The 56,262-nt window shown below is 59.1% G+C and carries 45 protein-coding genes and 1 tRNA gene; 29 read left to right on the forward strand and 17 right to left on the reverse strand.

Going from position 1 to position 56,262, the window contains the following annotated elements:
* Positions 1–181: 181 nt before the first annotated feature.
* Positions 182–607, reverse strand: a complete 426-nt coding sequence (locus AGR7B_RS07645) for a hypothetical protein (RefSeq protein WP_223215599.1) — start codon at positions 605–607, stop codon at positions 182–184.
* Positions 608–746: 139 nt separating this feature from the next.
* Between AGR7B_RS07645 and AGR7B_RS07650 the strand changes: the two genes are divergently transcribed.
* The 6 genes from AGR7B_RS07650 to AGR7B_RS07675 all read left to right on the forward strand — a co-directional run bounded on the left by AGR7B_RS07650 (position 747) and on the right by AGR7B_RS07675 (position 7,378).
* Positions 747–2,606 carry a PHA/PHB synthase family protein gene (locus AGR7B_RS07650; RefSeq protein ID WP_080856389.1) on the forward strand — a complete coding sequence of 620 codons (1,860 nt, stop codon included), beginning with the start codon at positions 747–749 and terminating at the stop codon, positions 2,604–2,606.
* Between the two features lie 32 nt (positions 2,607–2,638).
* Positions 2,639–3,358: a DNA/RNA nuclease SfsA gene (sfsA, locus tag AGR7B_RS07655; RefSeq protein WP_080856390.1), complete on the forward strand. Its 720-nt coding sequence runs from the start codon at positions 2,639–2,641 to the stop codon at positions 3,356–3,358.
* Positions 3,359–3,389: 31 nt separating this feature from the next.
* A complete protein-coding gene (map, locus tag AGR7B_RS07660) occupies positions 3,390–4,229 on the forward strand; it encodes a type I methionyl aminopeptidase (protein ID WP_078053031.1) in 840 nt (279 codons plus the stop codon).
* A 14-nt stretch (positions 4,230–4,243) separates the two neighbouring features.
* A complete protein-coding gene (gene radC / locus AGR7B_RS07665) occupies positions 4,244–5,077 on the forward strand; it encodes a RadC family protein (RefSeq protein WP_065654999.1) in 834 nt (277 codons plus the stop codon).
* 137 nt (positions 5,078–5,214) lie between these two features.
* A complete protein-coding gene (locus AGR7B_RS07670) occupies positions 5,215–5,637 on the forward strand; it encodes a TadE/TadG family type IV pilus assembly protein (protein ID WP_078053032.1) in 423 nt (140 codons plus the stop codon).
* A 1-nt stretch (position 5,638) separates the two neighbouring features.
* Positions 5,639–7,378, forward strand: coding sequence for a TadG family pilus assembly protein (locus AGR7B_RS07675; RefSeq protein ID WP_078053033.1), 1,740 nt, complete (start codon positions 5,639–5,641; stop codon positions 7,376–7,378).
* A 169-nt stretch (positions 7,379–7,547) separates the two neighbouring features.
* On the opposite strand, the gene AGR7B_RS07680 is transcribed toward AGR7B_RS07675, so the two are convergent.
* The 4 genes from AGR7B_RS07680 to rpiA form a co-directional block, all read right to left on the reverse strand.
* Positions 7,548–8,924, reverse strand: a complete 1,377-nt coding sequence (locus AGR7B_RS07680) for a class II 3-deoxy-7-phosphoheptulonate synthase (protein WP_065654997.1) — start codon at positions 8,922–8,924, stop codon at positions 7,548–7,550.
* Between the two features lie 248 nt (positions 8,925–9,172).
* Positions 9,173–10,561, reverse strand: a complete 1,389-nt coding sequence (gene gor, locus AGR7B_RS07685) for a glutathione-disulfide reductase (protein ID WP_080856391.1) — start codon at positions 10,559–10,561, stop codon at positions 9,173–9,175.
* Positions 10,562–10,708: 147 nt separating this feature from the next.
* Positions 10,709–11,278 carry a DUF2059 domain-containing protein gene (locus tag AGR7B_RS07690; protein WP_003524811.1) on the reverse strand — a complete coding sequence of 190 codons (570 nt, stop codon included), beginning with the start codon at positions 11,276–11,278 and terminating at the stop codon, positions 10,709–10,711.
* Positions 11,279–11,294: 16 nt separating this feature from the next.
* Positions 11,295–11,990 carry a ribose-5-phosphate isomerase RpiA gene (rpiA, locus tag AGR7B_RS07695; RefSeq protein ID WP_080856392.1) on the reverse strand — a complete coding sequence of 232 codons (696 nt, stop codon included), beginning with the start codon at positions 11,988–11,990 and terminating at the stop codon, positions 11,295–11,297.
* A 190-nt stretch (positions 11,991–12,180) separates the two neighbouring features.
* Here rpiA and gph point away from each other — a divergent pair, with 190 nt between their 5' ends.
* The gene (gph, locus tag AGR7B_RS07700; protein WP_080856393.1) at positions 12,181–12,882 is read left to right on the forward strand and encodes a phosphoglycolate phosphatase; all 702 of its coding nucleotides are present in this window, start codon (positions 12,181–12,183) and stop codon (positions 12,880–12,882) included.
* A gap of 310 nt (positions 12,883–13,192) precedes the next feature.
* Here the strand turns inward: gph and AGR7B_RS07705 are convergent, their stop codons facing one another.
* Positions 13,193–15,088 carry a L,D-transpeptidase family protein gene (locus AGR7B_RS07705; RefSeq protein ID WP_483416164.1) on the reverse strand — a complete coding sequence of 632 codons (1,896 nt, stop codon included), beginning with the start codon at positions 15,086–15,088 and terminating at the stop codon, positions 13,193–13,195.
* A 464-nt stretch (positions 15,089–15,552) separates the two neighbouring features.
* Between AGR7B_RS07705 and fumC the strand changes: the two genes are divergently transcribed.
* On the forward strand, positions 15,553–16,944 hold the full coding sequence (fumC, locus tag AGR7B_RS07710) for a class II fumarate hydratase (protein WP_080857020.1): 1,392 nt from the start codon (positions 15,553–15,555) through the stop codon (positions 16,942–16,944).
* A 314-nt stretch (positions 16,945–17,258) separates the two neighbouring features.
* Here fumC and AGR7B_RS07715 read toward each other — a convergent pair whose 3' ends face one another.
* From AGR7B_RS07715 to AGR7B_RS07730, 4 genes are all read right to left on the reverse strand, one after another.
* Positions 17,259–18,887, reverse strand: coding sequence for a CTP synthase (locus AGR7B_RS07715; RefSeq protein WP_059760448.1), 1,629 nt, complete (start codon positions 18,885–18,887; stop codon positions 17,259–17,261).
* A 161-nt stretch (positions 18,888–19,048) separates the two neighbouring features.
* Complete coding sequence (gene secG / locus AGR7B_RS07720; RefSeq protein WP_003524802.1) at positions 19,049–19,504, reverse strand: preprotein translocase subunit SecG; 456 nt, start codon at positions 19,502–19,504, stop codon at positions 19,049–19,051.
* A 116-nt stretch (positions 19,505–19,620) separates the two neighbouring features.
* Positions 19,621–20,391 (reverse strand): triose-phosphate isomerase, encoded by a 771-nt coding sequence (tpiA, locus tag AGR7B_RS07725; RefSeq protein WP_080856395.1) that lies wholly within the window; start codon positions 20,389–20,391, stop codon positions 19,621–19,623.
* Between the two features lie 212 nt (positions 20,392–20,603).
* Positions 20,604–21,485: an alpha/beta fold hydrolase gene (locus AGR7B_RS07730; protein ID WP_080856396.1), complete on the reverse strand. Its 882-nt coding sequence runs from the start codon at positions 21,483–21,485 to the stop codon at positions 20,604–20,606.
* Between the two features lie 226 nt (positions 21,486–21,711).
* Here AGR7B_RS07730 and parE point away from each other — a divergent pair, with 226 nt between their 5' ends.
* From parE to AGR7B_RS07800, 14 genes are all read left to right on the forward strand, one after another.
* Positions 21,712–23,814 (forward strand): DNA topoisomerase IV subunit B, encoded by a 2,103-nt coding sequence (parE, locus tag AGR7B_RS07735; RefSeq protein WP_080856397.1) that lies wholly within the window; start codon positions 21,712–21,714, stop codon positions 23,812–23,814.
* Between the two features lie 958 nt (positions 23,815–24,772).
* Positions 24,773–26,764 carry a ShlB/FhaC/HecB family hemolysin secretion/activation protein gene (locus AGR7B_RS07745; protein ID WP_245317693.1) on the forward strand — a complete coding sequence of 664 codons (1,992 nt, stop codon included), beginning with the start codon at positions 24,773–24,775 and terminating at the stop codon, positions 26,762–26,764.
* A gap of 102 nt (positions 26,765–26,866) precedes the next feature.
* On the forward strand, positions 26,867–27,430 hold the full coding sequence (locus AGR7B_RS07750; RefSeq protein WP_237680960.1) for an invasion associated locus B family protein: 564 nt from the start codon (positions 26,867–26,869) through the stop codon (positions 27,428–27,430).
* Between the two features lie 38 nt (positions 27,431–27,468).
* Entirely contained in the window at positions 27,469–28,383 is a 915-nt protein-coding gene (locus tag AGR7B_RS07755) for a ChaN family lipoprotein (protein WP_237680961.1), read from the forward strand.
* Positions 28,384–28,388: 5 nt separating this feature from the next.
* The gene (locus AGR7B_RS07760; RefSeq protein WP_245317694.1) at positions 28,389–30,380 is read left to right on the forward strand and encodes a filamentous hemagglutinin N-terminal domain-containing protein; all 1,992 of its coding nucleotides are present in this window, start codon (positions 28,389–28,391) and stop codon (positions 30,378–30,380) included.
* A gap of 125 nt (positions 30,381–30,505) precedes the next feature.
* Positions 30,506–31,345, forward strand: coding sequence for a tetratricopeptide repeat protein (locus tag AGR7B_RS07765; RefSeq protein ID WP_245317695.1), 840 nt, complete (start codon positions 30,506–30,508; stop codon positions 31,343–31,345).
* 28 nt (positions 31,346–31,373) lie between these two features.
* Positions 31,374–31,916: a hypothetical protein gene (locus AGR7B_RS07770; protein ID WP_080856399.1), complete on the forward strand. Its 543-nt coding sequence runs from the start codon at positions 31,374–31,376 to the stop codon at positions 31,914–31,916.
* Between the two features lie 3 nt (positions 31,917–31,919).
* A complete protein-coding gene (locus AGR7B_RS07775) occupies positions 31,920–32,420 on the forward strand; it encodes a hypothetical protein (protein WP_080856400.1) in 501 nt (166 codons plus the stop codon).
* 14 nt (positions 32,421–32,434) lie between these two features.
* Positions 32,435–32,716, forward strand: a complete 282-nt coding sequence (locus tag AGR7B_RS26145; protein ID WP_233283531.1) for a hypothetical protein — start codon at positions 32,435–32,437, stop codon at positions 32,714–32,716.
* Between the two features lie 61 nt (positions 32,717–32,777).
* Positions 32,778–41,543, forward strand: coding sequence for a two-partner secretion domain-containing protein (locus AGR7B_RS07785; RefSeq protein ID WP_080856401.1), 8,766 nt, complete (start codon positions 32,778–32,780; stop codon positions 41,541–41,543).
* Positions 41,544–41,554: 11 nt separating this feature from the next.
* Positions 41,555–42,001, forward strand: coding sequence for an SMI1/KNR4 family protein (locus AGR7B_RS07790; RefSeq protein ID WP_080856402.1), 447 nt, complete (start codon positions 41,555–41,557; stop codon positions 41,999–42,001).
* A 126-nt stretch (positions 42,002–42,127) separates the two neighbouring features.
* On the forward strand, positions 42,128–42,493 hold the full coding sequence (locus AGR7B_RS07795) for an immunity 8 family protein (RefSeq protein ID WP_080856403.1): 366 nt from the start codon (positions 42,128–42,130) through the stop codon (positions 42,491–42,493).
* A gap of 611 nt (positions 42,494–43,104) precedes the next feature.
* Entirely contained in the window at positions 43,105–43,359 is a 255-nt protein-coding gene (locus AGR7B_RS25835) for a hypothetical protein (RefSeq protein ID WP_162934078.1), read from the forward strand.
* Between the two features lie 97 nt (positions 43,360–43,456).
* Positions 43,457–43,804 (forward strand): NAD-dependent epimerase/dehydratase family protein, encoded by a 348-nt coding sequence (locus AGR7B_RS07800; RefSeq protein ID WP_245317696.1) that lies wholly within the window; start codon positions 43,457–43,459, stop codon positions 43,802–43,804.
* 9 nt (positions 43,805–43,813) lie between these two features.
* On the opposite strand, the gene AGR7B_RS07805 is transcribed toward AGR7B_RS07800, so the two are convergent.
* From AGR7B_RS07805 to AGR7B_RS07815, 3 genes are read right to left on the reverse strand one after another with little or no spacing between them, the layout of a single operon-like run.
* Positions 43,814–44,422: an ATP-dependent Clp protease proteolytic subunit gene (locus AGR7B_RS07805; protein ID WP_080856405.1), complete on the reverse strand. Its 609-nt coding sequence runs from the start codon at positions 44,420–44,422 to the stop codon at positions 43,814–43,816.
* Between the two features lie 41 nt (positions 44,423–44,463).
* The gene (locus AGR7B_RS07810) at positions 44,464–44,820 is read right to left on the reverse strand and encodes an SRPBCC family protein (protein ID WP_080856406.1); all 357 of its coding nucleotides are present in this window, start codon (positions 44,818–44,820) and stop codon (positions 44,464–44,466) included.
* Positions 44,817–45,131, reverse strand: a complete 315-nt coding sequence (locus AGR7B_RS07815; RefSeq protein WP_003524773.1) for an ArsR/SmtB family transcription factor — start codon at positions 45,129–45,131, stop codon at positions 44,817–44,819. The genes AGR7B_RS07810 and AGR7B_RS07815 overlap by 4 nt, the downstream gene beginning before the upstream one ends.
* Before the next feature lie 159 nt (positions 45,132–45,290).
* On the opposite strand from AGR7B_RS07815, the gene AGR7B_RS07820 reads away from it, so the two are divergent.
* A complete protein-coding gene (locus AGR7B_RS07820) occupies positions 45,291–46,847 on the forward strand; it encodes a phospholipase D family protein (protein WP_080856407.1) in 1,557 nt (518 codons plus the stop codon).
* 16 nt (positions 46,848–46,863) lie between these two features.
* On the opposite strand, the gene AGR7B_RS07825 is transcribed toward AGR7B_RS07820, so the two are convergent.
* The 3 genes from AGR7B_RS07825 to AGR7B_RS07835 all read right to left on the reverse strand — a co-directional run bounded on the left by AGR7B_RS07825 (position 46,864) and on the right by AGR7B_RS07835 (position 53,307).
* Positions 46,864–47,697 (reverse strand): response regulator, encoded by an 834-nt coding sequence (locus tag AGR7B_RS07825; protein ID WP_065655037.1) that lies wholly within the window; start codon positions 47,695–47,697, stop codon positions 46,864–46,866.
* A gap of 160 nt (positions 47,698–47,857) precedes the next feature.
* A complete protein-coding gene (locus AGR7B_RS07830; protein WP_080856408.1) occupies positions 47,858–50,371 on the reverse strand; it encodes a GcvT family protein in 2,514 nt (837 codons plus the stop codon).
* Between the two features lie 299 nt (positions 50,372–50,670).
* Entirely contained in the window at positions 50,671–53,307 is a 2,637-nt protein-coding gene (locus AGR7B_RS07835) for a mechanosensitive ion channel family protein (protein ID WP_121490408.1), read from the reverse strand.
* A gap of 122 nt (positions 53,308–53,429) precedes the next feature.
* Between AGR7B_RS07835 and AGR7B_RS07840 the strand changes: the two genes are divergently transcribed.
* From AGR7B_RS07840 to AGR7B_RS07860, 6 genes are all read left to right on the forward strand, one after another.
* Positions 53,430–53,684, forward strand: coding sequence for a GlsB/YeaQ/YmgE family stress response membrane protein (locus AGR7B_RS07840; RefSeq protein ID WP_065655036.1), 255 nt, complete (start codon positions 53,430–53,432; stop codon positions 53,682–53,684).
* Between the two features lie 155 nt (positions 53,685–53,839).
* Positions 53,840–53,915: transfer RNA gene (locus AGR7B_RS07845), tRNA-Lys, on the forward strand.
* Positions 53,916–54,094: 179 nt separating this feature from the next.
* Positions 54,095–54,346 (forward strand): hypothetical protein, encoded by a 252-nt coding sequence (locus tag AGR7B_RS07850; RefSeq protein ID WP_020810465.1) that lies wholly within the window; start codon positions 54,095–54,097, stop codon positions 54,344–54,346.
* Positions 54,347–54,546: 200 nt separating this feature from the next.
* A complete protein-coding gene (locus AGR7B_RS07855) occupies positions 54,547–54,777 on the forward strand; it encodes a hypothetical protein (RefSeq protein ID WP_003524760.1) in 231 nt (76 codons plus the stop codon).
* A gap of 76 nt (positions 54,778–54,853) precedes the next feature.
* Positions 54,854–55,000 (forward strand): hypothetical protein, encoded by a 147-nt coding sequence (locus AGR7B_RS25840; protein WP_158080269.1) that lies wholly within the window; start codon positions 54,854–54,856, stop codon positions 54,998–55,000.
* A 56-nt stretch (positions 55,001–55,056) separates the two neighbouring features.
* Positions 55,057–55,245: a hypothetical protein gene (locus AGR7B_RS07860; RefSeq protein ID WP_003524758.1), complete on the forward strand. Its 189-nt coding sequence runs from the start codon at positions 55,057–55,059 to the stop codon at positions 55,243–55,245.
* Between the two features lie 235 nt (positions 55,246–55,480).
* On the opposite strand, the gene AGR7B_RS07865 is transcribed toward AGR7B_RS07860, so the two are convergent.
* Positions 55,481–55,729: a hypothetical protein gene (locus AGR7B_RS07865; RefSeq protein WP_078053044.1), complete on the reverse strand. Its 249-nt coding sequence runs from the start codon at positions 55,727–55,729 to the stop codon at positions 55,481–55,483.
* Between the last annotated feature and the right edge of the window lie 533 nt (positions 55,730–56,262).

The following is a 56,262-nucleotide window of genomic DNA, read 5'->3' on the forward strand; positions in this document are numbered from 1 at the left end:
CAAGCGCGGAGATATGTGGAGAGCTAGCCCCCTCATCCCGCTGCCGCGGACTTCTCCCGGCGGGGAGAAGAAACAGGGCGCACCCACTCGCTCCATGGGGAATTCCCCGTTTGGGGTATGTTTCGTCAATCAAAGATAATCTGGTCCGTCGCTGAGACCGCGCAAACTGCGCGGCGTGATCTCACTGCGAGGCGGCTGGCGTCGCAACCGGCTTCTGGTTTTCGGCAAGCGCCCGCAGCTCCGCCACGCGGCGCTTGTATTCGGCTTCCGAAATCTGGCCGTTGCGCCGTGCCGCACCGAGGCGCGAGAGGCTCGATTCCATGGTGGAGGCTTCATCCTCGCCCATCTGGGTGCCAGCGGCCGTCAGCGGCTGCGAGAAGGTCGGATAGGTGCCGGTGTCGCGCTTCTGGCTCACCGCAGTGTCGCTGACCGGGCGCGGGCCGACGATTTCGGCCGTCGGGCGGCGCATATGGGCGGGCGCGACGATCGGCTCCGGAGCCTTGCAGGCGGCAAGTGTGGCGGCGAGCATTGCGCCGGAGAGCGAAAGCACAGCGATTCTTGCCGCATTTTCCGCATATGTTCCCCATGTGCCCATGTGCTTGCCCATCGTCATGTTCCGCCTGTAAGGATATCTGCAGATATCGAATTCGACCACGGTTCGGCCCTTTGCGGCCTCCCCTTGCTGGTGGAACTTGTATTCGTTTTCATGCAGAATGTGCAAACATAAATTTGGCGGAGGATGGTGCATGGCAGGTGTTGACGGCGGGGACACGAAAAAGGGTGGCAAAACGCCCGGCTTCGACGCCAGCTCCGCCGAGGCCTATCTGATCCGCGACCCGGAAACCTTCGCGATCAATATCGCCCGTGCGCTCGAAAATCTCGGCAAGGCCGCATCCGAATGGCTCGCCCCGCGCGAACGCGGTGAGGTTCCCCACACCAGCGCCGATCCGGTAACCGATCTCGTCAAGACGCTCTCCGATGTCGCCGAATACTGGATGGCCGAACCGAAGCGCTCTCTGGAAGCACAAACCCATCTGCTTTCCAGCTATTACGATCTCTGGGCGAAATCGGTGGCGCAGTTTTCCGGCGATGCCGATTCGGCCCCGCAAAAACCCGCCGAAAGCGGCCCTGCGGAACGCAGGAGCAGGCGTTTTGCCGATGCCGACTGGCAGGCTAATCCGTTCTTCGATTTTCTCCTGAAAGCCTACCAGACCACCGTCGGTTTCGCCGACCGGATGGTGACGGAGGCAGACGGGCTGGACGAACATACCCGCACCAAGGCGCTGTTTTATATGCGCCAGGTGACGGAGGCCCTTTCGCCGGCCAATTTCGTCTTCACCAATCCGCAGGTTTTTCGCGAAACGGTCGCCTCCAGCGGCGCCAATCTCGTCAAGGGCATGGCGCAACTGGCGGAAGATGTCGCGGCCGGCAATGGCCATCTGAAACTGCGCCAGACGGATTACAGCAAATTCGTCATCGGCCAGAATATCGCCGTCACGCCGGGCAAGGTGGTGGCGAAAAGCCTACTCTGCGAAATCATCCATTATGCGCCGACGACGCAGAACGCCTTCAAACGGCCTTTGCTGATCGTGCCGCCATGGATCAACAAATTCTACATCCTCGATCTCAACCCGCAGAAATCCTTCGTCGGCTGGTGCCTCGAGCAGGGTCACAGCGTCTTCATCGTCTCCTGGATCAACCCGGATGCCCGCCTCGCCGACAAGGGCTGGGATGATTACGTTCGCGAAGGCATCGATTTTGCGCTCGATACCATCGAGGAGCGGACCGGCGAAAAGGAGATCAACGCCATCGGTTATTGCGTCGGCGGCACGCTTTTATCTTCCGCGCTGGCGCTGCATGCGCAGCAAGGGGATGAGCGCATCCGCAGCGCCACGCTGCTGGCCGCCCAGACCGATTTCATCCATGCCGGCGATCTCAAGGTCTTTATCGACGAAGGCCAGCTGGCCGCGCTGGACAAGCACATGCAGGCGGTCGGTTATCTCGACGGCTCGATCATGGCAACCGTCTTCAACATGCTGCGCGCCTCCGATCTCATTTGGCCCTATGTGGTCGATAATTATCTGCGCGGCGCCGAGCCCCTGCCCTTCGACCTCCTCTACTGGAACTCCGATTCGACCCGGGTGACGGCCGCCAGCCACTCTTTTTATCTGCGCAATTGTTACCTCGAGAACAATCTCGCCCGCGGGCTGATGCGGGTCGCCGGCAAGCGGATCAATCTCGGCGACATCAAAATCCCGGTCTATGACCTCGCCACCCGAGACGACCATATCGCCCCGGCGAAATCGGTCTTCACGGGTGCCGCCCTGTTCGGCGGGCCGGTGGAATTCGTGCTTGGCGCTTCCGGCCACATAGCCGGCGTCATCAATCCGCCGCAGCTTGAAAAATACCAATATTGGACAGGCCCATCACCGGCCGGAGACTTTGACGGCTGGCAGGCCGCCGCCACCCCGCATAAGGGCTCCTGGTGGGTGCACTGGCAGAACTGGATCGAAAGCCAGAGCGCTGAAAAGGTGACGGCGCGAAAACCGGAAGACGGCAAGCGCCCCGTGCTCGGCGATGCGCCGGGAACCTATGTCCTTTCCTGACTGCGCCCGTCATTTCTCATCTTTCAAGCATCATGTTCTTCACACCCCCGCTTACTCCCGCCACGCTGATTTCCCGCTACAAGCGCTTCCTGTTCGACGCCATTCTGGAAGACGGCACCGCGATCACCGGCTCCTGCCCCAATACCGGCTCCATGCGCGGGCTCACGGCTCCGGGCTCCCGCATATGGCTGTCGGAACATGACAGCCCGACCCGCAAGTACCGGCACATGCTGGAAATGGTCGAGGCCGATGGCACCACGGTCGGCATTAATACCGGCATGCCGAACCGGTTGGCGGAAGAAGCGATCCTCACCGGCCGCATCCCTGAACTTGGCGGCTATTCGACGATCCGGCGCGAACAGAAATACGGCCGCAATTCCCGCATCGATTTCCTGTTGTCCGAGCCCGGCCGGCCGGACGCCTATGTGGAAGTCAAGAACGTGCATTTCATGCGCGAGCAAGGCCTCGCCGAATTTCCCGATACCGCCACCAAACGCGGCGCGAAACATCTGGAGGAACTGGGTGACGCGGCGGAAGCCGGTTACCGTTCGGTGATGCTCTATCTCATCCAGCGCGACGATTGCGACCGGATGCGCATCTGCGACGATCTCGATCCAGTCTATGCGCTGGCGTTTCAGCGGGCGATGGCGCGCGGCGTAGAGGCCTATGCGGTGAAATGCACGGTCTCCCCGGCACAAATTTCGGTCAGCGGAACGGTTAAGATGGACGAATGGCGTCCGGCTGTTTTATGAACAGGGACGTAAAGAGACAGAAAGCACCAAGATGGTCACCTATATCGACGCAGCCTCCGCCCCCCTCAAGAATACCGGCGTCATCCGCCTCTATACCGCTGAGGACTTCGACGGGATGCGCAAGGCGTGCCAGCTGACGGCGCGTTGCCTCGATGAACTTGCCGCAATCGTCAAGCCGGGCGTGACGACCGACGCCATTGATCGTTTCGTCTTCGAATTCGGCGCCGACCACGGCGCGCTGCCGGCAACGCTGAATTATCGCGGCTATACCAAATCCGTCTGCACCTCGATCAACCACGTCGTCTGCCACGGCATTCCGGATGAAAAGCCGCTGCGCGAAGGCGATATCGTCAATATCGACGTGACCTATGTGCTTGACGGATGGCATGGCGATTCGAGCCGCATGTATCCGGTCGGCCAGATCAAGCGCGCCGCCGAGCGGCTGATGGAAGTGACCTATGAATGCCTGCTGCGCGGCATCGCGGCGGTGAAGCCCGGCGTGCGCACCGGCGCAATCGGCGCGGCAATCCAGGCCTATGCGGAAGCCGAGCGCTGCTCCGTCGTGCGCGATTTCTGCGGCCATGGCGTCGGACGCCTGTTCCACGACACGCCGAACATCCTGCATTACGGCCGCCCGGACGAAGGCCCGGAAATCCGCGAAGGCATGATCTTCACCATCGAGCCGATGATCAATCTCGGCAAACCGCATGTGAAGGTGCTTTCCGACGGCTGGACGGCGGTAACGCGCGACCGGTCGCTCTCCGCCCAATATGAACATGCCGTCGGCGTCACGGCCACGGGCTGCGAAATCTTCACACTGTCGCCCGGCGGCTTCGACCGTCCGGGCCTGCCGCCGCTTCCCCCCGCATAAGGCCAGACCCGCCTATGGCAAAACGCCCCGCCCCGCCTTCCGCCGATCTTTCCAAAACTCCCGGCTTTCAGGCGGGCGAAGGCGATCTGTTCAACGGAGCGGATGAGCGCGGCTTTTTCGCCGAATCGCGAAGCGGCGCGAAAAGGCCGGCAGCCATGGTCGAACAGGAAACGGATGCCGCCCATTATCACGGACATCGCGACCGGCTGCGGGCGCGTTATCGCGATGGCGGCGACGCGGCGCTCGCCGATTACGAATTGTTGGAGCTTCTTCTCTTCCGGCTGATCCCGAGGCGCGATACCAAACCTATCGCCAAGGCCCTGATCGCCCGTTTCGGGACGCTTGGCGGCGTGCTCGGCGCGCCCTTGCCGTTGTTGCAGGAGGTGAAGGGCGTGGGCGAAACCGTGGCGCTCGATCTGAAGCTCGTCGCCTCCGTTTCCCAGCGCATGCTGAAAAGCGAAATCCGCAACAAGCAGGTGCTCGGCTCCTGGTCCTCAGTCATCGATTATTGCCACGCCGCCATGGCCCATGAAACGCGCGAACAGTTCCGCGTCCTGTTCCTCGACAAGCGCAACGTCCTGATCGCCGATGAGGTGCAGGGTCAGGGAACAGTGGATCATACGCCGGTCTACCCGCGCGAAGTGGTGCGCCGCGCCCTTGAACTTTCATCTACCGCCTTGATTTTAATACATAATCATCCAAGTGGAGACCCCACCCCTTCGCGCGCGGATATCGAGATGACCAAGACCATCATCGATACGGCAAAGCCGCTCGGCATCACCGTCCACGACCACATCATCATCGGCAAGGACGGCCACGCCAGTTTCAAAGGCCTTCGGTTGATTTGAAGTAGACGCGAAAGTTTAAGAAGAGCTGCAACCCATAGGAGCGGCATCAACACAAAATTAACACCTATAAATTAGCATTTCCGAAAATAATAAATCAAGGCATCGAACCTTGATGCCTGAAGGAACGGGGGTGCTTTATGTTTAATGGAGTGCGTTTCTTTCGCGATAGATCTGGCTCGTCTGCTGTCGAGTTCGCCATCGTCGCACCGATATTCTTTCTCGTCCTGCTCACCATGATCGCCTATGGCATTTATCTGATGGCGGCCTATTCGGTGCAGCAGATCGCCGCCGACGCGGCGCGCACAGCGGTTGCCGGCCTCAATACGACCGAGCGCCAGCAGCTTGCCCGGGATTTCGTCACCAAAAGCGACCTCAGCTACGCCTTCATGGACAAGAGCCGCTTCACCGTCAATGTCGCGACGGATCCCGCCAATGCCAACCAGTTCACGGTGAAGGTCGAATATGACGCCCGCGATCTGCCGATCTGGAGCCTCTACAGCTACACCCTGCCCGAGCCGGTCATCCGGCGTTTTTCCACCATCCGGATCGGAGGAGCATGACATGCGAGATTTTCATTCCCTGCTTCCCCGCTTCCTCAAGGACAAAACGGGCAACATCGCCATTTCGGCGGGGCTCACCGCACCGCTCTTCATCGGCATATTGGCGCTCGGCGTCGACTACGGTTATCTGACATTGCAAAAACGGCAATTGCAGCAGACCGCCGATCTCGCAGCCATATCGGCAGCAGCCAACGCCACGGACGCCGAAAAGGCGGTTCAGCAATATTTCGCCCTCAATGGCATGGATCTCGGTGTCAGGACGGCGCAGGGACTTTTGACCGAAAAGGGCCTGCAACCCTTCGACCCGCTGAATGAATTCGCCAACAGCAAGGGTTATGCCGAGGTCATCAAAGGTCATTACGAGCCGGATGCGACTGTCCCGGTCGGCCAGCGTTTCGTCGATAACGCCCTGCCCACCAATGCGATAAAGGTGAACATCGTCGAACAGGGCCAGATATTCTTCGCTTCCGCCTTCACCAAGCCGCCAAAGGTCTCGGCGGTCGGAACGGCCTCGTCCCAAAGGATCGCCGCATTTTCGGTGGGATCGCGCCTCGCCAGCCTCGATGAGGGAATTCTCAACAGCCTGCTCGGCGGTCTGCTCGGCACCACGGTTTCATTGAAACTCATGGATTATCAGGCGCTTCTCGCCGCCGATGTCAATGCGCTCAAGATCGTCGAGGCGCTGGCCATCGATCTCAACCTCACCGCCGGCACCTATAAGGATGTTCTGAAGACGGAAATCAGCTACGGCAAATTCCTCGACGTACTGACGAAAACCGCAGGCTTGCAGCCGGCGGTCGTCAACATTTTGAATACGCTGCAAAAAACCGTCAACAAGAGCAACGTGAAGATCAAGCTCGAGGAGATACTCAATCTCGGCCCGTTCTCGGACAAGCTGATCGGTACGGGCGAAAACCTCAAGGTCACCGCCGGCGTCTTCGATCTCATCAATGCCGCCGCCGTGGCGGGCAATGGCGGTAACCAGCTGGGGCTTAACATCAACGCCAATCTTCTCGGCCTCGCCTCGGTCAAGGCAACGCTCGCCATCGGTGAACCGCCGGTCGAAACGCCGTCGCTCGCCGTTGGCGGTCAGGGCACCATCGTGCGTACTGCACAGACCCGGCTGGCGGTCAACGTCGTGGTGGACGGGCTTCAGGCCATTGCCGGCCTCAAGGTCAATCTCCCGCTTTATGTGGAAGTCGCCCATGCCGAAGCGCGGCTTGCCGATATTCGCTGCACGGGTGGCGGACAGGGCACCGTCGATGTCGAGGTCGTTCCCGGCATTGCCGAAATCGCCCTTGGCAATGTCGATACCACTGCCTTTGCCAATTTCGGCAGGGACCCGCGCGTCACCAAGGCCGCAATCGTGGATTCAGCACTGCTCGCCATCAATGGCAGCGCCCTCATCAACGCCACCAATATGACCAAGAGCAAGCTGACCTTCACGCAGTCCGATATTACCCAGGCCAAGATCAAGAGCGTCTCCACCAAGGACACAGTCACCACTCTTGTCAGTTCACTGCTGAAAAACCTCAACCTGGATATAAGGCTTCTCTTCCTCAACCTGGATTTGGGAGGTCTGGCGGGCATTCAGTCGGCGCTTGCCAACACGCTCGCGGCAGTCACCGCTCCGGTCGATCAGCTGCTCTACAACGTGCTTCTGGTTCTCGGCGTTAAGATCGGCGAAGCCGATGTGCGGGTCACGGATGTCCGCTGCCAGCAGCCGGCGCTGGTGCAATAGAGCATGTCTCCCAAAAGTGTGCAGCGGTTTCGGGACAAAGACATGCGTAAAAACAAAAATATGAAGCGCGTCGCATGAATCAGATTAAACGCGAGGCGCTTAGGTCAGCGCCGCGCACGAAAAAGCCGCCGGAGGGTCTCCCGGCGGCTTTTTTGTTTATGGTGTCAGATCAGGCGTTGGCGATTGCCAGACGCTTCTCATCGCGGCCGCTCTTCATGCGCTCGGACAGCAGGAAGGCCAGTTCCAGCGCCTGATCGGCATTGAGGCGCGGATCGCAATGGGTGTGGTAACGGTCGGACAGCGAATCCGCCGTCACGGCGCGCGCACCGCCCGTGCATTCCGTCACGTCCTTGCCGGTCATCTCGATATGGATGCCGCCCGGATGCGTGCCTTCGGCGCGGTGGATCTGGAAGAAGCTTTCCACTTCCGACAGGATGCGCTCGAACGGACGCGTCTTGTAGTGGTTGAGCGTGATCGTGTTGCCATGCATCGGATCGCAGGACCAGACGACCTTGCGGCCTTCCTTCTCGACGGCGCGAATGAGCTTCGGCAGGCTGTCCGCCACCTTGTCATGGCCGAAACGGCAAATCAGCGTCAGGCGTCCGGCCTCGTTCGCCGGGTTCAGCGCATCGATCAGCTCGATCAGATTGTCGGGCGTCAGCGACGGACCGCATTTCAGGCCGATCGGGTTCTTGATGCCACGGAAATATTCCACATGCGCATGGTCGAGCTGGCGCGTGCGGTCGCCGATCCACAGCATGTGGCCGGATGTGGCATACCAGTCACCGGAGGTGGAATCGACGCGGGTAAGCGCCTCTTCGTAACCGAGCAGCAGGGCTTCATGGCTGGTGAAGAAGTCGGTCTCACGCAGGCTCGGATTATTGTCCGCGCTGATGCCGATCGCCTTCATGAAGTCCATGGTTTCGGAAATCCGGTCGGCCAGCTTGCGGTAACGGTCCGCCTGCGGGCTGTCCTTGATGAAGCCGAGCATCCACTGGTGAACGTTTTCGAGGTTGGCGTAACCGCCCATCGCGAAAGCGCGCAGCAGGTTCAGCGTTGCCGCCGACTGGCGGTAGGCGTCGAGCTGGCGCTCCGGGTTCGGAATGCGCGAAGCCTCGTTGAATTCGATGCCGTTGATGATGTCGCCGCGGTAAGACGGCAGCGTCACGCCATCCTGCGCTTCCACGTTGGAAGAGCGCGGCTTGGCGAACTGACCGGCAATGCGGCCGACCTTCACGACGGGCAGCTGCGCGCCATAGGTCAGCACGACGGCCATCTGCAGGAAGGCACGGAAGAAGTCGCGGATGTTGTCCGCGCCATGCTCGAGGAAGCTTTCGGCGCAATCCCCGCCCTGCAGCAGGAAGGCGTTGCCTTCAGCCACATTGGCGAGCTGCTTCTTCAGGCGGCGGGCTTCGCCGGCAAAGACCAGGGGCGGATAGGTCGCAAGCGTGGCTTCCGTTGCCGCAAGTGCTGCCGCATCCGGATATTCGGGAACCTGCTGGATCGGTTTCTGCCGCCAGCTGCCGGGGGTCCAATTCTGTGCCATGTTCTCACCCTTTTCTCGCCCACGCGACGTCGCGCGGCCGCCTCGAAAAATTGAGCGGCTTATAGCTCCAAGCATCGGCTTTGCATAGCCGATCCCCGAGCCATCCGGCTCATTCTGCCCGTTTTGAGCGCTCCAGACGCACAAAAGTCAATTCAAACGATTTAACAACCCCACCGCCATTCGAAAACTTCGCTTTCAAAGGGCGGCAGGCTGATGTGGGCGACGATTATACGACGCCCGTACCGGCGTTACACACGCTCGCCATTCACGACGCGATAGCTCGGCGAATACATCGTCACCAGCTCTTCGGCGGCTGTGGGATGAACCGCCATGGTGCGGTCGAAATCATCCTTGGTGCAGCCGGCTTTCAGCGTGATGCCGAGAAGCTGCGCCATCTCGCCCGCCTCATGGCCGAGAATATGGACGCCAACAACCTTGCGGTCGGCGGCATTGACGATCAGCTTCATGATCGTCTTTTCCTGACGGCCGGAAAGCGTCGCCTTCATCGGCCGGAACTGGGCGCGATAGACTTCCAGTTCCGGATATTTCTTGCCGGCTTCCTCTTCCGAAAGGCCGACGGTGCCAATTTCCGGCTGCGAGAACACCGCCGTCGCGATCAGCTCGTGATCCGGCTTGGTCGGGTTGTTCTTGTATTCGGTTTCGATGAAGCACATTGCCTCATGGATTGCCACCGGCGTCAGCTGTACCCGGTCGGTGACGTCACCCAGCGCGAAGATATTCGGCACATTCGTGCGCGAATAATCGTCAACGATGATCGCGCCGCGCGCATCCACCTTCACACCGGCGTTTTCGAGACCGAGGCCCTTGGTATTCGGATCGCGACCAAGCGCCAGCATGACAAGACCTACATGCAGAGAGCTACCCTGCTTGGTGCGTGCCACGAAACCGTCGGCGCCATCCTTGCTGACTTCCTCGATGATATCTTCCAGAAGGATGCGGATGCCCTTGGCCTCCATCGCTTCATGCAGGCCCTTGCGCATGTCCTGATCGAAGCGCGACAGGATTTCCTTGCCGCGATAGATCAGGGTCGTTTCGACGCCGAGCCCATGGAAGATATTGGCGAATTCGACAGCGATATAACCGCCGCCGGCGATCAGGATCGATTTCGGCAGCTCTTCCAGGTCGAAAGCCTCGTTGGACGAGATCGTCAGCTCATGGCCGGGCAGCGCCTTGTGCTCGTTCGGCGTGCCGCCGACGGCAATCACGATGCGCTCGGCGGTGAAGGTCTCGCCGGTTTTCGTCAGCTTCACGGTATGGGCGTCGACCAGTTCCGCCCGGCTGTCGAAAATATCGGCCTTGGCGTTTTCCAGACCCTTGCGGTAGAGCCCTTCGAGACGGGTGATTTCCTTGTCCTTGGCCGCGATGAGCTTCTTCCAGTCGAAGCTGCGCTCGCCGACGCTCCAGCCGAATCCTTCCGAATCCTCGAAATGCTCAGGGAATTGCGAGGCGTAGACGAACAGCTTCTTCGGCACGCAGCCGCGGATGACGCAGGTTCCGCCATAGCGGTATTCCTCGGCGATTGCGACGCGCTTGCCGAGCGAGGCCGCCACGCGGCCGCTGCGCACGCCGCCGGAACCGCCACCGATGACGAAAAGATCGTAGTCATAAGCTGTCATAGTCAAAACCCCTGATCAAAACCGCCGTCCTCAGCCTCGAGACGGGCGGCGGCGCATTCACGGCACATATAGGTGCTGCGACGCACAAATGAAAAGCCCGGTCTTGCGGCCGGGCTTTGAATATTTCTGAATTGTCCGTTCACCCAATCAGGGCTTGGGAGCAGCCGGAGCGCCACCGGTGGCGTTCTGATCGGCCGGAAGCGGCTTCAGATCGGCGCCGGCAACCTTCTGCAGTTCCGACATGCTGGAAGCGTTTAGGTCGCGGTTGATGCCGGCGGCCCAGATATCGGCGGCCTTCATCAGTTCGCGCGTGGCGATCGGGCCGTCCTTCAGAAGCTTCTTACCGGCTTCGCTGCTGTAGAAGGTGGAAATGGCGTTCAGCTCTTCAACGGTGAAGGCGCGCGCATAGGTGAGCGCTGCTTCGCGCTCCAGATCGGCGCGGCGCGGCGCAAGCTCGAGAGCCTTCGCATCGACAGTCTCGGTGATCGCGTCCTGAACGTTCGGCGAAGCCTGAATGAGTTCGGCCTTCAGACGCTCCGCCAGACCCGGCAGAATGTCGTCGAAACGGTCGGTAACGCCAAGGGAGGTGATCGCCTGCCGTGCGGCAGCGATATGCGCTTCCGAAATTTCCTGAGCGCGTGCGGCAGTACCGAACACGATGCCGGAAATGAGGATCGAAGCAGCGGCAGCTTTGCCCAGTCCCGCTAGTTTGACCATGAAAATCTCGCTCCTGTTATACTGCCTGCATCACGCGGGCGCCTTCAGGACCCGCGATAATGGCAAGCGATGCCAAATTTATGAAAAGTCCGTGCTCGACGACACCGGGAATCGTGTTCAGCTCGCGTGCTAGCCCTTCTGCATCAGGAATACGGCCAAAAGATGCGTCGAGGATAAGGTGTCCGCCATCCGTCATGAAGGCGCCGTCGCCCGACGAACGCATCGCCAGCGTGCCGGAAAGCCCGGAACGCGACGCCAGTTTTTCGATGGCGATACGCGTCGCCACCTGGCCGAACGGGTTGATTTCGATGGGCAGCGGAAAGGCGCCCAGCGTCTCCACCACCTTGCTCTGGTCGGCGATCACGATCATGCGGGCGGATGCCGCCGCAACGATCTTTTCGCGCAGCAGCGCGCCGCCGCCGCCCTTGACGAGACGCAGCGCATGATCGACCTCATCCGCACCGTCGATGGTAAGATCCAGTTCCGGCAATTCATCCAGCGATTTCAGCGGCACGCCAAGCTCGACGCACAGGCGCGCGGTGCGCTCGGATGTCGGCACCCCCTCGACCTTCAGACCGGCGGCAACCTTTTCGGCCAGAAGCCTGACGAATTCCTCGGCCGTCGAACCCGTGCCGATACCGAGCCTCATCCCATCCTGTACGTGGGACAATGCGGCCTCGGCGGCCTTGATCTTCATCTGGCGGGCATCCATGTGCCTGAAACTCCGGTAACTTTGTCGTCGCCGTGCTGTTTACACGGGTCGAAAGCCAAACGAAAGCCTTTTTCAAGCTAACGAACAGAACGTTGTGACGCGGTTGCAAAGACAGGCCCGTTTGCCTAGGCTTGGCGGGAATGAAAGCACCGATACATCAGTTACACGCATTCCCGAGAGGCCAGTTCCCGTGACATCCCGCCCGCTCTCCCCGCTCGCCATTTTCGATCTCGACGGTACGCTGGTCGATACCGCCGCCGATCTGGTCTCGAGCCTCAACCACACCATTGCCGCAGCCGGGCTTGCTCCCGTCACATATGACGACCTGACCCACCTCGTCGGCCAGGGCGCGCGGGTGATGATCAAGCGCGCCTTCGCGCTTCGCGAGAGGGAACTGCCGGAAGCCGAAATTGAGCCGCTCTATGAGCGCTTCATCACCCATTACCGCGCCGAAATGCCGGGTGAAAGCCGCCCCTATCCCGGCATCGTCAACACGCTGGATGCGCTCTCGGAAGCCGGCATCACACTCGCCGTCTGCACCAACAAGACCGAAATCCTCGCTGTGCCGCTGCTCGAAAAACTGGGGCTGACGCGATATTTCGCCGCCATCACCTGCGGCGACACCTTCTCCTTCCGCAAGCCGGATGCCCGCCATATTCTCGGCACCATCGAAAAGGCTGGCGGCGATGTCCAGCGCTCCATCATGGTCGGCGACAGCATCAACGACATTCTCGCCGCAAAGAACGCCGCCGTCCCGTCGATCGGCGTGACCTTCGGTTATTCGGATGTGCCGATGGTTGAATTGGAGCCGGATGTGGTGATCGACGATTTCACTGAATTGACGCCGGCGCTGTTCGAAGAACTGGTTGCGAAGGGTGCAGCGGCGGCCTGAGAGGCTGGACCAGACAAGTAAAGCGCCAGGGAACGGCGATTCCGACGTCAATGAGAGCTGAATAACCTCTCTTCCGTCATGCCGGACTAGATCCGGCATCCAGCCACGGCGCGTCTGCGCCGTGAAGAGAGTCTCCTACGATCAAGGACTTGATCGCGCTGGACCCCGGATCAAGTCCGGGGTGACGGAGTACGGTGTTGCCGTTGACGCCAAATGTAGCAGGCGGACTCCAGCACCAAACAAATTGGGCAGGCCTTCCTTCAAACAAAAAAGCGCCGTCTCCGGCGCTTCTTTCTTGATGCTATTCTGATCAGATCGACGCGGCCCGCGCCTTCGTCGTCACGGCAAACGCCTTCTGCACATAGCTGTCGCGGTCATAGACGTCGTCGAAGAACTGCACCTTGCCGTCCTTGTCCGGCCAGGCGGTGAAGTAGGCCACATAGACCGGAACCTTCTCCGGCACCTGCACGGCGCGGTTCTTGCCGGACGCGATCTGCTCGCCGACCTTTTCGACGCTGGTGCCGAGAACGGCGGCGGCCATGCGGCGCGGATCGACCAGACGGATACAGCCGTGGCTCAGCGCCCGCATGTCGCGGTTGAAGAAGCTCTTGGCAGGCGTGTCATGCATGTAAATGGCATGCGCATTGGGGAACAGGATTTTCAGGTCGCCCAGCGCATTGTCGCTGCTCGGCGGCTGGCGCACGGAAACCGCATTGGTGGAGCCGTACCAGTTGACGCTGGTGGAAGAGACGGCACGACCGCCCACCTGCACTTCGTAGCCCAGCCGGTCGAGATAGGACGGATCGCGGCGCAGCTTCGGCAGCATCTCGTTGACGATGATCGACTGCGGCACGCCCCAATAGGGGTTGAACTCCACGGTCTGAATTTCGTCCTGGAAGAAATAGGTCTGGTTGGCCTTGGAGCCAACGACCACTTTCATGCCGAACTGTTCCACGCCATCATTGTGGTAATAGGCCATGAAAGCGGGCTGGTTGATGAAGACATAGCGCTGGCCAAGATCGGCCGGCAGCCAGCGGACCTGCTCCATCGCCACCTGCACCTTGGCGATCTTCGCGTCATTGCTTTCGCCGACCATGGCGCGCACGGTGGCGCGGCCGATGACGCCATCGGGCTTCAGACCGTTCTCGCTCTGGAACGCCTTCACCAGATCGACGAGATCGGGCGTATAATCCGGCGTCTGCTGATAACCGGAAATGATCGCCGCATGTTCGGCCTTGAAGGCGGGCGAAGCGCGATGTTCGATGGCCTTGACGACATTGGCCATATCCGCGCTGCTGTTGCCGGGCTTCAGCACCAGATCGGCGGGAACGCGGACGACATGCGCCGCATCGCCTTCGCCGCGCAGACGGGCAAGCTCCGCCTTCAGCGCCAGATATTCGGCGCTCGACGGTTCACGGCTGCGCAGATAGGCAGCGACATCGGGGCTCAGGCCCGCAAGCTTCAGCACCGGTGCGAGGTTCACCGTCTTGCGCTTGAAATCGTGATAGCCGGAGAGCCGGTTCGGATCGACACGACCACGGGCCGTATCCTGCACATAGGCGAGAACCTTGGCGGAAAGCGCCAGCTCGAACTGCATCTGCGCCCGCTGATAGGCGTCGGACACGGGCGCCGAGGCCGTCTCCACCGGCGTACCGGTCGCAGCCGAACCGGAAGCGTTGCCGATGCTGGCCGTCACATCCTTTGCCGGTGGCGAAATGCTGTAATCGGCCGGATCGAGGCCGCTTTCACCGACCGTCTCGAGAAAGGCGATGACAGCATTGGCGCGCGCGGTCAGCTCGCCTTCCGAAACCCAGAGCGTCTTGCCGCCGGCGCCGTAATAGGCTTCCAGCGCCTTGGCGATCTCGGGGGTGGCGCTGAACTTCAGATTGGCAAGGCCCTCACCGAAATTCGCCGTGTTCACCGCACGGACCGTATCCGCCTTGTAGTCGTAATAACGCGGGCCGGAAACACGCGGCAGCGGCTCGGGATCGGAAGCATCGGCACTTTGGCCAGCGCTCGATCCGGAGGGCGAGGTGACGATGCCGGCCGGCGGCAATTCACCGCGATCGCGCGCGATCTTGCCAGGGCCGCCGCGCAGGAGGTCCATCAGCGTTACCGCACCGGCGCTGCCGGGAAGAGCGGTGGAAACGGAAAGACCGAGAGCCAGCACCAGTGCTGCCGATGTTTTTCCAGATGTGACTTGCAATTTGATCCTCGTAGCACCCAGCACCGCCAGCGAAAGCGGGCATCAGTTTCATGCCTGTCTAGCCGATCGACGGCCCGTTGAAAAGAAAACGTGAAAAGGCCCACAACCGTGCCGAAATGAACCTTATGATACAGCCAAAGCCGTAAAAACGTAATTTCCAGAATTGGCGAGAATGGTTAAATTTCCATTTATTTCATTCACTTTGCCCTGCCCCGCCACACCTTCCGGGCGCCCCGGAAAGCCCGGTTTTCCGGCCATTTCGCGTCGTAGTAAAAATGACACGCTGGCGCCTTTTTCACCCTGCACCGCGCCTTAAGGCGAAATCGCTTTTGCGCGGCGGGAAATATCTGCCTCCGCTGCATTGCAGCGCTTTCATTGCCGGCGCGATGATTCTATATATCGGCCGCGCAAGGCGGGCGAAGGCGCCGTTTTGGCGGAGGAAAACGAGTAAAAAGGCAAGATTGATGACAGCCACACGGACGGAAACCGATACATTTGGACCCATTGAAGTTCAGGCCGATCGCTATTGGGGCGCGCAGGCGCAGCGCTCGCTCGGCAACTTCAAGATCGGCTGGGAAAAGCAGCCCGCCTCTGTCGTTCGTGCGCTGGGCATCGTCAAGCAGGCAGCCGCCCGCGCCAACATGGCGCTGGCAGGCCTCGACCCCAAGGTCGGCGAGGCCATCATCGCCGCCGCGCAGGAAGTCATCGACGGCAAGCTGACCGAGCATTTCCCGCTCGTCGTCTGGCAGACCGGCTCCGGCACCCAGTCCAACATGAACGCCAATGAGGTGATTTCCAACCGCGCAATCGAGATGCTCGGCGGCGAAATGGGCACCAAGAAGCCCGTCCACCCCAATGACCACGTCAATATGAGCCAGTCCTCGAACGACACCTACCCGACGGCGATGCACATCGCCTGCGTGGAAGAGATCGTTCATCACCTGCTGCCGAGCCTCAAGCACCTGCACAAGGCGCTGGAAGCCAAGGTCAAGCAGTTCGAGAAGATCATCAAGATCGGCCGCACCCACACGCAGGATGCAACGCCGCTGACGCTCGGCCAGGAATTCTCCGGTTACGCCGCGCAGGTCGCCTCCGCCATCGCCAATATCGAAACCACCCTGCCCGCGCTCTCCAAGCTCGCACAGGGCGGCACCGCCGTCGGCACGGGCCTCAACGCTCCCATCGGCTTTGCCGAAAAGGTCGCCGAGGAAATCTCCAAGATCACCGGCCTGCCCTTCGTGACCGCGCCGAACAAGTTCGAGGCGCTCGCCTCGCACGATTCCATGGTCTTCTCCCATGGCGCGATCAATGCGGCTGCGGCTGCACTCTTCAAGATCGCCAACGACATCCGCTTCCTCGGCTCCGGGCCGCGCGCCGGTCTCGGCGAATTGTCGCTGCCGGAAAACGAACCCGGCTCGTCGATCATGCCCGGCAAGGTCAACCCCACCCAGTCGGAAGCGCTGACGCAGGTGTGCGCCCACATCTTCGGCAACAATGCGGCACTGTCGTTTGCCGGTTCGCAGGGCCATTTCGAGCTCAACGTCTATAACCCGATGATGGCCTACAACTTCCTGCAGTCGGTCCAGCTTCTGGGCGACGCGGCCGTCTCCTTCACCGACAATTGCGTCGTCGGTATCGAGGCCCGCGAAGACAATATCAAAAAGGGCGTCGAGAACTCGCTGATGCTGGTGACGGCGCTCAACAGCAAACTCGGCTACGACATTTGCGCCAAGATCGCCAAGACTGCGCACAAGAACGGCACAACCCTGCGCGACGAGGCCGTCGGCGGCGGATACCTCACCAACGAGGAGTTCGACCAGTATGTGCGCCCGGAGAACATGATCGGGCCGAAGTAAGCCTGTTGAATTTTGGTGGAATGCGGAACGGGCCTTCGGGCCCGTTTTTTTTGTTTGAAGTTAGCGGGTCGGACTTAAATGATCGACGCCCCATCTCGAAATGCCATGTTTGTCGCGGCTATCGCATCCACACTCCGTCACCCCGGACTAGATCCGGGGTCCAGCGCGATCAAGTCCTTGATCGCTTTAGACTCGTTCACGGCGCAGACGCGCCGTGGCTGGATGCCGGATCTAGTCCGGCATGACGGAAGAAAGCCATTCGCATAAACAAAAAAGGGCCGCTTTCGCGACCCTCCTCATAATCCTTCAAACCGTCAAACCAGCCGGCTCTGCTCCACCGCCGCTTCGATGAAGCTGGCGAACAGCGGATGCGGGTCGAGCGGGCGGCTCTTCAGTTCCGGGTGGTATTGCACGCCGATGAACCACGGGTGATCGGGATATTCCACCGTTTCCGGCAGGACACCATCCGGAGACATACCCGAGAAGACCAGGCCGCATTCTTCCAGCCGGTCCTTGTAATCCACATTCACCTCATAGCGGTGACGGTGGCGCTCGGAAATATCCGTGGTGCCGTAGATTTCGGCGATCTTGGTGTCTTTCTTCAGCGCCGCCTTGTAGGCGCCGAGACGCATGGTGCCGCCGAGATCGCCCTTGGAGGAACGCTTCTCCAGCTCGTTGCCCTTGACCCATTCGGTCATCAGGCCGACGACCGGCTCGGACGTCGGACCGAATTCGGTGGAGGAGGCATTTTCGATGCCGGCAAGGTGACGGGCCGCTTCCACGACCGCCATCTGCATGCCGAAGCAGATGCCGAAATAGGGCACGTTGCGCTCACGCGCGAACTGCGCCGCCATGATCTTGCCTTCCGAACCGCGCTCGCCGAAGCCGCCCGGCACCAGAATGCCGTTGACCTTTTCGAGATAGGGCGTCGGGTCTTCCTTTTCGAAGACTTCCGACTCGATCCACTCGAGCTTGACCTTGACGCGGTTGGCAAAACCACCGTGATGCAGCGCCTCGATGAGCGACTTATAGGCATCCTTGAGGCCGGTATATTTGCCAACAATCGCAATCGTCACTTCGCCTTCCGGCGTGCGAATGCGGTTGCAGACCTCTTCCCAGGGCTCCAGACGCGGCTTCGGCGCCGGCTCGATTCCGAAAGCGGCCAGCACTTCCGAATCGAGGCCTTCCTTGTGGTAGGCAATCGGAACGTCATAGATATTCGCCACATCCAGCGCCTGGATGACGGCGGAAGGACGCACGTTGCAGAACAGCGAAAGCTTGCGGCGTTCGGCTTCCGGGATTTCCCGGTCGGCGCGCACCAGCAGGATGTCGGGATGAATGCCGAGTGCCTGCAGTTCCTTGACGGAATGCTGGGTCGGCTTCGTCTTCAATTCGCCAGCTGCCGGAATGTAAGGCATCAGCGTCAGGTGAAGATAGATCGCCGTGCCGCGCGGCAGGTCGTTGCCGAGCTGACGGATCGCTTCCATGAACGGCATCGCCTCGATGTCACCCACCGTGCCACCGATCTCGCAGATGACGAAGTCGTAATCGTCATTGCCCTCGATCACGAAATCCTTGATCTCGTTGGTGACATGCGGAATGACCTGAACGGTTGCGCCGAGATAGTCGCCACGCCGTTCCTTGTCGATGATGTTCTTGTAGATGCGACCGGTGGTGATGTTGTCGGTCTTGGTTGCCGAACGCCCCGTGAAGCGCTCGTAGTGACCAAGGTCGAGATCCGTCTCGGCACCGTCATCCGTCACGAACACTTCGCCGTGCTGTGTCGGGCTCATGGTGCCGGGATCGACGTTCAGATAGGGGTCGAGTTTACGAAGCCGCACCCGATAACCACGGGATTGCAACAAAGCTCCGAGTGCTGCCGCAGCGATGCCCTTGCCTAGAGAGGAGACCACGCCGCCTGTGATGAATACATATCGCGCCATGGGATTCACCGGATACCTTTTTACCTCTGATTCCGCCAGCCCAAATTTCATGCTTTCGAAAATTCGCTGTTGACGAATTTGCGATGGGTCACAGGCCGGAATGCGAACAAAAGAAAACCGGCAGGCTTTTGGCCTGCCGGAGCGTTAAATCAAAACCGGGCTTATTGACCGGTCGGAACTGCGTTCGGATCGGCGGGCTGAGCCGGGGCCGGAGCGGCCGTGCCGGAAGCGGCCGGAGCCGGGGTCGTCTGAGCCGGCGCGGCTGCACCATTGGTCGGAACGCCATTTTCAGCCGGAGCGGGCGTCGACGGCGTCGTCGCCGGGCCGAGCGTATCGAGAATGCCGTTACCCTGGCCCTGCGTGGCCGGAATACGGTTCAGAATATCGGTCGGGCGCGATTCGTAGCGCGTCAGGAGACCGAGGCCGAGCGAGGTCGCGAAGAACAACGCGGCAAGGATCGCCGTGGTGCGCGTCAGCGCATTGGCCGTTCCGCGCGCGGACATGAAGCCCGAACCGCCGCCGATACCGAGGCCGCCGCCTTCGGAACGCTGGATCAGGACCACGCCGACAAGCGCCAGCACGATCATGAGGTGAATAACAATCAAAACGGTCTGCATGACAATCCATTCCATGCCCCGCGCGGAGCACTACAAAGAAGGTTTCGCGGCTCTTTACATGAGGCGAAGGCTTATTCCAAGCCCCTTTCCCGCCATCTGTAACAGGAAAACCTGTCTCAGGCCGTCAGTTGCTCGTATGCCGCATAGATGGACAGGAAGTCTGAAGCTTTCAAGCTCGCGCCGCCGATCAGCGCGCCATCCACGTTCTCGACGCCCATCAGTTCCAGCGCATTGGCGGGCTTCACCGAGCCGCCATAGAGGATGCGCATTGTCTTGCCGGCGTCGCCGAAGCGCTTGACGAGTTCGTCGCGCATGAAGGCATGGGCCTCGCGCACATCGTCCACGGTGGGTGTCAGACCCGTGCCGATCGCCCAGACGGGCTCATAGGCGATGACGGTATTTTCGGCCGTCGCCTCATCCGGCAGGGAGCCGGCGAGCTGGCGCTTGAGGATGTCGAGCGTCTGGCCCGCCTTGCGCTCATCCGCGGTCTCGCCAATGCAGACGATGGCGATGAGATCGGCCTGATGGGCGGCCACGGCCTTGGCGCGCACCAGATGATCCGTCTCTGCATGGTCGGTACGGCGCTCGGAATGGCCGACGATGACATGGGTGCCGAAGCAGTCGGCGATCATCTCGGCGGAAATATCGCCGGTGTGCGCGCCGGAGGCGTTCTGGTGGCAATCCTGCGCGCCGATCATCAGCGGGCTGTCATCGCACAGCGCCGTTGCCACGTAGAGCAATGTCGAGGGCGGGCAGATCAGCGCATCCACCTTTTCAGACAGTGGGCCCTTGACGCCCTCTGCCATGGCCTTGATCTGATCGAGCGAGGCACGGGTGCCGTTCATCTTCCAGTTTCCGGCAACAAGCGGTCGAACATTCGGCGTCATGCGTATCCCATTCCCTTTGTCTTGAGGCCGCCTGTGGCGGCGCCCCTTCCCTCAGCCGTATCACGGCCCATAATCGCGACAGAAACACTGCCGGAAATCCCGGGATATTCCTTTAAACGGCCCGGGCAATAAATGGTACAAAAAAGCGGCCCGAAGGTTCAAAACGACGGGCAATTTCTAAAAATTTGCCGTTGCTGACCCAAATCGGAGCCTCAGCGGCTCAAAATCCAGTTCAAAACCGCCCGCCAGTCGGTCATGCGCACCGGTGTGCCGTGGCTGCCACTCTCATACCGCGTGAACCGCGCCGGCTCGCCGGCCTTCAGCAAGGAACGGAAGATCGTCGCCTGCTGGTCGGCCGAATAGACCTTGTCGGCGCTGCCATGGGTGAACCAGACCGGCTTCTTCGCCCTGGCAAAGGCGCTTTTGGGAAAATCCGGATCGACCGCACCGCCGAGGATCGCCATCCCCTTGAGATTGGCAACGGCGGCCTTGTCGCGGCTGATGCCGTAGCAGATGAAACTGCCCATGGAGGCACAGGTCAAAATGACAGGCTTGCCGCCCGATTTTTTGGCCGCATCGGCAATCAGCGCCGCAACATCGGCAACGCCTTTCTCATCGAAGGAGCGCACGCTCGGCACATAATAGGTGCCGCCATTGGCCACAGCGAGGTTTTTCAGCCGGTTGAAATTGCCGCCGAACGTATAGTCGTTCATGCCGAGCCGCCGGTCGCCGCCGCGCCCGTGAATGAAGATGACCGTAAAGGCCTGCCCGCTTGCCGGCCCGACGCGGCCGACCTCAAGCGCCCTGCCCTCGACGGACATTGTTTCCAGCGCCTGCGCCTTCTTCGGCGTCATATCGACATATTGCCGTTTCACCCGCCGCTCCGGCACCTCGTCGCGGCCATTGATATCGCGCATCTCCTGATAGTCGATGACTTCTGAAGCGCCGCCATCGGCGGTGGAAAGCACCGTCTGGGCGGAAAACAGCTCATCCTTGAACGGCCGCAGCGGGCCCTCGGCGGCAGAGGCTGCGACGGGCATGGCCGCCACAGTCAGGCTGAAAAGAGTACAAAACGTGAAATGAGCTGTGGACATGCCTTGGCTAACCGTTCATTCGTGGCTGCGAGACTTGCCATCGCAAGGCCGGCAGCGCAATCCTCCTGTTGCGAAACCCTGACACAATCGTGGCATAGGATGCGCAGCGCTCGCCCAGGCGAACCCCGGTTCAATCGGACGGGAACCGCATTTGGCGTTATGATTGACGCTATTGGCATAATGATTCGCATGGCGAAATTCTGACACACGCTTTTGAACTTTGGACATGATGGACGACAGCAACGATCTCTTCTCCGGTCTTCCGGCAGCACGAAACAGCGATACGGAAACGAACGAGGACGCCGCAAAGACGCCGGTGACCGCGGCCGCCAACGCGAATGTGCAGCCGAAACCCGCAGCCGTTGCGGCCGTCACGCCGCCCGCCCCCGCATCACCATCCGGTGACGACTACGGCGCGTCCTCGATCCGCGTGCTCGAAGGGCTGGAGCCGGTGCGCATGCGCCCCGGCATGTATATTGGCGGCACCGATGAGAAGGCGCTGCACCATCTCTTCGCCGAAGTCATCGACAACTCCATGGACGAGGCCGTCGCCGGCCACGCCAATTTCATCGAGGTCCATCTCGACGCCGAAGGTTTCCTGACGGTCACCGATAACGGCCGCGGCATTCCGGTGGAAAACCACCCGCAGGTGCCCGGCAAGTCGACGCTCGAAGTCATCATGACCAAGCTGCATGCTGGCGGCAAGTTCGACGGCAAGGCCTATGAGACATCGGGCGGCCTGCACGGCGTCGGTGTTTCCGTGGTCAATGCGCTGTCCGATCTTCTCGAAGTGGAAGTGGCCCGTAACCGCAAGCTTTACCGCCAACGTTTCTCGCGCGGCCTGCCGATCGGTCCGCTGGAAGAGCTGGGCGACGTACACAATCGCCGCGGCACCCGCGTGCGTTTCCATCCCGATCCGCAAATCTTTGGCGACCACGCGAAATTCGAACCGGCCCGCATCTTCCGCATGGCCCGCTCCAAGGCCTATCTCTTCGGCGGCGTCGAAATCCGCTGGAGCTGCGATCCCGGAATGGTGCCGGCCGGCGGAGAAATCCCCGAAAAGGCCGTGTTCCATTTCCCCGGCGGCCTGAAGGATTATCTCGCCGCCACGCTCGGCAAGGAATTCACCGTCACCCGCGAGATTTTCTCGGGTCGCACGGAAAAGACCGGCGGCCACGGCGCGCTGGAATGGGCCGTCACCTGGTATGGCGGCGACACGCAGATCCATTCCTATTGCAACACCATTCCCACGCCCGAAGGCGGCACGCATGAGGCCGGCCTGCGCATCGCGCTCACCAAGGGCCTGAAGAATTATGCGGACCTGACGCAGAACAAGCGCGCCAAGGACATCACCACCGATGACGTGATGATCTCCGCCGCCGGCATGCTCTCCGTCTTCATCCGCGAGCCGGAATTCGTCGGCCAGACCAAGGACAAGCTCGCAACCGTCGAGGCTCAGCGCATCGTCGAGAACGCGCTGCGCGATCCCTTCGACCATTATCTCGCCGGCAATCCGGGCGAAGCGGCAAAGCTGCTCGACTGGGTGATCGAGCGGGCCGAAGAGCGCCTGCGCCGCCGCAAGGAAAAGGAAGTCAACCGCAAGACCGCCGTGCGCAAGCTGCGCCTGCCCGGCAAGCTGGCGGATTGCGCCCAGAACACCGCAGAAGGGGCCGAGCTTTTCATCGTCGAGGGCGACTCGGCCGGCGGCTCGGCCAAGCAGGCGCGCAACCGCGCCAACCAGGCCATCCTGCCGCTGCGCGGCAAAATCCTGAACGTCGGCAGCGCCAGCCGCGAAAAGCTCTCCGCCAACCAGCAGATCGCCGATCTCATCCAGGCGCTCGGCTGCGGCACGCGCACCAAGTACCGCGAAGAAGACCTGCGTTATGAGCGCATCATCATCATGACCGATGCCGATGTCGACGGTGCCCATATCGCCTCGCTGCTCATCACCTTCTTCTATCAGGAAATGCCGGAACTCATTCGCGGCAATCACCTCTATCTGGCAGTGCCGCCACTCTACGTCATTCGCCAGGGCGCCAAGAGCGCCTATGCCCGCGACGACACCCACCGCGCCGAGCTGATGGAAACCGTCTTCAAGGGCAAGAAGGTCGAAATCGGCCGCTTCAAAGGCCTCGGCGAGATGATGGCCCAGCAGCTGAAGGAAACAACCATGGATCCCGAAAAGCGCACCCTGCTGCGCGTCGAGATCGACGACGTGGATTTCGAAGGCACCCGCGAGGCCGTCGACAATCTGATGGGCACCAAGGCCGATGCCCGCTTCCGTTTCATTCAGGAACGGGCGGCATTCGCTGATAATCTGGATATCTGATGGGAAACCGATCTAAGTATTGACCAAAAGGCGTTAGATCTGGCCATTTTGGAAGCTAAAACTGGCCAAACCACATTCTACTGTTTCCGGGTGCCGAAAGGTGCCCGGAGAATACCTTAGGGAACAAAACAGGAGTAAACTGGGCAGGCCCGGTGTTGGGGTTATGGCAGATGCAGTGATTGCAAGCTGGGACGGGCACGACTATCTGGCTCGGTTCTTCTGGATATATGATTCAGGCCTTCGCAATCCTGAGACCCCGCATGTCGTCGAGGTCTCGGACGAGACCGATGGCCCAAAGAGCTTCGATGATGTCGTCGTGCGGTATACCCCGGGCCAAACTGAACGCCTTTCGTTTAGGGTGGAGACGGCCCACCACTTCTGATTAAGCGAGTTACCTGTTTGTCAGGGGAAACTACCCGATCTCCGGCTGGAAAGGTGGATTTCTAGCCCCGAGCGCTTGGCTCTTTCCGGCTTCAGCCAAAATAGGGCCAGGCCTGCGAGCCCGCCGGCCCTTCCCGATCGCCCCCATGGAAAATACACGCAAAGGTCGTTCATCTTCGCCCTTACTGGCCGGAAAAATCAAAAATCTGCCCCGGATTCGCTGCGTCTGGTGCCCATGACGACATTCGGGGCAGATCACAAACAATCACATATGACTTTTTGCATTTTACCCGCGACCAATCCAACTGCGGGCAAACGGCTGCGTTCTTGATCTCGGATAGCGCAATAAAACAATCAATATTAAACACTTAATTATAATTCTGACATGAAGTATCGCCCCTTGAATCCACTCCGGCCAGCACCGTGCGAGCTTCGATCTCAACGAAATCCAACGCATAACTGATGCAAATTGGTAACTCAATTCTCATTCTTTTTGTAAGCGCGCCAGAGTTGTCTTGCAAATTACCCTCTATTGATTAATGCGTCGCATTGGACAACATGGGGTTGAAGTTTATTGATGACCAGATATCTGGCCAGAGCGCGATTTGTCGTTCCGGCAGCTACTAAATCATCTACAGCAAGTGGTTTCGACAGGAAGGTGATCGGCGGTATCGCGCCGACCTCACCCGCGTTGCGAAACTCGGTCGTCGTTCTCTGCGCAGCTCTTTGCCTTGCTCCACAAACGGCATCGTCACGGGATGATCTCAAAGGGCGGCCGCCGGCAGAGGCAAACGCAGGTGAGGTAGATCCACTTGTCGCCGCATCGCAGGAGCCTGCCCTGACGATCCAGACATTTGCGGGTCCCGCATCTGATAATACGACGTCCGGTGCTTCACCATGTTTTCCGGTAGACACGATCCGCATCGAAGGCGGCCACGAACTCATTGGCAGCGAAGCTGTGGAGGACGTGACAAGACCCTTCGCATTGTCCTGCCAGAGCAATGAAAGCGTCGGCGGATTGCTCAAGGCGGTAAACGGTCTTTTTGCCGACAAGGGTTTTGCCACGACGCAGGCCTGGTTGCCGGAGCAAGACATTGCCGCCAGCAGAACGCTGGTCCTGCGCGTTGTGCCCGGGCGGATCGATGCGGTCGTCTACAAGGAGGAGCAGCAGCCTTATAAGGCGTTCTTTCCCCGCATGGCCGAACTAAGTGGCAACGTTGCACGATCCTCGTCCATTTCCGAGTTCGTGCAGCAGGCAGATGCCTGGTGGGAGGGCCTTGATGACGATCTTGAGCGCTTGACCCTGTTGCCGCCATCCGCCCGGATCGCGATGACTGGCACAATTGCCAAAGACGATGTCCTGCATGTCGATCGCCTGCAGGACACGCTCGATAGCCTCAACAGGGTTCCTTCGAACAAGGCAAAGGCGGAGCTTGTTCCGGGCAAGAGGCCGGCGACCTCCGACGTGCAGATCACGAACCGCATCAATGACGCGTTCAGGCTCTACGGCGGTTACGACACGGAATCCATCGAAGGCGTCGACAAGCTTCGCTTTGGGATCACGGCGGAGAAAGACAATCTGATCGGCATCAACGACATGTGGGGGCTGACGCTTAAAAGCGGCGTCGAGACCAACGAACTGAGCGGGGATTTCGCTGTTCCCGTGGGACGAGCCACAATGAGGCTCAAGGGCGACTGGTCCGAAAACATGATCGACCTCGGCCCGCTTTCCGAACTGTTCATGACGACCTGGAACGTTAGCGCGGGTGCCGACTGGATCGTTCATTCGTCGCGCACGGAGCGGCTGGTTGCCGATTTCACGGTCGCGCATCGTGAACAGAACCGCTACATCAACGGCGTTGGGCTGATGGACCAGCGCGTTTCTCCGCTTCAGGCAGGCCTGACTTACAGCCGCTTTTTCGAACGCGCCAACGTGTCGGCCCGGATCGGTGCCAGCCAGGGGCTGTCTATCTTCAATGCACGCGAAGATGCCGACGATATCGATGACTCCACGCCCCACAGCCAGTTCACAAAGTTGGATGCATCTCTTTCGGGGTCTTATGTCTTCCCCGGGCGCGCCTCCGTTTCGTCCAGCCTGTCCACACAATGGGCGGCAACCGCGCTTTATTCCGACGACCAGATGACGATCGGCTCGCGCAGTTCGGTACGCGGATTTTCCAATGGAAGCTTCAAGGCTGACCGGGGCGCGGTGTGGCGCAACGAGGTCGCATTCGCGATGCCGGTCGATTTGCTTTTGGGGAAAGCCGGATCAGGCCCGCAGCCGGACAGCCAGAGCCCAGCGCAAATACCCGCCCCATCGTCGGAATGGGCGCGAACGACCCTCTCCCGTCTCAACCCTTATCTCTTTCTCGACGCAGGACTCGGCCGCGACGTTGCCAATGAAGTCACCGGATACCGGGTCGGCAGTGGTGTGGGCCTGCGATATGGCGGCCCAAGGCTTTCTTTCGATGTCGGCTACGCCTGGCGGGTTGCCGAAGACAGCCGAAGCCGGCGCGTGAGCGAGGAAAAGGGTGAGTTGTTCATGACACTGCGTTTGAAGGTTTTTTGAGCCATGCCGTTTTTGTTCGATCCTCCCTCAAGAGATGCTGGCAACAATCACCTCACGTTCGGGCTGTGCCGCTGGCTGGTCTCGTCGGTCTCCGGAATGGGCATGGCGGCGCTTGTTGCCGTTGGATTGCTGCTGATCGCGCCTGCGCCGAAAGCAATTGCGGAGGACGGCAAGACTCTCGCTGTCCGGGAAGAGACTTCCGGGGTTGCGTCAGAAGCAGTCGTAGATCCCAGGCGTTATGGCGATTGGGAGCTGGTCTGCAAGCCACAGGCGAATGCCGCGCCCCCTAAAGCGGAAAGCGGGGCATGCCGTCTCCAGCAGGCGCAGGCCGTCAACGGCGGAAAGGATGTCGTCTTTCTGTTCAACATTGCGAGGCAGGGAAAACAGCGCGTCGCGATCATTTCGACGCCGCTGAATGTCTATCTACCGGCAGGTCTGGAGCTGAAAATCGATGGCGGGCAGACACAGCGCGTTATCTTCGAGACCTGCAATATCTCCGGGTGCCACGCCGGCTTTGCTCTCAGCGGCGCGCTGCTCGGCGCTTTGCGCAAGGGAAACGTTCTGACGGTCGCTCTCAAGGACACCAAGGCAACCACCATCCCGCTCAAGGTTTCACTCAACGGGATCAGCGCCGGTATCGACGCGCTGGATGCGGCAACACCATGAGACCAGGCAGGAAGATATGCGCAGGGATAGCTCGCAATGTGCTGCTTGCCGGACTGATGGCGGCAGGCTGGCTATCAATGGCCGGACAAGGATTGGCGGCACCCGGCGAGTTCAAGGACTGCACGGGCAGGATAGAAGAAGTGTCCAGCAGCAGCCCGATCTCTTTTGCCGATCTGGCCGGTCGCGTCGGCAAGGTGGATTACCTGCTTTTTGGCGAACGGCATGGCGTCAGGGAGCAGGCAGTTGCGTCGTCCTGTGTGCTGTCGGCTATGGCGAAGGATGATCGTCCCGTAACCGCCGTGATGGAAATGCTCTCGCGCGATGACGATGCGGCAATTGCCCTCTATCGCAAAAACCATCCGGAAACACCGGCCGGGCTGGGCGCAGAACTTAAATGGTGGACGCGAGGCTGGCCAGCCTTCGACAACTGGTTGCCGCTCGTTGAGCGCGCATTCAGCCTTCGCGTTCCCTTACGTGGCGGCGATCTGGCGGAGAAAGACGGACGCACGGGCGAACTGACACCAAACGAGAAAAAGGCGATCCGCAAACGGCTCGGTGCAGCCGAAACCGCAGTCCGCAAAAGCTGGACGAAAGCAATGATGGCAGCGCATTGCGGACTGATCTCGGATCGGCAGGCCGCGCTGAACGCCGACCATCAGATCCGGCGCGATCTTTCCATGGCCGATGCCGCAGAGCAGGCCCGGATGTTGAAGCATGGTGTTCTGCTACAAGTCGGCCGCGGTCACGGTCGCAAGGACCGCTCTCTTTATCAGGCCCTTGCCCGGGCAGACGCGTCGGTTCTGACCGTTGGCGCTTTCGCCGAAGGTGAAAAGATCACCGACGAAGAGCGCCTCCTCTACGATTACCTCTGGATCGTCGGCAAGGCTGAACTGGCCGACCCGTGCAAACTGACAGGGCTGACGAGCAAGACAGGGGAGTCCATCTCCAGATGAGAAGCATGTTCCAGTTGGTAAACATGAAGCATTCCGTGGCAGCTAGCCTGTCCTTGCTGCTGTGCGGCGTTGCGTTGCCCGCCTTCGCGCAGGTCATTCCCGACGGTGCCAGCAATACTAGGACGAGCGCCGATGTCGTGACCGGTGCAACGACGGTTCATATAGCCGACCCGGTCGGCAGCCCCGGATCCACCATCAGCCACAATACTTATACGGAGTTTTCTGTCAGCCCTCTCGGGGTCAATCTCGACAACAGTACGGTCCATGCACGCACGATCCTGAACGAGGTGACGTCTTCCCGCATCTCCAATCTTAATGGCCCGCTGAGGGTGGTAGGCGACCCCGCGCATGTCATCATTGCCAATCCCAACGGCATTTCCGTGAACGGCGCATCCTTCCACAACACCGGCGGCGTCGTACTTTCCACCGGTGAGGCGTCGATCAGGAGCTTCGAAGTAACACCAACGTCATATCAGGATAATGTCCTGCTCAAGACAAAAGGCGGGACAATCAATGTCGGTCCCGGCGGCTTGTCCGGTGCCATGAGCACTCTGCACATGCTGGCCGGGCGTATTCGCATAGACGGGCCTGTCGAAAACAGCGCCGGTCAACTCCGTTCTACTATAGAATTAACCGCCGGCGGCAGCTCCGTCGAATACGATTCAGCGATTCTTCCGAACTCCGATCTCCAGAGCTGGGGGCGGATGGAGGCAGAAGGAAGCGACGACAATTCTGTCGCCATTGAAATAACCTCCCGCGGAACGCTGAAGGCCAATACGGTCCGCATCCGCGCCACCAACAATGGCGCAGGTGTCAGCCACGCGGGCAACGGGCTCGCGATGCTGGGCGATTTCGTGATCGATGCATCCGGCAAAGTCACTACGAGCGGGTCGATTGAAGCGAAGGACAATGTCCATGTCAAGGCGGGCTCGATAGAGGCGCGCTCACTGGACGGTCAGCCTCAAAGCAGAATCGAAGCCATCAACGGCGCGTTGACGCTTCTTGCCGGAACGGGTGACATCACAAATACCGGTGTTCTGATGAGCGGGAAAAGCCAGGCACTCGTCAAAGCCGCTGGCGATGTAAAACTGTTGACCGAAAATACCGATCAACTGGCAATCGTCTTTGGTTCAGAGGGAAGGCTTGATGTGCAGGCCGAAGGCTCCGTTATCAACAATACGGGCAGACTCCTCTCCAACAGCGAGACGACAATCGATGCAGGCAAGGACGTCCTTAATATTGCGGACATCCTGAACGGGGAAGGTGTCTGGCACCACCAGAAAGACGACGGCAAACGCCTCTTGTACACGCTCTGGCAATCGCGGGAGATGACCGAAACTATCAGCATAAACTACGGCCAGCCGCGTCTACCCGGCCGACAGGCATATATAATCGGCAGTAGCGTTTCGGTGAAGGCTGGCGATAACATCGTTAACCGCGGCAGTTCGATCAATGCTGATTCCGGGTCGGTGCATATTGAAGGCAGTAGCATCCTCAATGAAGGCGGTCTGTCCGGCTCCCTGCAGTTCGTCAAGCGCTGCAGGCTGACCTGCATCGGTTATGGCTCCTCCACGACAAATGTTTCGGGTGGCGCGATCAATGCCAACGGCAATATTGAATTGCGCGCCTCATCCTCAATCCTGAACAGATATGGCCAGATCGTCAGCTACGGCAGCATCAATGCGACTGCTCCCTCCGTGGTGCTGGAGGGCGGCTCGATCCCGACCGTCGTGCAGCGTCCATCCGGCCTTTACAATTTCTGGGGCGGATCGACCGCGTGGATCGGGACTGGCGATCAGGGCGGCGTTTTTGAGGCGCCCCAGGGCAGCATCACGATCAATGCCTTCCGCCCGGTTCAGGTGACTGCGGGCACGCTGCGGGCGCGAGATGGTGTCTTCGCCCGATCAGGCATCGAAACCTTCAAGGAAACGGCAGGCGAAGAATACCCGTTCGGCCTCGACACCATCGGGCTCTTCCCGGGGATGGTCGGTAGATGATGGCGGCCCGACTTCACCAGAAATCACCGTTCTTGTTGGCCGTGAGGCCCAAACTCACGGCGCCGAAAAAAGACGAAATTGCTCTCGGGGCTAACCCGGAAAATCCTGATCACGGAGTTCAATCCATGCGCAACACATCATGCCGCCGACCCGCCCTCACCTCTCTGGCAGTTCTCGCCCTCATGAGCGCTTTGGGTTTAGCCCATCCCACAGCGGCTAGCCCTCTTGAAGATGGCAAGGCGCTTCTGGAAAAGAAGGATTTTTCCAATGCGGCAAAGGCTTTTGCCGACGGTTTTGACAAGGGCGATGGAGAAGCCGGCTTTCATCTGGCGCGCATGGTCGAGCTCGGTGTGGGCTTTACGCCGGACGCGGTGAAAGCACGGGCTCTCTATATTGCTGCGGCGGAAAAGGGTTCGGCCGCGGCGATGAACCGGCTGGGGCTCATGCATCTTCGCGGCGAAAATGTCCGCCAGGATTTTGCCGCCGCGGCTGAACTGATCTGCAAGGCTGCCGATCTCGGTAACCCGGAAGCCCAGTTCAATTGCGCAGGTCTTGCGCTCGATGGTCTCGGTCGCGCCAAGGACGCCGCAAGTGCCTTCGGTTATTACGAGAAGGCCTCGCAAAATGGGCATACGGGCGCGCGCAACATGGAGGCGGCACTTCTTCGCACCGGCACCGGAACCGAACAGGACCTCGCCAGGGCGGTGAAGCTGTTCGAACAGGGCGCGTCGCTCGGAAACCCGGTCTCGCTCTACGGTTTCGCCGAGATGCTGGAAAAGGGTGAAGGCGTGGCTGCCGATCCGATCCGCGCCCACCTCTATTACAACCTCGCCAATGAACGCGGACATCCCGGCGCGCGCGCGGCTCTTGAGCGGCTGACGGCGAGCATGACACCGACAGAGATCGAGGATGCGCAGGCGCGTGCCCGCAACTGGAAACCGGCTCAGGCCGCGGAAGCAAATTGATCAATCACATTGAATTTCGAGAGGGACCATGAAGATCACGACGATTTTTATCGCGGCGGGGGCTGCACTTTTGTTGGCGGGTTGCCAGACGACGAAGCCGCTTTCTCCGGAGCAACAGGCGAAACAGGACGAATATAATCGCGAGAATGATCGAGTCGCCAAGGCGGATTGCGAACTGGTGGATTTGCTCAATCAGCGCAGGACCAAGGTGGACGAGAAGCCATTACATGCACCCGACTGCGCCTATATGCGCAGGAACAATACTCTTGTGGGTTTCGACGGCCGCCCGACGCCTTTACCGAATTTTGCCTTCAACGGGATCCCCGTGCCGATTGGCGGCGTCGTTGCACTCGCCCAGGCGGCGGAAAAGGCGACCAACGAGGAACGCGCAAAGAAAGCGCAAATACCAGCCCATCTGAAATCCGAGGATGGAGCAATCGTTTATCGGAAGATGATCCTTCGCGGGTTCAATGAGGCCGAGGTTGCCGCAGTCGCGGACAACGCAGCTTTCTCTCACGCGGCCCTAGCGACCGGTCGCGGTCGGCAATATCTGGCATCGGGCGCGAGGTAAGCCATGCGCGTTACATTTGTCGGCAAGGCTTTGATCGCATTCGGCCTGATTGGACTTGTCGGATGTCAGGGGGCTGCTCCGTCTGCTGAACAGGCAGCCAGGCGGGAAAAAATCGAACAAGCGAATCTGCGCAATGCACAGGCGTTTTGCACGATGATCGATGAGGCAAATCGATTGACAATCGCCCGCCGGCAGATGCCGCCTGAAAACGACGATTGCGCCTATTTCAGGCGCAACGGCACCCTTGTCGGCTACAGTCCGGCGGTCAGAAACCAATATACGGGCTTTTTTGACAATCTGCGGGATGTCGCGGCCTACGGTCGCGCGCAGAAGGCAGCGTTGCCGGTCTCGGTAAAAAACGACCCGGATGCTTCGGATATCTATCGCAAATTGCTGATCCGCGGTTTCGACGAGGAGATTGCCGGTGAAGTGTCGCGTTCGCGCGCGTTCCTTGAGGCAGCTATCGCCTTCCGGCACGCACGGCAGTCGCAAGGAATAAAATAATGGCTTGTTGGAAGATGACGCGTTTCCTTCCCGTTTTCCTCTCGCTGGCCCTGGCTGCCGGCTGCCGGCCCACCGATCCGCAGCCGGTCGCGACACTGAACGGCGAAAAGATCATGTCGGCGACGTGCACCAATTCGATCGTCACCCCGACGGAGCAATCCTGCAAAAAGGCTGTCCTCGAAAAATGCCGGCCGGGGGCGACCATCGCGGACATGAGCGAAACATCTCGCCCGGTTTACCGCCATCCGGGATGGACCACGCAATATATCTGGACCGTCCTCATAAAGAACTGCTGACGATCTGGTCTGTACCTAAGCGAATACGAATTCAATTGCCCTTGCTGTTGGGAGTATCCGAATGAAAACGATGATGGTCAAAGCGCTGATCTGCAAGTCCAAGCCGGGCAAGCTGGTCAAGAAAGCGACCGCATTGGTGACGTCGGTCAGTCTCGTGCTGACGACGATCGCCGGTTCATTTGCACCCGCCAGCGCGCAGGTCATCACAGATCCGACCGCGCCAATTGAGTTTCGTCCAAACGTAACATCTTCGGGCAACGGAACGCCGACGCTGAACATCGTCAAGCCGTCGAGCGGCGGCGTCAGCCACAACAAGTTGCGCGAGTACAATATCGATACGCGCGGACTGATCCTGAACAATTCCGGGCTTGGCGGAACCTCCATCATCGGCGGCAAGGTTGAATCCAACCCCAATCTGGTCGGTGGCGGCTCCGCCAAGATCATCGTCAATGAAGTAACCGGCAGCAGACGTTCCAACCTCAATGGCGTGACAGAGGTCTTTGGTTCAAAGGCCGATGTGATCGTGGCCAATCCCAATGGCATCGATTGCATGGGGTGCGGATTTATCAACACCGGCCGCGCGACGCTGACCACCGGTGCACCGCTTATCGACTACAATGCCGGTACGGTAGGGTTGGAGACCCGGTCAGGCGACATCACCATTTCCGGCACCGGTGTTTCGGCCGCGGGCGGCCAGTCGCCGGACGAGATCCGGCTTGATGCAAAGTCAATCCGGATCGATGGCCTGATCGATGCGCGGGGTCGTATCGACCTCAAGGCCGGCTCCAATCGCACGGATGGTTTAACGGGCAAAACGACAGCCATCGCCGGCGATGCCACGGGCCAGGGAATCGTTTCGAGCGCGGCGGGCGTTGTGCGCGCGGCATCGATTGCGGCCCTTTCCAGCGATCTGAACACAGGTATTTCGCTGGCTGGCAACATACAGGCCCTTGGTATGCTCGATGCCAATGGCGCACTCCTGCCAGGCGCACTTTCGCTCGTATCCTCTGGTGATATCCGGATGGTGTCGGGTGGCATAGCCGGCAACGCCGACCTTCGTGCAGCAGGCGCGCTTCAGATTGCGCGCGATCTCGCGGCCCAGGGAGAAATATCCATCACTGCCCGCGATGTTTCCCTGCTCGATACGGCGACCGTAGAAGGCGGGCGCGGCCTTTCCATCGTCGCGAGTGCCGACATTGTTTCCGCTGCCGTCCTCAAATCCGGCGGTGCGATGACGGTGGAAGCGGGCGGCAATGCTTCTCTGTCCGGCATTATCGCCAGCGTCGGCAATATGAACCTGCGTGCGACAGACAAACTTGCCACCGACACGGCAACCCTTGTTGCGCCGAACATCGATATCAGGGCGAAGGACGTCACGCTGACATCGACCTGGTTCGAACCGGAAAACCAGGGTTCGATCACGGCAACAAATATCGAGATCGGTGATGGCACCCAATTCAAAAAGACTTCTCCCGTCTTCATCAATGCGGCTGAACAGCTAACAATCGGCACCCGGATCGATACTGCGGGATATCCTGCGCTTGCGATGGCATTCCGGGATCTGGCTATTTCGAACACCGGTGTGTTCACGACGGGCGACCACCTGTTCGATGTCCGTAACTTCAGGAATGCCGGCGTACTCCTTTCAAGTGGCCAACTCGCGATCAACGCTCAGCAGGCGATCGTTGATGAAACGGGTGTGATCAAGGCCGGAACGCTCAGGATAACGACCGCAGGCAATCTCACCAATCTGGGAAGTCTCCTCTCCGAAACGACGCTTACGCTTCTTTCTAACGGAAGCGTAACAAATAACGGAAAGATCACCGCAGCAGGTGAACTTGAACTCGATGCCGTAAATTATATCGCCAACTCGCAGGGGGCTCAATTGGCTGCCCGGAAGGCAGAGTTGATCCTCGGCGGCGACCTTAGCAATAACGGCACGATCAACACACTCGAGACCGCCAGCATCAGGGCCGGTGGCGCGGTTATTAACAGCGGAAAGATCAGTTCCAACGAAAGCCTGACTCTCGTGGCGGGCGATCTTGTCAATGCAGGCACGGCGGCATTGATCGGAGCGAATACCGATCTCTTGATTACGGCTCGCAACCTCTCAAACATGCTCGGTAACCTCGAAGCCAAAGGCAGTCTCGAGATCGCTGTATCGGGTGCCTTGAATAATGCCGGAACTTTCCTGAGCCGTTCCGACCTGGCAATTAAAGCGGCGTCCATGATCAATATCGAGGCCGGCTGGATTGAGGCCGGACGGATCGACATCAAGCTGAACGCAGGAGATTTCACCAATCTGGGTCGGATGATAAGTCACGACACGCTCGGTATTGTCACTGCGGGAAGTGTCCTCAACGATGGTGTCGTGCACGCTAGGTCATCCACGCTGCGCCTGGAAGCAGGCTCCTACGTTTCCAGTTCTCCTGCATCGGAATTGGTTGCGGCAAACGCAAACGTCATCCTTTCGGGTTCTTTACGCAATGCTGGTCTGATCGCCACGTCTGGAGCGCTCACTCTGCAGGCGGCGCAGGGTGCGCGAAATGAGGCAAGCGGCGAAATCGTCGCTAAGGTTATCGAGACGAAGGTCGTTGGCGATCTCGTCAATCTCGGCAAACTCGTTTCCGAGACGACGCTGAGTGCCACCGTTTCCGGCCTTCTTGCCAATAGCGGTTCTATCCATGCCGTCGGCGATCTGGAACTGACTGCCGCTGATCTGATCAACAGTGGTTCCGGGTCAAGTATCGCCAGCAACGGTGACATAACCATTCTAGCCTCGCGCGGCATCACCAACAATGCAGGTTCAATCGCTTCCAATCGCGCGCTAACGCTTTCGGCAGACACGACTTTGTCAAATTCCGGTCTTCTGCAAGGTCGCGAGGGGCTTTCAGCTTCTGCGGAGAAGCTCGATAACCAGCAAGCAGGGCGCATATATTCCGGTTCGACACGCCAGACAGAAAATGGCCCCGTACCGGTTGGCGAACTGACCGTAAACCTTTCCGGAAGTCTCTCCAATCTCGGTCAGATCGTTTCGGCCAACGGTGCCCTGCTTTCAGCGGCCGCAAGTCTTGGCAACAACGGATCAATCGAGGCCGGAGGAAATCTTCGTCTTCAGACTTACAGCTATGTTCCCGGCTCTTCGTCTGCCCGTCTGGTGGCCCGCAATCTCGACCTCATCCTTGGCTCGTCCTTCACGAATGCCGGGTTGCTTACCGTTGCCGGCAAGCTTGGTCTCGATGTCAAAGGCAATCTTGTCAACGGCGCCACAGGTAAAATCGATGCCGGCGCGATAGAGACCAGTGTCAGTGGAAACCTGTACAATCTTGGTTCGATCCTGACACCGGGAACATTAAACGTCGTGGTTGGCGGCCTGCTGACAAACGAAGCGCTGATTCATGCCGGGGCAGGATTGAAAGCCCAGACCGCATCGCTCGCCAATGTCGGGACCAATGCCGCAATCAAGTCCAGCGGTAACATGATCCTCGAGGTTCGCGGCAATCTCGACAACAACCTTGGCCGCATATTCGCCGGCGGCAATCTTGCTATCGAAGTCCTGGCAACGCTGACCAACGCGTCGGCCCGAATCGAAAGCGGCGCCGACATGCAGATCAAGGCGACGGCAATGATCAATACTGCCCTGGATGGGACGGACAGCGCGCAGGACTATTACCAGCTCGGTGATCTCAGCATTCTCTATGCGACCGAGCGCACCAGCAGCCCCGCGCGGTACTGGGGTACAATGACCGCCACGCGCGACGAGTTCTCCGGGATTGTTCGAGTTCGATTGCCCGGCACGATCCGCGCCGGCGCAAACATGGCGATTTCAGGTGATGCCCTTGAAAACCGCGAAGGCCGTATTCTCGCGGTCAAGGACCTCTCCATCGACGTGAACCGTATCCTCAACGATATGGTCACCAGCAATGTCGATCACTATCGCGTGCAATGGGGCGGTGTCCGCAGCTTCATGGATAGCGGGTCGGGCAAGTTTCATGCGCCGGTCGGTGCCGATCCGCGATGGCTCGTGGCACAATTCAACCCCGCCGTTTTCAAAGACCCGGCGCTTGCCGAACGCGCTGAAGGCGGCAACCGGATGATTGTCATTTCCAAGGGCAAGTCTCCGGTGACGATCACCTATTCGGGCAAACAGAAATACAAGGACGGCGTCATCAACGGAGGCGCCGTCCAGGTCATCGAATACGCGGACGCGGCAAGTCTGCTTGATCTGGCTGCGCTCGGTATCGATCCCAACAACATCCCCGACGTGATCATGATCGGCAGCCGTATGGCCGAGGTGGGGACTGGACCCTACGGCAACGCCACGAAAACATATGTCGGAACCGCCTCGGTCGGTGTCGGCTCCGTGATAAAGTCGGGCGGCTCTCTGATGATCGATGGCGGCGCTGCGATCACCAATCGCGGTACGCTTTCCGGAAGCCTCGTCTCCATCGAGGCGGGTGAGTTGCAAAACGGTCTTGGCACGCCCGGCGGTATCGATGGTTCCGGCTTCGGCAATTACAGCGGCACGACGCTTGTTGGCATCAGTGGTAACGCCGGTTCGGCTATTGGCGGTGCCGCGGGCCAGTTGGGCATCGTCAACTTCGTGCTCGATGATGTCTCGGTTCCGCCCCTTGATCTCGGAGCTTTCGAAGCGCGGAACCTCCACAGCGTCAACGCCTCCGATTTCGGCAACCTCGTGCGCGTTACCGGCTCGACAGAAGCTGCGCGCCTGCTCGGCTCGGCGCGCATAGATGGCGCGGCGCTTACCTTCTATGCGGATCCTGTCGCGGAAGCCAAGGCTCTCGCCGAGGCGGCCCGCCAGCAGGCTGGTACGCATCTGGTTATCGATCCTTCCCTCTCTGTGGAAGAGCAACGGGAGCAGCTTTACCGCAATGCGGCGGAATTCGCGGCGAGCACCGGTGCGCAATACGGCGTGGCCTTAACCGAGGCGCAGCGCGCTGCTCTCGAAAAGCCCATCGTGTGGCATGAAACCCGCATCATCGACGGCAAGCCCGTGCTTGTTCCGCGCCTTTACCTGCCCTCGCAGGACGAACTGCTCCGTGGCGGGCGCGGCGCCGGCCTCATCGCTGCCGACGATCTCCTGATCGACATTGACGGCAAGCTCAACAACAGCGGCGCGATTGTGGCCTCCGGGCTCGCCTCGATTTCCGCCTCCTCTATTCTTAACCAGCGTCTGATCGACCTCGATGAGCGTGACCGTGCACTTGCCGGTGGGCGTGGCGACAGCGGCCTCATCTCGGCCGGCACGCTGTTCATAGCAACCGATGGCGATCTCCTGAACCGGGGCGGCACGCTTGCCTCGGCAGGCGATATCGACCTCAGGATCGGCGGCTCGCTGATCAATGAAACAGAGCGCTACACCCGCACCGTCGATTCACAGGACGGCTGTGTCGGCAAGGCGTGCGGCACCCTGCGTACCGATTATAATGTCGCTTCCATCACGGCCGGACGCGATCTGACCATCATCGCCGACCTGGATATCGTCAATAGCGGCGGTACACTCGGCTCCGTCACCGACATGCTGCTCGCAGCCGGTCGCGATGTGACCTTCGAGACGCTGAAGGACAGTTTCGTCGCTGAAGATTACAAGAAGCGCGGCTTCCTGTCGGGCATCACGGTACTGCGCAACGAGATCACCACCGCCGAGGCCAGCGCCCAGTCGCTGGTTGGCGATGTCTCGATCCTTGCCGGTTACAGCGTATGCGACGGTGGCAGCCTGTGCGCGAAGGGAACCGCTCCTGGCGATGTTCTTCTGAACGGCGCGCTGGTCAGCGCCTTCGACAAGCTCTCGATCGACGCCACCGGCAAAATCGACATGGGTGTCGTCAGTGAGGAAGTCCATAACCGCTACAAGGAATGGGGTTTCAAGGGTCTGGGCTGGGGCTCGGTCAAACAGGCGTGGAACGATGTCGATACGACCGTCACCCGCCTTTCGGGCAATGACGTCTCGCTCAATGCCAAGGGTCCGATCACCGGTACGGGCGTGAAGATCGCCGCCGTCAACGACCTTCTGATGAAGACCGATGACACGATCCGGCTGGAAGCGGCGCAGGATGCGCTTTATTTCACGGAGAAGGGTTTTTACGTCGGCCTTAGCTTCCCCGGATCGGCCGGCATAGATGCCGCACTGAAGGGCGGCTCCGGCGGGCAGATCCTGTCCGGCCTTGCCGGCATCAATCCCATCACCGCCAAACTCGCAACGCTTGCCAATGCCGACAATGGGCTTGCGGCGGGGCTGGCTGTTGTCAATCTGGCCACGGGGGGACTGGGCGCTTTTTATAGTGCAGGTCAATCAACCCAAGGGCCTTCGCTCAGCAGTCCGGTCGAGAAAATGCTGGACCCGTTGGGGCAATTCCGAGACCCGGGAACAGGACAGATCACTGCCGGCTCGATAGCCAAGACTGTCGGCATCAACCTGTCGGTCTGGAAGAGCGAGCAGCGCTGGAGCGAGAGCCAGATTTCCGAACTGACGGCTGGCGGCGATATCGTCATGAAGGCCGGGCTGGACGTCATTCTGGATCAGGGCACGAAGATGGTCTCCGGCGGCGATGTCTCCATCGATGCCGGCCGCGATATCCTCATGGCAGCGCTTGTCGATTATGCAAAAGACAAGTCGTCTTCCTTCGGCCTGCAGCTCTCCCTGTCCTCGATCGGCTTCGATATCGGCAAGTCGAAGGGCTATGACGAGACGCTGACGAATGCCTCCATCACCTCCGCCGGCAATGTTTCGCTGACATCGGGCCGCGATACGGCGCTTCTGGGCGGCAACATCATCGGCAGGACGGTCGATCTCGATGTCGGGCGCGACCTCGCCATCCTCTCGCCGCAGGCTCAGGGCTGGCGCGACGGCTTTTCCTTCGGCCTGACGGTTGGCGTCAACCCCGCCGACTGGAGTGTTCGCGGCTCGAAGGAGGACGGCTTCAAGGCATGGTCCTCCGGCTCTGGGATTGTCGCGGCACAGGGCATCGACATCAAGGTTGCCGAAGACACCACGCTGGTCGGCGCGCTGCTTCAGGCGACCGATGGCGATATCAGCCTCGATACCGGCACACTGACGGTGGCCGACCTGAAGGATACCGACCAGTACAAGAACGTTGGCGGGTCTATCGGCATCAGCGGCGGTGGGCTGAACTCCGTCGGTTTCTCTTATGAGAAGAAGGACAAGCAGGGCGAGACCCGCACGACGCTCGATGCCTCCGGTGAATTGAATGTCACGATTCGTGATGCCGACAAGGATGGTGTTGCCGGAACGGAAGCGGACAAGGCTGCCGCCGAGGAGCTTCTCGCCTCCATCAACAAGGATGCCTCGAAGTATCAGGAAATCACCAAGGACAGCTACACCAAGCTGTCGGGCGAACTCGATGTCGAGGCTCTGCGTAATCTGAAACGCAATCTCGATTTTGCTCTTCGATACAGCCAGGCGCAGGATGCCGCCGTTCCAGGCTGGATTGCGGCAGAAGGCCCGCACGCTATCGACCAGTATCGTGAGGCGATCCTCTATGGCGGGGCGACACCTGCCGAAGCCGAAGAGTTGATGAAGACACCGCGCTTCCAGGCCATGCTGCAGGAGCGCAAATCCTTCGACGCTTTGAAGCAGGGCGCCCTCAACAGCGAGGACTTGCTGAAATCGATTATGCTGATCCAACAGGGCGAGGAACTCTATCGCGATCCGACAAGCGGTAACCTTATGGTTCGCACCGCCTGCGGCACAAACGGGCCCTGTGGTGTCGAGATCTCCAAGCTGCGGCTGGAAGCAACGGAGACCGTCGCGCGTTTCATCGAACAGAGGTTGGAAAAAGGGGACGATGCAGCCCTACAGGAGGCACTGGAATGTGCCTTGGCTTATGCACTCGTTCGTGGGGACGTAAGTCACTTTGAAACCCTGAAATCATCAGGCAAATTTGATGCTGTGGCGATCCAGAAATACGCGGACGCGGCGACGAGCATCGTCGGTAGCAATCTGCAGAACGAGGCCCCCGCTCTTGCTGCCGATGGTATCGACATCACCATGGCGCTAACAAAGATCGTCATGGCCAGCGAAAACGGTCGGATCGACGCCGCGCAATTCAATCAGTTGATCGACATCCTGAAAACTGACGGGCCAAGCGGTCAGGCGGCAAGCTTCCGAATTGCGGTTGCTCTGGGAACGCTCGGCGATGCCGGTTCGGCCTATCTGAAAGCTCTCTCTCACAGGATGCTGGACGATTATGTGGCAGATGCGGCAGCCGAGCAGCAGGTGCACAAGTTCATCGCCGAGAACCCGGATTCGCCTCAAGCCAAGGAAGTTAAGCAGCTTCTTGCACAAGGCATCGCCATGTCCGTTGCTATGGCGGCAATTGGCGTGAGGTTTTATGATGGAAAATTTGAAAGTGTTAAAGGCACGACGGGACGTTTTGAAAATGTTAAAGCTCAAAACATCGATGAAGAGCAATTTATAGCGAATGTTAAAACAACGTTCAGTAACAGTACCGTCTGGACGGGAGTTACTCGTCATAATGGGGAATTGGTCGTCCAACGTTCAGATATTGAACTGAGTCCACAGAATGTGATCTTGATGAAGAATGGCCAAGCTCCCTTCGTTCGGGGTGCCGACGGTAATTGGGAACCGGTGCAGTTGCACCACGTTGGACGCGAGACAGGTCAGTTGATTGAGGTGACCCGCTCACAAAATGCCTATAATTCTGTGAATGGTGGCCCACTACATATTCCTGGTCCGGGAGGACCTGTGCGACAATCGGGTTATTCGCAATCTTATTGGAAGCAGCGTTATCAAAGCTTTGTAAGCTCTGGACAAATTGTACCCTGAGGAGAATTTTGGTGACAACACGACGCAAAGAGTTTGATGCACTATGCTACGAGGGGCAAATTTCAGGACCAGTTGAGACTCATGAAATTCAACACGCAGAAGCGGAGTTGGGTGTCCAATTCCCCCTAGAATACGCGGATTTGTTAAGAACGTATGGTGCTGTGTTGGCTGATGGCTTCACGATATTCGGCTTACCTAGCGCCGAAAATAACGATCCGCCGCTTTGGCAAAACGTTGTTTCAGTGACTCAACAATTGAGAGAATGGAAACAGGTGGGGGCGGAGCGGCCAAGTCTAATTGCGATCTCAGAAGATGGATTTGGAAACTATATATATATGGACACTCTATTTTATTCGGAAAGTAGAATGTGCGTTATAGGTCCGAACATTAACAAGGTTTTTGACGTGAGTATATATGATTTTTTTCTGGATTTTGCTTCCGGAAACTTGAATTTGTGAAAATTGGTCTGGCATATCGGATAAGACAGAATTTTCGGGTACTGAAACGCCGATCAGATCATGTTTGAGCAAAGACTCCCCCGGGCAGTTGAAATGGGGATCTAACGGTCATGTGGATGTCGTACCATGAGAGCTGAGATAAAATCATATTCAATGGTTGGTGGAGAGCTGGCAAACTACTGGCCCGATGATCTAACTGATTTCTGTGTTGGCATGGACGTAACAGTGGGTGTTATTGGCGGAGCAGGAGGAGATATTTTCAGCTTTGAAGTTTGTTCTCCAAAATGGTTTCACAAGAACCGTGTCGATAAACCAACATTTGCCAGACATGTATTATTTGTAAACGAGTATGATGAGGCCGCGATCAAACTAGCAGTCCAGCAATTGATTAATAGTGTATTCGGGGAAACATGGGACGAGATAGCCAATACTTTAGCTCGTTACATGTTTTGGGAGTTTGAGGACTATGACGCTTCTTCTCCTTCGGCCTAACGATTGGTGTGAATCCGGCCGACTGGAGCGTTCACGCGTCAAAGGAAGACGGCTCTAAGGCATGGTCTTCCGGCTCGGGTATGGGCCTAGAAAATTGGCTGCAACACACCTCATACGCTTGCCGTTGACCGTGAGGTCGCGAGAGACATCCTTAGCGACCTCACAAAAGCACTAAAAGGGCTATGATGAGTAGAATTAGCATAAATTTTACGACCGATTTAGCAGAACGTTTTGACGCGTTAAAGGCTGTATTTTCCGAGCATTTGCATGACAACTCTGGCGAGATTTTGCCTCATATACTTGTCTCAGATTATCTGAGGCGCGCTCAACAATGCAAGAATGAACAATGGGTCGCCCGTTTTTTGCCGCCCTGGAAACAAATTTCTCTGGAGATTACGATGACGAACTGAGTGAACTTTTGTCTGTTTCAGTACTGGAGCATATTGACCCTCTCAATGCGTCTGATCGCGAATTGATTCAATTTCTTGGAATGCGAATGCGCGAAGAACACAGGCGCATCTTTGGAAGATAGACTTCTGGTGAATTATGAATAATAAAATCTATTTAGATCGATCAATCAATCAGCCCATGAACCCTAACTGAATAAAACAATGAAAAACTGTGACTGGGAAGAAATTTCCTTCTTCAGAAGCTTAAGCGAATATCGGCGATTTTTAGCGTGGCTCGAAGAGCAAGTAAAAAGAGGAGAGTGCGAAGAAATCGTAGAAGATAAGACTATTTTTTTTGAACCGACCGAGCGTAAGTTTCGCTGTAGAGAAAGTGGTCAAATATGGCGCTTGTTGTGTCCTGATCCGGGCTATTTCTCAGGTTCATGGCGTTCTGAAGTGATTGGCACTGAGAGGTGACACCGGCTCAGTTCCCCGCACTTTCCAAGCAAACACGGCATGGTGCAGCTTCAGAAAATTACGAGGCCGGGCCGAGTGGCTGCATCGCGGCGTCGATATGCGCGATGTCGCCGATGCCCATGTGCTGGCGCTGACCAATGCGGGAGACGATTTCCAGCGCTATATCATATCGGCAACCATCCCGTTTTCCGCCGATGACTGCGACAGCCTCGCCAAGGATGCCGCTTCCGTTCTCCGGCAGCGGACCCCGGCCCTCGCCGACGCTTTCACGCAAAGGGAATGGGCGCAGCCGGCAACGATTGACCGGATCTATTCGCCCGCTTGCGCCGCAGAGGGTCTGGGCTGGACATCCCGCTTCGGTTTCGGCGAGGTACTTGCACAATTGGACCGGCGCAGTCTGGAGGTCCCGCCTGTGGGCGCCAATATATGCAGGAAATCCGAATAACCGTCTGGCTTATGCCGCGATATCCTCACGAACACCCAGAATGCGGTCGATCAGTCCCCATTCTTGGGCTTCCTCCGCCGTCATGAAAAAATCACGGTCCATGGCCGCCTCGAATTTTTCATAGCTGTGTTTGCAATGTTCGGAATAAAGCCGCGTCATACGGTGCTTGGTCTGCCGCATCTCTTCGGCATGGATCAGCATGTCCGAAGCCTGCCCCTGGAAACCGCCCAGCGGTTGATGAATGTGGATGCTGGCATTGGGAAGGGCGCTCCGCGCGCCCGGTTCCCCCGCCATCAGCAGAAACGATCCCATGGAGCGGGCTGTTCCCATGCAGAGCGTATGAACCGGTGCGCGGATATAATGCATGGTGTCGTACATGGCGAGACCGCTGGTCACCACACCGCCCGGCGAATTGATATAGAGATGGATCGGCTTCTTCGGGTTTTCCGCCTCCAGAAACAGCAATTGCGCGCAGACCAGCGCCGAAACCGCATCGTTCACCTCGCCGTTGAGGAAGATGATCCTTTCCCGCAACAGCCGGGAATAGATATCGAAAGACCTTTCCCCCCTTGACGATTGTTCGACTACCATAGGGACGAGTTGCATCGCTTCGCGCATCGGCGAACTCCTGTCGTTGAAATGTCGGGGAACGTTCCGGATCAGGCGGCGAGCTTGATCGGCGAACCGTTATGGTTTGCGGCGGCCTTTATCATCAGGCTGGTATTGGCGGGCAGGTCATGAATGATGCGCAGGCTGGTGCCGCCATGGGCGTTCGCCGCGATCCTGAAGGTGACGGTGCTTTCCAGAAATGGCGGATTATCCTCGCGCAGCCGGTAGCAAACCTCCTCGCCGGGCTTGATATCGATAGCGTCGGGTTCCGCCAAAGCCTCCTTCGGCAGCCAGTTTTCACGAAACGCCGGAATGCTGATGGCGCGCCAGACCTTTTGAGGCGGCTCGTCCAGATCATATTCAAGCTCGATGCCGTTTTTCGGCACTTCCGATGTCTGCCTGTTCATTGGTCCATATCCTTCAGCAGGAGTTTGAGAGCCTCAATGCGCTGCGGCCAGTAGGCGCGATATTTGCCGAGCCAGGCCGCAATGCGCGTCAGCCCGTCCGGATCCACCTCATAATTGACGAAACGGCCCTGCCGCTTCTCGACCACCAGCCCTGCCCCGCGCAACACTGAAAGATGCTGCGACATGGCCGGCTGGCTGATCTCGATCCCCTCACGCAGGGCGGAAGCGTTCATGGCGCCATCCGCCAACTTTTCGAAAATGGCGCGGCGCGTCGGATCGGCCAGCGCCCGGAAAATATCGTTCTCTGTCATGACAACACATAAGCACACACTTATGTGATTCACAAGCCCTTTCGGCGCGTGGAAAACGCGTCTTTTTCACGCTGATGGCACGAGGTGCCGTGAACGCTTTATCCCCTCGCGCGTTTTCATCCCGCCTGATACTCTTCGGGCCGGGAGCGATCAAAACAAGTGACTGCATTTACGGTCTTCATCATCATTCTTCTTATGGTCATTGGACCGAGCCTGTTTGTCGTCATCGGCAAACAGCGGGAAAAGGCCATTCCCAAGCGCCCCTCCACCGCCCTGCCCCTTGCCGAAGACGCGACGACGCTGGACCGGCATTGGCAATCGATAAGAAACGGCTGGAACGAGAAAAATGCGCTCTGCCTGCTGCATTCCAACCTCGATGCCTTTGCGGTGCGCGTGGCGGCGGCGCGTGCCGCCGGGCGCAGCCTCGACCTGATGTATTACATGTGGAATGCCGACCTAACCGGACGGCTGATGATGCGCGAAGTCGTCGCCGCCGCCGATCGCGGCGTGCGCGTGCGTCTTCTGCTTGACGATCTCGGTGTTTCCATCTCCGACCGTATCTTCCACGCCATCGACAGCCATCCGAATATAGAGTTGCGACTGTTCAACCCCACCCGGGCGCGGGAAAACATTCTGCATCGAAGCATCGAGCTGGTACTGCGCTTCCGAAGCGTCAACCGGCGCATGCACAACAAAGCCTGGATTGCCGATGGCCGGGCCGTGATCGTCGGCGGGCGCAACATTGGCGACGCCTATTTCGACGCTGCCGAGCGGGCAAATTTCCACGATTTTGATATTCTCGGCTTCGGCAACATCGTCGCCGACGCCACCGAAATCTTCGACGATTACTGGAACAGCGCCGTTTCCGTGCCCGTGCGCTCTCTCCTGGCGCGCAGACCGAGCAAACTCGCCAGATTGCGCCGCGAACTCGATGCCCTGCCGAAAAGCGAAGCGGCAAAACCCTATCTGGAGCGGGTCGATAGCCAGTATGGCCGCGACCATTTCCTGATGTCGGACCGTCTGCACTGGGTCGAGGCGGCGGATATCCTTGCTGACCCGCCGGAAAAGGCGGCGGGCAAACGCCGCAAGGGTCATAACTTCCTGATGGAAAGCCTGCTGCCGCTGATGCAGGCGGCAAGCGACAGCCTGCACATTACCTCCCCCTATTTCATTCCCGGCAAACAGGGTGTGGGGATATTTCAACAGCTCGCAGAAAACGGCGTGTCGGTCGCCATCCTCACCAATTCGCTGGCCGCGACAGATGTGGCCGCCGTGCACGCCGGTTATGCCCGCTACCGAAAACCGCTTCTCTCCGGCGGGGTGCGCCTGCACGAGCTGCGCGCGCAGGCGGATCAGTCGAACTTCACCCTGCGCGGCTCGGGACAGGCGAGCCTGCACACCAAGGCCTTCACCCGCGATGGCAGGACCGGCTATATCGGTTCGCTCAATTTCGATCCGCGTTCCGCCTCGCTGAATACGGAAATGGGCGTCGTCTTCAACTCGGCGCCGCTGGTTGCCTGTATGGACGAGATATTTGCCGGCGAGATCCGCCGCACCATGAGCTTCGAGCTGGAAATCGACAAAGGCAGGCACATCGTCTGGATGACGGAAGAACAGGGGCGGACAAGGACATACCGGCGCGAACCCGACGCTGCCATCAGCCGCCGCATCGTTGCCGGTATCATGCGCTTCCTGCCGCTGGAATCGCAGCTTTAGCGGGAAAAGCCTGGGCTCAGGCCGCCGGCCTTACCCCCGCTTTCGCCAGCTGTATCTGAACCAGCGTATCGAGGTTCTGGTTGACCCGGCAATAAAACTCCTCGTCGATGAAGGGGCGCAGCATGAAATCATTGCCGCCCGCCTTCAGGAACCGCGCCGAAAGCAGCCGGTTGGTGGAGGAAGACACCCCGATGATGCGCAGCTCATGCGACCCGCGCATGGTGCGGATGCGCCGTGTCAGTTCGAATCCGTCAATATCGGGCATGTTGTAATCGGTCACCACGAGGCCGATATCGGGATTGGCCTTCAGAATATCGAGCGCCTTCGCACCGCTGTCCGCCAGGCTGACGCGGAAATTATAACGCTTGAGGCGGCTCGAAAGCAGCGCCCGCGCCGTCGGGCTGTCATCGACGATCAGCACATGGTGGCGATGATTGGTGAGGAAGCGACAAACGGATTCCGTCAGCATATCCACGGCGAAGATATTGTCCTTCAGAATATAATCGACCACATCCTTCGCGATCAGCGTTTCGCGCGTCGCCTCATGAAAAGTGCTGGTGAAAACGATGGTCGGGATCGAAAGATCGATCAGATATTCCAGCGCCTCGCCCTTTTCCGCCCCCGGCAGGTTGATGTTGGAAATCGCCAGCGTCACCGGTTCGGGAGAATGCTCGTAACAGGCCTGCAATTCCTCGAAATTGCGGCACACTTCCACGGTAACGCCCAGCAGTTCCTTCAGGCGCATGCTCACCATCTGGGTGAACACATTGGTATCTTCCGCCAGCAAGATGCGGCTGTTTGTGAAAGGCACGCCAGAATATTGCATGCCCGTAATGCCTAGAAAATTCATTCTGCCCCGATCCCCCATCGTATGTCAGGGAAAGATAGCAGGCTCATTTTTCAAAATCATTAATAACACTTTTGCCGGAAAAGCAGTTGAGCACATGCTTACCTAAACGGAAATACGGCCCGCGAGGGGCCGTATTCCGACTTTGGGAGGGATATTTGTCTCAGGCGCGCAGAAGCGCATTGTCCGTGTCGAACGGGCTTTCTTCCACCACTTCGGCATCATAGGACGTACCGAGAATGCGGATCTTGAGCTTGGTGCCCACGGCCGCATATTCCGGTTTGAGCATGGCGAGCGCGATGGATTTGCCGAGACGCCAGCCGAAACCGCCGCTCGTCACGCGGCCCGCAAGCGCGCCGTTTTCATCGACGATTGCCTCCGAACCGCGCGCATCGACATCCGTATTGCCAGACACGGTGAGCGTCGAGAACACCCACTTCACGCCGGCCTCTTTATAGGCCACCAGCGCATCGCGGCCGATGAAGCTCTTCTCCGGGCGCAGGAAGCGGTCGAGACCCGATTCATAGGCGTTATATTCGACCGACAGTTCGCGTCCCATGTTGCGATAGGATTTTTCGAGCGACATCGAGACCATGGCGCGGATACCGAAGGGCTTGATGCCGAATTCGGCGCCCGCTTCCATCAGCCGGTCGAAGATGTAGTTCTGCATCTCGATCGGGTGGTGCAGTTCCCAGCCAAGCTCGCCCACGAAATTGACGCGCAGCGCATGCGCCGTCGCCACGCCGACAGAAATCTGCCTGCCGGTGAGCCAGGGGAAATCCTTGTTCTCAAGGCTGGTGCGGGTCAGCTTCTTCAGGAGATCGCGCGACTTCGGACCGGCAAGAACCAGCACGCCGTATTTCTGCGTGATCGGCTGCAGCACAACCGAACCATCGGTGGGCGCAAGGCGGCGCAGCACGTCATGGTCATGCGCTTCGAGACCACCAGCCGAAACCATGTAGAAGCGGCCCGGCGCCCATTCATAGACCGTGAATTCCGCCTTCACGCCGCCATTCGGCGTCAGAAGATGGGTGAGCGCGATACGGCCACGCTTCTTCGGCACCGCATTGGCGAGAATGCTGTCGAGCCATGCCCGCGCACCGGGGCCGGAAACCTCCATCTTGGCGAAGGCCGACATATCGAGCACGCCGACATTCTGGTGAACATTCTTCACCTCGTTGCCGACATGTTCGAAATAATTCGAGCGGCGGAACGACCATTTCTCGACGATACGCCCGTCATCCAAAGCCGGCGCATGGTTGTGGCTGGTGATGACATCCGCACCGACGCCGAGATCTTCCTCGCGCAGCGCATAACCTTCCGGCGCATACCAGTTGGCGCGCTCCCAGCCATAGACGGAGCCGAACACGCCGCCGAGCTTCTTCAGGCGGTCATAAACCGGTGTCGTCTTCAGCGGACGGGCGGCGGAGCGCTCTTCGTCCGGGTAATGCATGGTGAAGACATTGGCATAGGCTTCCTCGTTCTTGGCGATGAGGTAACCTTCCGTAGCGTAAGGGCCGAAGCGGCGCGGATCGACACCCATCAGGTCGAGCGTCGGCTCGCCATCGACGATCCACTCGGCCAGCTGCCAGCCGGCACCGCCGGCAGCTGTGATGCCGAAGGAATGGCCTTCGTTCAGCCAGAAATTCTTGAGGCCCGGAGCGGGACCGACAATCGGGTTGCCGTCAGGCGTATAGGCGATAGCGCCGTTATAGACCTTCTTGATGCCCACTTCGCCGAAGGCCGGAACGCGCACCATGGCGGTTTCGATATGCGGCATCAGGCGGTCGAGTTCTTCCTGGAACAGCTCATATTCGCTGTCATCGGAAGGACCGTCGACGTAACAGACGGGCGCGCCGACTTCATAAGGACCGAGGATCAGGCCGCCCGCTTCCTCACGCATGTACCAGGCGGAGTCGGATTCGCGCAGCACGCCCATTTCCGGCAGGCCCTGGCGACGACGCTCCTGGATGGCCGGGTGCGGCTCGGTGACGATATATTGATGCTCGACCGGAATGACCGGAATGTTGATGCCGACCATTTCGCCGGTCTTTCGGGCAAAGGAGCCCGTGCAGGATATGATATGCTCGGCGATGATCTCGCCCTTGTCGGTCGTCACCTTCCAGTGACCGTCTTCCAGCTGCTCGATGGCGGTGACGGTGGTGTTGCGATAGATGGTCGCCCCGCGGTCACGCGCGCCCTTGGCGAGCGCCTGCGTCAGATCGGCAGGCTGAATATAACCGTCATCAGGATGCTGGATGGCGCCGAGCAGGCCGTCCGTCTCGCAGAGCGGCCAGATTTCCTTCACCTGCTCCGGCGTCAGCATGTTGACGCGCACGCCGATAGTCTCGGCGATGCCGGCATAATACATATATTCGTCCCAGCGATCCTTGGTGCGGGCGAGACGGATATTCGAGACTTTGGAGAAGCCGACATTCATGCCGGTCTCTTCCTGAAGCTCCTCATAGAACTTCACGGAATATTTGTGAATCTGGCCAACCGAATAGCTCATGTTGAACAGCGGCAGAAGCCCGGCCGCATGCCAGGTGGAACCCGAAGTCAGCTCCTTGCGCTCGATGAGCACGCTGTCGCTCCAGCCCTTCTTGGCAAGATGATAAAGCGTCGAAACGCCAACGACGCCGCCACCGATCACCACCGCCCGTGCATGTGTCTTCATTTACAGAACCCCTGAAAAGCGCCGGCCTTGCCTTATTCCGCCGACATTGGATGGGAGGAATATGAAGCGCTTGCGGGTTGTTCAGCCGCCTGATTGCGACATGGCCATAGGGTGCTGCGACAGGGAAGAAAATGCGGAGCACGCCAGATGAATGCAGCACAGCTTTGCCGCTCGTTTCTTCTCCCCGTCGGGAGAAGGTGGCCCGAAGGGTCGGATGAAGGGGGCAAGCTGTCTAAATACGTCTACCCTAGCCCCCTCGTCCCGCTGCCCGGAACTCGACGTCCACAAGCAACAGCGATCTACGCTTTCGCGTCGGGTTTCTCCTTCGGCTCAGTCAGCTTCTCGCTCTTCGAGGCCTCTTTCTCTGCCGTTGCCGCCCCCGTATGGGCCACCACTGCCTTGTCGCCCTCCTCCGAAAGCAGCGCCGCCAGCATCTGCGGGTTGGCGTCGCCTTCCACGTGGATGTTGAGGTTGCGCTGCGGGAACGGGATGTCGATCCCCTCCTCCCGGAAGCGCTGGAGGATTGCGATACGGAGCGCGTTTTTCACACCAAGACCGTTGGAGAGATCGGCAAGGTGGAAACGCAGTTCGAAATCCAGCGAAAAATCGCCAAAGCGCAGGAACTCCACATGCGGCTCGGGATTGCGCAGCACCGGCGGGTGGGCGCGCACCAGTTCCAGCAGAATATCCATCACCTTCTGCGGATCGGAATCGTAAGAGACGGAAACGGGAATTTCCGCGCGCATGATGCGGTTGCGGTGTGTCCAGTTGCCGACCGAGGAATTGATGAACTCCGAATTCGGCACGATGATCGACTGGCCGCGGAAGGTTTCGATTTCGGTGGCGCGCACGGAAAGCCGCTTGACGGTGCCTTCCGTCGTGCCTGTTACCACCCAGTCCCCAACCTTGAAGGGGCGCTCCACCAGCAGGATGAGGCCGGAGACGAAGTTGGAGACGATGTTCTGCAGGCCGAAACCGATACCGACCGAAAGGGCCGACGCCACCAGCGCCAGGCTGGAGAGGTTGAGGCCGGCGGAGGAAACGCCGAAGATGGCGGCAACGGCGATACCGAGATAACCGATACCGGTCTTGACCGAGTTGCGCACCCCGGCATCCACCTGGCCGCGCGCCATGACGTTATTGTCCAGCCACTTCTGGAACCAGCGGGTGACGATGTAACCGATGGCGAAGACGAGAACGCCGCCGAAGAGGCCAATCAGCGAAATCGAAGCATTGCCGACGGTGATGCCGGTCAACAGACGATAGGCCCAGCTTTCGATATCGCCCGGCTGGAAGCCCCAGGAAAACAGGATGAGCGGCACGCCGAAGGCAAGCGCGACGGCATAGATGCCAAGCCCTGCGGCAAGACCGGCCTGATCGAGCGCCACCACGCCGAGACCGAAACGCCGCGCGAGATAACGGCCGGCGAGCGATTCCGCAAAGGCGCCCTGTCGCGAAATCGCCTTGCCGGAGAGAATGCCGATATACATCGTCGCCAGCACCGCGCCGGTGGCGACGATCTGCGTGGCGAGGAAGCGCGCAAGCCCGACATAACCCGTCAGGCAGGCGCCGATGAGAATGAGGCCGCCCACCCGCAGCAGGATGACGAGCCAGCGCGGCAGGCGCTGGTTGCCGGTGTCATAATCCTGCCCCTCGCCGATCACCGGCCGCAGGAACGACACGGTCAGCAGGATAAGGCCAATGATGATCGAGGCGAGGAAACTCTTGGCAACCGTGACGATCAGCGGCGAATAAAGCGTCTCGCTGATCGTGCCGAGCAGGTAATCGAGCCCGTTGACGAGCGCCATTAAAAGCACGGCCGAGGACAGGGTGTGCGCGCCCTTGTTGGACACCTTCAGAAGACGCCATTCCGGCTGCGTCGGCGCAAAGATCGCATAGCTCAGCCGCGAGACGAAATAAACGAAACCGGTGATCGCCATCGCCCCGAACAGGATCGGCGCGATATCTGACCGCAGCACGTTGAAATTATCGAGGAAGAAGGCGGAGGTGACGAGAAACAGGAACAGCGACAGCGACTGCACCATGGTCGACCAGAAGGCCACCGAAAGCCGTCTCAGATAGGAAGGCTCGCCCGTAAAGGCCCGCCGGTCCATGCGGCTGCCGAAAAACCGGTAACCGCCCACGAGAAACAGTAGGGCGGCCATGATCGACAGCGTCACCGCCCCGAACATCGGCAGGCGCTTGTAATTCCAGACGAAACTCGCCCAACTGCTGAAAGCGTTGTTGAGGTTGGTCAATTCGGTCAAAAAGGCGGAGGAGGCATCGCCCAGCGTCTGCGCCGAAACCTCCGTGCGCTTGAACAGGGTGGCGGCGAAAAGCGCCCGGCGAACGGCAGTGACGTTATTGGAAATCTGCGCGGCATTGGTGGCCGTGCTCTCCACCTCGCCGGCAATCGCATTCACCTCGGCCCGTTCCGCCGTTAGCCGGTTTCGCTCCTCCGTCACCATGCTGGCTTCCGGCGGCTGGTCGTCCGCAGGCGCCGCACCCAGCGCATCCAGCCGGGTCTTGATCTGGTCGAGACGGGTGCGCAGCTTGGTGTTGGCGGCGGCGGCATCGGCGGCAATGGTGTCGGCGCGGCCCTTCAGGTCCACAAGCTGCACATCGTCGCTGCCGCCCGCTTCCACCTGTTTGGCGATCGCCGCGACATCGGCCTTCCATTTCTCCAGCTCCGCCCTCGCCTGTTCGACGGTCGAGGCCTGGATAGCCACCGGGGCGGGCGATGTTGTTTCCCCCTGCGCCGCAGCCGGCATTGCCGACAAAAGACCGCCGGCCAGAAAAAGCACCATGGCCATTATCACCGCCATGGCGCCCCTTTGCCGTCGATCCCGCACCAGGCCGTCGAACACCCTTCTGCCGTCCATCAATCCGCCGAACATCAACCGCACATCCATGCCTTTCGTCTCTTTGCGCCGCATCAGGCTTTTTAGCGCCTGCCGCGCGGAAAACCACCCGCATAAAGCGAGGTTTTCAGGAGTTTGCCTTGCTTTTCACCACGAGAATCATCACCTTTGATGATGCAGCAACATGGGAGGAAATCATGGAATCTGCTGGCATTGGCTGGATCGCAGCCATCATCATCGGTGGTGTCGCCGGGTGGCTCGCCGAACAATTCATGAAAAGCAATATGGGTGTTTTCATGAACATCCTTCTTGGAATCGTCGGCGCGATCGTCGCCAACGCCATCCTTTCGGTATTTGGAATCGTTCTGCAAGGTTGGCTCGGTTACCTCATCGCCGGCTTCATCGGCGCCTGCATCCTCATCCTCATCGGCCGGGCTTTCAGGCGCGGATGAATAAAAGGAAAAATCCGTAAAACCCCGGATTTCCAGACTTTTCCAGCGCGACTGAAATTTTTTCGTCACAAAAATCGAAGAAATTTCATTTCCGCGCTGGACAAGCCCAAACTTCCCCTTTATACGCCCCCTCACACCGCCACACGGTGCCGGTCGGGTGATTAGCTCAGTTGGTAGAGCAGCTGACTCTTAATCAGCGGGTCGTAGGTTCGAGCCCTACATCACCCACCAAATTCTTCCTGAAATGACAAGACGTTGCGATGCTAACTTAAAGCATCGCATGATCGCTTGTGCCGATTCGGTCCCTCACTTTCGCATTGCCATGCCCTGCCGCTGGCAACGATATCCTCAAGAGACAGGAATCTCGTTGCAGCACCGCCCGTTTCCCCAAAGCTGTCTCAATCGTCCTTATGATCGGGACCATGAGATTGCTCATCAACATATTGCTTTTCATTCTCGGTGCGGTCGGGAGCGGGATATGTGCGTTTTTATTGTCGGCAGCGCTCGCCGATTCCGGATTTCTCGGCTCCTGTTTTGAAGGAAATTGCGCTTATGCGGCGCTTTTCATGGTGCTTCCCGTCACATGGTTCGTGCTTTTTGCGCTTTATGTGATGGCGCTGCTGATCTGGCGGCGAAAGCCTTTCCGGAACGGAAGGCTCTGAAAACTTAGATGGCGACGTCATCGCCGCCGCGCACGCGTTGACAGCGATCAAGACTTGCCGCTAACGTCCGCCTGCTGGGGGATTCGCTGCCAGTGATATGCGGGCCTCATGAGCAACCCGATATCACCGGCCTCTGAATGTGCATGTTCCGATTTGCGTCTCGCGTATGTGGACATGACGGAAAACAGGGAGACCAAAGGATGCGGGCCGCAATCAATTCCCCGTCGCTTTCGATCGACACCATGGACTATCAGGCCGAGTGCCAGTTCGCACTTGAACCTTCCATTCACGGGCTGATCGAAAAAGCCGAACATGCCGGCTGGAACCGCCAGCAGGCCGCCCTTGCCATCGTCGCGCTCGCCAGCGAGCATCTCACCGATCTATTGTCCGCCGGCGGCGTTCCCGCGCCGGATCAACGCCCCCTCTCCTGATACCCTCCTCAACCCGGGCGGATCAGCGCCGGCGTCATCGAAACATCATCGCAAAAATCAACACAGCAGGTTCGGAGTGTCCCTGTCGACACTGCCGGAACAGGTTCGTGCTGTGAAGGCCGACGTGTGGGCAAAGTCGATCCCGCACGGCACCCGGACGCAGCTCGTCGCGCCGCGTTCATCGCGCCGGGCGCCAAACCGCCTGCCGGCAACCCTGCCATAGTGTTGACACAAGCCACCAATAATGAGAACATAAAGTGAACATTATGGAGGTCAGCGATGAACACAGCAGACGCAGCCATAGAAAATGCCCTTTCCGTTGTCGCCCGCTCCCGCGATATGCGCGAACGCGCGCTCGAGCGGCGGCGCGAGCTGCAACGGCGAACGGAAGTCATCATCACCCGGCCGCTTTACGTGCTCAAAAAGAACGAAGGGCCGAAACAGCTGTCGCTGAAACTCGACAGCTAGGGCACGCCCGGTTTAAACGGAATCGGTGGGCGTGCTCTACCTCTTTGTTTTTACGCATTTCCGGACGTGAAACCGCTTCGCACTTTTACTGGAAATGCTCTACTCGCCGATGCAAAGAACCGGCAAGCGTGGCGCTGTGAAAGCGGAGGCTGCCCCACTTTCCTCCCGAAAGCAAAATCCCGTGCGGATCAACTCACGCACGGGATTTTTAGAATGAAGAGGTTGTTGTGCGTGTTTATTGCATGCGTTGCATTGCGGCTTCTGGTTCACCGGTCGTCGCAACCGCTGGCGGAAGGCGGTCGGTCTTTTTCAGGATGACGACTGGCTTTTCCACCGGATCTGTCGGCGGAACGATGCTTGCGGTTTTGAATTCACGGTCTACGGCAGGAACGGAAGCGTTGATCTGTTGATGACCTGCGCATTCCGCAAGCGCTGCACTGGCGGAAAAACCAAAGACAGCGGCGATAATGAGAACTGATTTCATGTCATTCTCCCTTCGCTCTGGTGGCGATCTCCAGTCTAGGTGGAGACGGGCCGGATTGAAAATCACACTTTAGAGACATCTAAAGCTCATGATCATTTCGGCAGTCGTCGTCATCGATGTGCGTGGCAGACAACAGGCAAATGCCGTCGCCCTTATTTCTTCCGCACATCCAGCGGATTTCGGCAAAGCGGTCTGCGAAATATCATCGCCACATAACTTCCCTTAAGAGAAATGAGGCTTGGCGTGTAAGTCGAAACCTTCGCCGTGTTGGCGGCCTTTATCGTTCTCCCCTCAGAGGAATTCTGCTGCATGGCACGCCTCCTTCCATGAGCGATAACGAAAATGCGCCGGTCTTGTTCCGCATTGCCCTCTCTTTGCTCCGAGAGAGGTCAAGGCGCTGCCGGTTGTTTCTTCTCCCCGCCGGGGAGAAGGTGGCCCGAAGGGTCGGATGAGGGGGCTAGCGCAGAGATATGCGGAGAGCTTGCCCCCTCATCCCGCTGCCACGCGTAATAACTTCGTATAGCATACATTAT

The sequence above is a fragment of the Agrobacterium deltaense RV3 genome (genome assembly GCF_900013505.1).
GTDB classification, from domain to species: Bacteria; Pseudomonadota; Alphaproteobacteria; order Rhizobiales; family Rhizobiaceae; genus Agrobacterium; species Agrobacterium leguminum.

Excerpts from the sequence above, each read along its gene's own strand:
- AGR7B_RS07645 (WP_223215599.1), bottom strand. The coding sequence starts at position 607 with ATGGGCAAGCACATGGGCACATGGGGAACATATGCGGAAAATGCGGCA.
- AGR7B_RS07650 (WP_080856389.1), top strand. The coding sequence starts at position 747 with ATGGCAGGTGTTGACGGCGGGGACACGAAAAAGGGTGGCAAAACGCCC.
- sfsA (WP_080856390.1), top strand. The coding sequence starts at position 2,639 with ATGTTCTTCACACCCCCGCTTACTCCCGCCACGCTGATTTCCCGCTAC.
- map (WP_078053031.1), top strand. The coding sequence starts at position 3,390 with ATGGTCACCTATATCGACGCAGCCTCCGCCCCCCTCAAGAATACCGGC.
- radC (WP_065654999.1), top strand. The coding sequence starts at position 4,244 with ATGGCAAAACGCCCCGCCCCGCCTTCCGCCGATCTTTCCAAAACTCCC.
- AGR7B_RS07670 (WP_078053032.1), top strand. The coding sequence starts at position 5,215 with ATGTTTAATGGAGTGCGTTTCTTTCGCGATAGATCTGGCTCGTCTGCT.
- AGR7B_RS07675 (WP_078053033.1), top strand. The coding sequence starts at position 5,639 with ATGCGAGATTTTCATTCCCTGCTTCCCCGCTTCCTCAAGGACAAAACG.
- AGR7B_RS07680 (WP_065654997.1), bottom strand. The coding sequence starts at position 8,924 with ATGGCACAGAATTGGACCCCCGGCAGCTGGCGGCAGAAACCGATCCAG.
- gor (WP_080856391.1), bottom strand. The coding sequence starts at position 10,561 with ATGACAGCTTATGACTACGATCTTTTCGTCATCGGTGGCGGTTCCGGC.
- AGR7B_RS07690 (WP_003524811.1), bottom strand. The coding sequence starts at position 11,278 with ATGGTCAAACTAGCGGGACTGGGCAAAGCTGCCGCTGCTTCGATCCTC.
- rpiA (WP_080856392.1), bottom strand. The coding sequence starts at position 11,990 with ATGGATGCCCGCCAGATGAAGATCAAGGCCGCCGAGGCCGCATTGTCC.
- fumC (WP_080857020.1), top strand. The coding sequence starts at position 15,553 with ATGACAGCCACACGGACGGAAACCGATACATTTGGACCCATTGAAGTT.
- AGR7B_RS07715 (WP_059760448.1), bottom strand. The coding sequence starts at position 18,887 with ATGGCGCGATATGTATTCATCACAGGCGGCGTGGTCTCCTCTCTAGGC.
- secG (WP_003524802.1), bottom strand. The coding sequence starts at position 19,504 with ATGCAGACCGTTTTGATTGTTATTCACCTCATGATCGTGCTGGCGCTT.
- tpiA (WP_080856395.1), bottom strand. The coding sequence starts at position 20,391 with ATGACGCCGAATGTTCGACCGCTTGTTGCCGGAAACTGGAAGATGAAC.
- AGR7B_RS07730 (WP_080856396.1), bottom strand. The coding sequence starts at position 21,485 with ATGTCCACAGCTCATTTCACGTTTTGTACTCTTTTCAGCCTGACTGTG.
- parE (WP_080856397.1), top strand. The coding sequence starts at position 21,712 with ATGATGGACGACAGCAACGATCTCTTCTCCGGTCTTCCGGCAGCACGA.
- AGR7B_RS07745 (WP_245317693.1), top strand. The coding sequence starts at position 24,773 with ATGACCAGATATCTGGCCAGAGCGCGATTTGTCGTTCCGGCAGCTACT.
- AGR7B_RS07750 (WP_237680960.1), top strand. The coding sequence starts at position 26,867 with ATGGCGGCGCTTGTTGCCGTTGGATTGCTGCTGATCGCGCCTGCGCCG.
- AGR7B_RS07760 (WP_245317694.1), top strand. The coding sequence starts at position 28,389 with ATGTTCCAGTTGGTAAACATGAAGCATTCCGTGGCAGCTAGCCTGTCC.
- AGR7B_RS07765 (WP_245317695.1), top strand. The coding sequence starts at position 30,506 with ATGCGCAACACATCATGCCGCCGACCCGCCCTCACCTCTCTGGCAGTT.
- AGR7B_RS07770 (WP_080856399.1), top strand. The coding sequence starts at position 31,374 with ATGAAGATCACGACGATTTTTATCGCGGCGGGGGCTGCACTTTTGTTG.
- AGR7B_RS07775 (WP_080856400.1), top strand. The coding sequence starts at position 31,920 with ATGCGCGTTACATTTGTCGGCAAGGCTTTGATCGCATTCGGCCTGATT.
- AGR7B_RS26145 (WP_233283531.1), top strand. The coding sequence starts at position 32,435 with ATGACGCGTTTCCTTCCCGTTTTCCTCTCGCTGGCCCTGGCTGCCGGC.
- AGR7B_RS07785 (WP_080856401.1), top strand. The coding sequence starts at position 32,778 with ATGAAAACGATGATGGTCAAAGCGCTGATCTGCAAGTCCAAGCCGGGC.
- AGR7B_RS07795 (WP_080856403.1), top strand. The coding sequence starts at position 42,128 with ATGAGAGCTGAGATAAAATCATATTCAATGGTTGGTGGAGAGCTGGCA.
- AGR7B_RS25835 (WP_162934078.1), top strand. The coding sequence starts at position 43,105 with ATGAAAAACTGTGACTGGGAAGAAATTTCCTTCTTCAGAAGCTTAAGC.
- AGR7B_RS07800 (WP_245317696.1), top strand. The coding sequence starts at position 43,457 with ATGCGCGATGTCGCCGATGCCCATGTGCTGGCGCTGACCAATGCGGGA.
- AGR7B_RS07805 (WP_080856405.1), bottom strand. The coding sequence starts at position 44,422 with ATGCGCGAAGCGATGCAACTCGTCCCTATGGTAGTCGAACAATCGTCA.
- AGR7B_RS07810 (WP_080856406.1), bottom strand. The coding sequence starts at position 44,820 with ATGAACAGGCAGACATCGGAAGTGCCGAAAAACGGCATCGAGCTTGAA.
- AGR7B_RS07815 (WP_003524773.1), bottom strand. The coding sequence starts at position 45,131 with ATGACAGAGAACGATATTTTCCGGGCGCTGGCCGATCCGACGCGCCGC.
- AGR7B_RS07825 (WP_065655037.1), bottom strand. The coding sequence starts at position 47,697 with ATGAATTTTCTAGGCATTACGGGCATGCAATATTCTGGCGTGCCTTTC.
- AGR7B_RS07830 (WP_080856408.1), bottom strand. The coding sequence starts at position 50,371 with ATGAAGACACATGCACGGGCGGTGGTGATCGGTGGCGGCGTCGTTGGC.
- AGR7B_RS07835 (WP_121490408.1), bottom strand. The coding sequence starts at position 53,307 with ATGCGGCGCAAAGAGACGAAAGGCATGGATGTGCGGTTGATGTTCGGC.
- AGR7B_RS07840 (WP_065655036.1), top strand. The coding sequence starts at position 53,430 with ATGGAATCTGCTGGCATTGGCTGGATCGCAGCCATCATCATCGGTGGT.
- AGR7B_RS07850 (WP_020810465.1), top strand. The coding sequence starts at position 54,095 with ATGATCGGGACCATGAGATTGCTCATCAACATATTGCTTTTCATTCTC.
- AGR7B_RS07855 (WP_003524760.1), top strand. The coding sequence starts at position 54,547 with ATGCGGGCCGCAATCAATTCCCCGTCGCTTTCGATCGACACCATGGAC.
- AGR7B_RS07860 (WP_003524758.1), top strand. The coding sequence starts at position 55,057 with ATGAACACAGCAGACGCAGCCATAGAAAATGCCCTTTCCGTTGTCGCC.
- AGR7B_RS07865 (WP_078053044.1), bottom strand. The coding sequence starts at position 55,729 with ATGAAATCAGTTCTCATTATCGCCGCTGTCTTTGGTTTTTCCGCCAGT.